General features: G+C 46.0%; 32 protein-coding genes. 16 read left to right on the top strand and 16 right to left on the bottom strand.

What is annotated here, in order from left to right; translation table 11 throughout:
* Nucleotides 1–10: 10 nt before the first annotated feature.
* Both C233_RS0113775 and C233_RS0113770 read left to right on the top strand, forming a co-directional pair.
* Nucleotides 11–895, top strand: a complete 885-nt coding sequence (locus C233_RS0113775) for a helix-turn-helix transcriptional regulator (protein WP_018668158.1) — start codon at nt 11–13, stop codon at nt 893–895.
* 443 nt (nt 896–1,338) lie between these two features.
* On the top strand, nt 1,339–1,971 hold the full coding sequence (locus tag C233_RS0113770; RefSeq protein WP_018668157.1) for an HU family DNA-binding protein: 633 nt from the start codon (nt 1,339–1,341) through the stop codon (nt 1,969–1,971).
* A gap of 128 nt (nt 1,972–2,099) precedes the next feature.
* On the opposite strand, the gene mfd is transcribed toward C233_RS0113770, so the two are convergent.
* Nucleotides 2,100–5,486 carry a transcription-repair coupling factor gene (gene mfd, locus C233_RS0113760; RefSeq protein ID WP_026314863.1) on the bottom strand — a complete coding sequence of 1,129 codons (3,387 nt, stop codon included), beginning with the start codon at nt 5,484–5,486 and terminating at the stop codon, nt 2,100–2,102.
* 190 nt (nt 5,487–5,676) lie between these two features.
* Here mfd and C233_RS0113755 point away from each other — a divergent pair, with 190 nt between their 5' ends.
* The 7 genes from C233_RS0113755 to C233_RS0113725 all read left to right on the top strand — a co-directional run bounded on the left by C233_RS0113755 (nt 5,677) and on the right by C233_RS0113725 (nt 12,272).
* Entirely contained in the window at nt 5,677–6,429 is a 753-nt protein-coding gene (locus C233_RS0113755) for a polyprenol monophosphomannose synthase (protein WP_018668154.1), read from the top strand.
* Between the two features lie 4 nt (nt 6,430–6,433).
* Nucleotides 6,434–7,810 (top strand): dihydroorotase, encoded by a 1,377-nt coding sequence (locus tag C233_RS0113750; protein WP_018668153.1) that lies wholly within the window; start codon nt 6,434–6,436, stop codon nt 7,808–7,810.
* Between the two features lie 367 nt (nt 7,811–8,177).
* Complete coding sequence (locus C233_RS0113745; protein WP_018668152.1) at nt 8,178–9,071, top strand: vitamin B12 dependent-methionine synthase activation domain-containing protein; 894 nt, start codon at nt 8,178–8,180, stop codon at nt 9,069–9,071.
* Nucleotides 9,072–9,133: 62 nt separating this feature from the next.
* A complete protein-coding gene (locus tag C233_RS0113740) occupies nt 9,134–9,619 on the top strand; it encodes an RNA polymerase sigma factor (protein ID WP_018668151.1) in 486 nt (161 codons plus the stop codon).
* Between the two features lie 3 nt (nt 9,620–9,622).
* A complete protein-coding gene (locus tag C233_RS0113735; protein WP_018668150.1) occupies nt 9,623–10,249 on the top strand; it encodes a hypothetical protein in 627 nt (208 codons plus the stop codon).
* The gene (locus tag C233_RS0113730; RefSeq protein WP_018668149.1) at nt 10,237–11,466 is read left to right on the top strand and encodes a metallophosphoesterase; all 1,230 of its coding nucleotides are present in this window, start codon (nt 10,237–10,239) and stop codon (nt 11,464–11,466) included. Before C233_RS0113735 ends, C233_RS0113730 begins: the two co-directional genes overlap by 13 nt.
* A 47-nt stretch (nt 11,467–11,513) precedes the next feature.
* Nucleotides 11,514–12,272 carry a lysophospholipid acyltransferase family protein gene (locus tag C233_RS0113725; RefSeq protein WP_018668148.1) on the top strand — a complete coding sequence of 253 codons (759 nt, stop codon included), beginning with the start codon at nt 11,514–11,516 and terminating at the stop codon, nt 12,270–12,272.
* Nucleotides 12,273–12,288: 16 nt separating this feature from the next.
* Here C233_RS0113725 and C233_RS0113720 read toward each other — a convergent pair whose 3' ends face one another.
* Nucleotides 12,289–13,050 (bottom strand): DUF4369 domain-containing protein, encoded by a 762-nt coding sequence (locus C233_RS0113720; RefSeq protein ID WP_018668147.1) that lies wholly within the window; start codon nt 13,048–13,050, stop codon nt 12,289–12,291.
* 132 nt (nt 13,051–13,182) lie between these two features.
* Between C233_RS0113720 and C233_RS0113710 the strand changes: the two genes are divergently transcribed.
* From C233_RS0113710 to C233_RS0113690, 5 genes are all read left to right on the top strand, one after another.
* Nucleotides 13,183–14,415 carry an anaerobic sulfatase-maturation protein gene (locus C233_RS0113710; RefSeq protein WP_018668146.1) on the top strand — a complete coding sequence of 411 codons (1,233 nt, stop codon included), beginning with the start codon at nt 13,183–13,185 and terminating at the stop codon, nt 14,413–14,415.
* A 25-nt stretch (nt 14,416–14,440) separates the two neighbouring features.
* Nucleotides 14,441–16,600, top strand: a complete 2,160-nt coding sequence (locus tag C233_RS0113705) for a S46 family peptidase (protein WP_025068839.1) — start codon at nt 14,441–14,443, stop codon at nt 16,598–16,600.
* A 138-nt stretch (nt 16,601–16,738) separates the two neighbouring features.
* Nucleotides 16,739–18,910 (top strand): S46 family peptidase, encoded by a 2,172-nt coding sequence (locus C233_RS0113700; RefSeq protein ID WP_025068840.1) that lies wholly within the window; start codon nt 16,739–16,741, stop codon nt 18,908–18,910.
* 589 nt (nt 18,911–19,499) lie between these two features.
* On the top strand, nt 19,500–19,796 hold the full coding sequence (gene trxA / locus C233_RS0113695; protein ID WP_018668143.1) for a thioredoxin: 297 nt from the start codon (nt 19,500–19,502) through the stop codon (nt 19,794–19,796).
* A 9-nt stretch (nt 19,797–19,805) separates the two neighbouring features.
* Nucleotides 19,806–20,276, top strand: a complete 471-nt coding sequence (locus C233_RS0113690) for a thioredoxin family protein (protein ID WP_025068841.1) — start codon at nt 19,806–19,808, stop codon at nt 20,274–20,276.
* A gap of 102 nt (nt 20,277–20,378) precedes the next feature.
* Here C233_RS0113690 and C233_RS0113685 read toward each other — a convergent pair whose 3' ends face one another.
* The 13 genes from C233_RS0113685 to C233_RS0113625 form a co-directional block, all read right to left on the bottom strand.
* Nucleotides 20,379–23,675 carry a glycosyl hydrolase gene (locus tag C233_RS0113685; protein WP_018668141.1) on the bottom strand — a complete coding sequence of 1,099 codons (3,297 nt, stop codon included), beginning with the start codon at nt 23,673–23,675 and terminating at the stop codon, nt 20,379–20,381.
* Nucleotides 23,676–23,831: 156 nt separating this feature from the next.
* Nucleotides 23,832–28,085, bottom strand: coding sequence for a two-component regulator propeller domain-containing protein (locus C233_RS24975; protein ID WP_128081922.1), 4,254 nt, complete (start codon nt 28,083–28,085; stop codon nt 23,832–23,834).
* 727 nt (nt 28,086–28,812) lie between these two features.
* Nucleotides 28,813–31,140: a glycosyl hydrolase 115 family protein gene (locus tag C233_RS0113675; RefSeq protein ID WP_018668138.1), complete on the bottom strand. Its 2,328-nt coding sequence runs from the start codon at nt 31,138–31,140 to the stop codon at nt 28,813–28,815.
* A gap of 192 nt (nt 31,141–31,332) precedes the next feature.
* The gene (locus C233_RS0113670) at nt 31,333–34,629 is read right to left on the bottom strand and encodes a glycosyl hydrolase (protein WP_018668137.1); all 3,297 of its coding nucleotides are present in this window, start codon (nt 34,627–34,629) and stop codon (nt 31,333–31,335) included.
* Nucleotides 34,630–34,639: 10 nt separating this feature from the next.
* A complete protein-coding gene (locus C233_RS0113665) occupies nt 34,640–36,625 on the bottom strand; it encodes a rhamnogalacturonan lyase family protein (protein ID WP_018668136.1) in 1,986 nt (661 codons plus the stop codon).
* Between the two features lie 24 nt (nt 36,626–36,649).
* Nucleotides 36,650–38,371: a RagB/SusD family nutrient uptake outer membrane protein gene (locus C233_RS0113660; RefSeq protein WP_025068843.1), complete on the bottom strand. Its 1,722-nt coding sequence runs from the start codon at nt 38,369–38,371 to the stop codon at nt 36,650–36,652.
* A gap of 23 nt (nt 38,372–38,394) precedes the next feature.
* Nucleotides 38,395–41,175: a SusC/RagA family TonB-linked outer membrane protein gene (locus C233_RS0113655; protein WP_025068844.1), complete on the bottom strand. Its 2,781-nt coding sequence runs from the start codon at nt 41,173–41,175 to the stop codon at nt 38,395–38,397.
* A gap of 40 nt (nt 41,176–41,215) precedes the next feature.
* Nucleotides 41,216–43,165 carry a RagB/SusD family nutrient uptake outer membrane protein gene (locus C233_RS0113650; protein ID WP_025068845.1) on the bottom strand — a complete coding sequence of 650 codons (1,950 nt, stop codon included), beginning with the start codon at nt 43,163–43,165 and terminating at the stop codon, nt 41,216–41,218.
* Nucleotides 43,166–43,184: 19 nt separating this feature from the next.
* The gene (locus tag C233_RS0113645; protein WP_051089649.1) at nt 43,185–46,358 is read right to left on the bottom strand and encodes a SusC/RagA family TonB-linked outer membrane protein; all 3,174 of its coding nucleotides are present in this window, start codon (nt 46,356–46,358) and stop codon (nt 43,185–43,187) included.
* Nucleotides 46,359–46,620: 262 nt separating this feature from the next.
* Nucleotides 46,621–48,126: a fimbrillin family protein gene (locus tag C233_RS0113640; RefSeq protein WP_167321138.1), complete on the bottom strand. Its 1,506-nt coding sequence runs from the start codon at nt 48,124–48,126 to the stop codon at nt 46,621–46,623.
* 155 nt (nt 48,127–48,281) lie between these two features.
* A complete protein-coding gene (locus C233_RS0113635) occupies nt 48,282–49,190 on the bottom strand; it encodes a fimbrillin family protein (protein WP_018668130.1) in 909 nt (302 codons plus the stop codon).
* 26 nt (nt 49,191–49,216) lie between these two features.
* Entirely contained in the window at nt 49,217–50,161 is a 945-nt protein-coding gene (locus tag C233_RS0113630) for a fimbrillin family protein (RefSeq protein WP_018668129.1), read from the bottom strand.
* Between the two features lie 311 nt (nt 50,162–50,472).
* Nucleotides 50,473–52,539 carry a glycoside hydrolase family 2 protein gene (locus C233_RS0113625; RefSeq protein ID WP_025068847.1) on the bottom strand — a complete coding sequence of 689 codons (2,067 nt, stop codon included), beginning with the start codon at nt 52,537–52,539 and terminating at the stop codon, nt 50,473–50,475.
* 243 nt (nt 52,540–52,782) lie between these two features.
* Here C233_RS0113625 and C233_RS0113620 point away from each other — a divergent pair, with 243 nt between their 5' ends.
* Complete coding sequence (locus C233_RS0113620; RefSeq protein WP_081626126.1) at nt 52,783–54,393, top strand: glycoside hydrolase family 28 protein; 1,611 nt, start codon at nt 52,783–52,785, stop codon at nt 54,391–54,393.
* A gap of 73 nt (nt 54,394–54,466) precedes the next feature.
* On the opposite strand, the gene C233_RS0113615 is transcribed toward C233_RS0113620, so the two are convergent.
* Complete coding sequence (locus C233_RS0113615) at nt 54,467–55,591, bottom strand: glycoside hydrolase family 88/105 protein (protein WP_025068848.1); 1,125 nt, start codon at nt 55,589–55,591, stop codon at nt 54,467–54,469.
* A gap of 254 nt (nt 55,592–55,845) precedes the next feature.
* On the opposite strand from C233_RS0113615, the gene C233_RS0113610 reads away from it, so the two are divergent.
* Complete coding sequence (locus C233_RS0113610) at nt 55,846–57,438, top strand: rhamnogalacturonan lyase (RefSeq protein WP_018668125.1); 1,593 nt, start codon at nt 55,846–55,848, stop codon at nt 57,436–57,438.
* The last annotated feature ends 233 nt before the right edge of the window (nt 57,439–57,671 follow it).

The raw sequence follows: 57,671 nt of genomic DNA, 5'->3' as shown, positions 1-57,671 counted from the left end.
AGGAAAAACGATGATAACAGACAAAACATTATGGCTTGCCGACTTCTTATACCGCAGGAAAAAAGCGACGCGTTCCCAAGTAGAACAAGCATGGCGGAATAGCAATATCAGTTATGGCAAAGAACTGAACAGACGTACCTTTCAGGAAACAAAAAATAAGGTGGAGCATTTGTTCGACACAACGATAGCCTATAATGCGCAAACGCATGAGTATTATTTTGAAGACCCCGACATATTTCAGGAAGATAGCGTAAAGAGTTGGCTGTTAAAAACACTGTCCGTATCCTCCACTTTACAGGCATACAAAAAGATGCAGAACCGGATACTGCTGGAAGAACCTGCCACAGGATATTTCTATTTGTCCGAACTACTTAATGCCATGGAAACATCTGTAAAAATAATGCTTGCCTATCATCCTTTCAATAAGGATTCCTATACAACTCTGTTATCAGCCTATTGCCTGAAAGTATTTAAACAGCGCTGGTATGTATTAGGTTTTTCATCCCACCACCAAGAAATCCGGACTTTCGCCTTAGATAGAATAGAGTCAATCGGGCTAACAGAAACTCCCTTTTCCGTACCTGCCGAATTCGATAACAAACTTTATTTCCAGCACTGTTATGGTATTACCTATGCTCCCCATTTAGAACTTCACAAAATTATCTTCAAAGTGAATTCCAGGCATATACCTTATCTGCGTACCAACCCGATTCACCACTCACAACAAGAGACTGCCGAGGGCATATTTCAGATTACAGCCTATTTTTCCATAGAACTGATGCAGGAGCTTTTGTCGCACGGCAGTAATATCGAAGTAATTGCCCCTGCTTCTATCCGGAATAAAATAAGAGAAGAAGCCATGAAAATAGTTGAGAATTATCAAGAGAGCCAATAAGATTCTCCTTATCCGGGCAGTAAACGAATCGGCCGGCGGATGATTAAGAAACATACCGATAAGAATAAGTATCGGAGCCACAAGACAAGAAACTTATCATGTCAAGAATTTACCAAAGAACGATTATTCAGGCAACTAACCATTAATGAAGAAACACTTTCACCCCCTATATCAAACACCCACTTCTTAGGAGAAAGGCTTGCTCATATAGGAAATAAGCCGTATCTTTACGCTTAAGATGAACATCTTCAGGTTAAAGACCGTCATCTCCAGCCTAAAGATGCGCATCTCTAAGCTGAAGACACGGTTCAAAGCATAGGTTAAGCCTCTTCGGTAAGCAAGTCTGCCTACTTTTGTCCCTACCCCATGCCATTTCTTCCTTAGCCTTATGCAGGACGGACATCGATTACCGGATTATCAACCCATAAACAATAGGAAATACCATGGCAGAATATCAAATGCAGGCCTCCAACCTTCCCAGCGAAGACGGCGAAAAAGTTCTCTTTCCACGTATTAAGATTTGGGGACAGGTAGATTTGGACTACCTTGCCCAACGTATCAACTATTCCAGTACTTTTACCCCCGGCGACATCATCGGGCTGGTGAAGTCGCTCACCCAAGCCATAGCCCGTGAAATGGGCGAAGGACACTCAGTGAAAGTGGACGGACTGGGCATATTTACTCCCTCATTGGGGCTGCGTAAAGGTTTTGAACGGGAAGATGCCGGACAGGGCGGACAGAAACGTAATGTAAGGAGCATCTGCATAGACAATATCGACTTCCGTGCCGACAAGGATTTCATACAGGAAACGGGCATGAACTGCCGTTTAGACCGCTCCCAATGGAAGTTCCGGCGTTCGTCCGACCGGTATACCGCCGGAGAACGCCTGGAACTGGCACAAAACTACCTAAAGCAGTACCCGATACTGAAAGTGAGCGACTACTGCGAGCTGACGGGGCTGTTGCGGAACGCTGCGGCGCGCGAGCTGAAACACTGGAGCGAAACGCCCGACAGCGGTATAGGCCATACGGGTAGAGGGTCGCACAGGGTGTACATCAAGTTTATCGCCGAATAGGGATATCATACTGTCCTATCCGCATATATCCCGCAGTTTTTCCTTGTTTATCAGCACAATATCATCCTTTCCGGCCTTGTGCTTCTTGAGCGGGCAGGCAGGAAGGTAAAGGCAGGCGGCACGCCGTTTCATTCTTCCGCCTGCATCGCCACAATCTCCTGCAATACCGTTACGGCATCCTCTACCGTAGTTACGTCCTTCACCACCATGCTCCGCTTGCTGTTCTGCTCGCGCAGGTCGCAGCGGCGGGTGTATTTCATCATATAGGCAATGACTTTGCCGAAGGCGAGGCTCTGGTAGTACGGGCTGTCCGGATTGGAGACGAAGAACAACGTCATGCGACCGCCTTTCAGGAATACCTTCTCCGCACCCAGACGCGCAGCGAGGCGGCGCAGGGGGACGATGCGGAGCAGTTCCTCCGTTTCGGGCGGTACGGGGCCGAAGCGGTCTTCGAGGCGGGTGCGGAAAGCATCCACATCCTTATCCAGCGTCAGGCCGTCCAGCTCGCGGTAGAGCAGCATGCGCTCGCTGCTGCCGGTAACGTAGGCGGCGGGCAACAGCAGCTCCAGGTCGCTCTCTACCTGGCACTCGTCTACGAACTGCTCGCCGCTGATAGTGCCGTCGCCCTTCAGCTCGTCGGCATAAAGGTCGGCAAACTCGTCGGTCTTAAGCTCGCGCACAGCTTCGGATAATATTTTCTGGTAGGTTTCGTAACCCAGGTCGGCAATGAAACCGCTCTGCTCCGCGCCGAGCATATTGCCCGCACCGCGGATATCGAGGTCTTGCATGGCGATGTGGATGCCGCTGCCCAGGTCGGAGAAGTTCTCGATAGCCTGCAGGCGGCGCCTGGCCTCCGGAGTGAGCGAGGACAAGGGGGGAGCCAACAGATAGCAGAAGGCTTTCTTGTTGCTTCGCCCTACCCGGCCGCGCATCTGGTGCAGGTCGCTCAAACCGAAATTCTGCGCCTGGTTGATGATAATGGTATTGGCATTCGGTATGTCGATGCCACTCTCGATAATGGTGGTGGCAAGCAACACATCGTAATCGTAATTGACGAAGTCAAGAATGATTTTCTCCAGCTCGGCAGGCTCCATTTGCCCGTGGCCGATACAGACACGGCAGTCGGGGATGTTGCGCTCTATCATCGCTTTCAGTTCCGCCAGGTTGGAGATGCGGTTGTTGACGAAGAACACCTGACCGTTGCGGCTCATCTCGAAGTTAATGGCATCGGTGATAATCTCGTCGTTGAAAGTATGCACCTCCGTCTGTATGGGATAACGGTTGGGAGGCGGGGTCTGGATGACGCTCAGGTCGCGCGCACCCATAAGGGAGAACTGCAAGGTGCGGGGAATGGGGGTGGCGGTCATCGTCAGGGTATCCACGTTCACTTTGAGCTGCCGGAGCTTCTCTTTGACGGAGACGCCGAATTTCTGCTCCTCGTCGATAATCAGCAGCCCGAGGTCTTTGAACTTCACATCTTTGCCCAGGATGCGGTGAGTGCCGATAAGGATATTCACCTCGCCTGCGGCAAGCCCCTTGACCACGGCTTTGGCCTGTGCCGCCGTACGGGCGCGGCTGAGGTACTCCACCCGGCACGGCAACCCTTTGAGGCGTTCCCGGAAAGTCTGGAAATGCTGGTAGGCAAGGACGGTGGTAGGGACGAGGACGGCCACCTGCTTATTGTCCGCCACTGCCTTGAAAGCGGCACGGATAGCGACCTCGGTCTTGCCGAAGCCTACATCGCCGCACACCAGGCGGTCCATGGGACGGGCGCTCTCCATATCGGCTTTTACATCGGCGGTAGCCTTGCTTTGGTCGGGGGTGTCCTCGTAGATGAAAGAGGCTTCCAGCTCGCGCTGCAAGAAGCTGTCCGGGCTGTATTGGAAACCTTTCTCCTCGCGTCGTTGCGAATAGAGCTTTATCAGGTCGCGGGCTATGTCCTTAATCTTGGTCTTGGTGCGGTCTTTCAGCTTCTCCCACGCACCGGTTCCCAACTTGTTGAGGCGGGGCGCCTCGCCTTCCTTTCCTTTGTACTTGGACACTTTATGCAGGGAGTGGATAGAGACGAACACCACATCGTCGTTCTGATAGACCAAGCGCATCACCTCCTGCGTGGTGTCCCCGTTGGGGATACGTACCAGCCCCGTAAAGCGTCCCACACCGTGGTCGGTATGCACCACGTAGTCGCCGGGGGTAAACTGGTTGAGCTCTTTCAGGCTCAATGCCACCTTGCCGCTGCGTGCCTTGTCGCTTTTCAGGTTGTACTTGTGGAAGCGGTCGAACAGTTGGTGGTCGGTAAAGATGCAGATGCGCAGGGTGTCGTCGGCAAAGCCTTCGTGCAGGGTACGTTCGACGGGGGTGAAGGAGATAGCGTCGCCCCGGTCTTCGAAGATAGTGCGGATGCGCTCGGTCTGCTTCGGGCTGTCGCTACATATGTAGAGGGTGTAATTCCGGGCGAGGTAGTCTCGGAAACTCTCTGCCACCAGGTCGAAATTCTTGTGGAAGATAGGCTGTGCGGAGGTTTCGAACGATACTGTGGCATCCGGTGTTCCGGTGGGTTTCGTCCCGAACTCCATACGGCGGAAATCGAGTGCACGCAGGGTAAACTCCCCTCCGTCGATTAGCTTGCCTTCGAGGGTGATTGCGCCGTTGTCTTCCGCCTCGCGCGCGGCAATGGCCTGCGGCGTCAGTGACTCGTCGTGAACGACCTGAATACGCTCGCGCAGCCAGAGGAAGTCGCGCATTGCCAGCACCGTGTCCGGCCGGAGGAATTCCAGGAAGGAAACCATTCCCCCGCTGCCGCCCTGCTCCAGGCTACGACTCAAATCGGGCACAATGACGATGTTTTCTTTCTTCTCCCTGGACAACTGGCTCTCCACCTCGAAAGTGCGGACGCTCTCTACCTCGTCGCCGAAGAAGTCGATACGGAACGGGAACTCGGAGGAGAAGGAAAAGACGTCGATGATACTGCCGCGCACGGCATACTGTCCCGGCTCGTACACGTAGTCCACGTATTCGAAGCCGTAGCTGCGCAGCACCTCGGTAACGAAATCCATATCTACCTTTTCGCCCGCATGGAGTTTCAGGGTCTTATCTCCCAGCTCCTTGCGCGAAACGACTTTCTCTGCCAGGGCGTCCGGATAGGTAACGACGCAAAGCCCCTCCTCTCCTTTTTGCAGGCGGCTCAGGACTTCGGTACGGAGTACTTCGTTGGCGGCATCTTTCTGCCCGTACTTAATGGCGCGGCGGAAGGAGGAGGGGAAGAACAGCACCCGCCCGGTTCCCAGAATCTGCGTCAGGTCGTGGTAGAAATAGCCTGCCTCTTCCAAGTCGCCGAGAATGAATACGAACGGGCATGCCGTGTGCTGTACCAGCACGGAGGAGAACAGCGAAGCGGAGGAGGCGCACAGCCCGCTGCAATACAGATGATGTACGGAGGGGTCTTTCAGCAACCTGCACATACCTTCCGTATTGGGGTGGGCGGCGTATAATCGTTGTAGTTCGGTGATAATCATTATTGTCTTTTTTAGTTCAGTACGGATTGCACGGATTTACGCAGATTATTCCATTCTTTAATCTGCGTAAATCCGTGCAATCCGTGGTGAATTTCCGTTGCAAAAATACATAAATAATCCTTAGTTTTATCCGTAAGTAATAGAAAAGCGCTACATTTGTTCCCACTTAATAAGCCCCTATATATTTTCAATGAATATGCAGACATCAGACAGTATTGTCATCATCCCCACCTACAACGAACGGGAGAACATCGAGAATATCATCCGTGCTGTTTTTGCCCTGGAACACGGTTTCCACATACTTGTCATCGAGGACGGTTCGCCCGACGGTACGGCAGGTATCGTGAAGGAGTTGCAGCGCGAGTTTCCCGACCGCCTGTTCATGGTGGAGCGCAGGGGAAAGCTGGGGCTGGGCACAGCTTACATAGCCGGATTCAAATGGGCGTTGCAGCGCGGCTACGGGTATGTGTTCGAAATGGATGCCGATTTCAGCCATAATCCCCAAGACCTCCCGCGCCTTTACCGGGCGTGTGCCGAAGAGGGGGCGGATGTGGCTATCGGCTCGCGTTACGTCAGCGGGGTGAATGTGGTGAACTGGCCTATGGGACGTGTGCTGATGTCTTATTTCGCTTCCAAGTACGTGCGGTTCATCACGGGGCTGCCCATTCACGACACCACTGCCGGCTTCGTATGCTACCGCCGCAAGGTGTTGCAGACTATCAACCTGGACGGTATCCGTTTCAAGGGCTATGCCTTCCAGATAGAGATGAAGTTCACCGCCTACAAATGCGGGGCGGAGGTAAAGGAAGTGCCGGTAATCTTCATCAACCGCGAGCTGGGAACGTCCAAGATGAACAGCAGCATTTTCGGGGAGGCCGTATTCGGGGTTATCCGGTTGAAATGGAACAGTTGGTTCCACAAATATCCGAACTTAAAAAACTAAAGATATGAAAAGGACGCTGATACACAATGCCACGATTGTCAACGAAGGACAATCCGTTCAAGGTTCCGTAGTAATAGAGGACGGGCGCATCGCAGAGGTGCTCACTAACTGGAAGCCCCTCTCCGCCCCTTGCGAGGAGGTAATCGACGCAACGGGCTGTTACCTGCTGCCCGGTATCATAGACGACCATGTGCATTTCCGCGACCCGGGACTTACCCATAAAGCGGATATTCTGACGGAAAGCCGTGCGGCGGCTGCCGGCGGCGTGACTTCCATTATGGATATGCCCAATACAAATCCGCTGACCGTTACGCTGGATGCCTTGAATGCCAAGTTCGACCTGCTGAACGAGAAATGTATCGTAAACCATTCCTGTTACTTCGGTGCGACCAACGACAACTATACGGAATTCGACAAGCTGGACAAGCACCGTGTATGCGGCATCAAGCTGTTCATGGGTTCCAGCACCGGCAATATGCTAGTGGATAAGATGAACAGCCTGCTGAATATCTTCAACGGCACGGATATGCTGATAGCCGTTCATTGCGAAGACCAGGAGACTATCAAGGCGAACATAGAGAAATACAAGGAGAAGTACAAGGAGGCGGGGGAAATTCCCGTCAGCGCCCACCCGAACATACGTTCCGTGGCTGCCTGCTACACCTCCTCCGAATTGGCGGTTCGCCTGGCAAGAATTGCAGGGGCACGCCTGCATGTCCTGCACGTATCTACTGCCAAGGAACTGAAACTATTCAGCGACGAGCCGTTAGAGGACAAAAACATCACCTCCGAAGCCTGCATAGCCCACCTGCTCTTTACATCCGCCCACTACAACAGCTTGGGGGCACGCATAAAGTGCAACCCCGCCGTCAAGCGGAAGGCCGACCGGGAGGCGTTGCGCGCCGCCGTCAATTCGGGGCTTATAGACGTTATTGCCACCGACCATGCCCCTCACCTGCTCGGTGAAAAAGAGGGCGGGGCGTTGAAAGCGATGTCGGGTATGCCCATGATACAGTTCTCGCTTGTCAGCATGCTGGAGCTGGTGGACGAAGGGGTATTCTCCCTGGAAACGGTTGTCCGGAAGATGTGCCATGCACCTGCCCGGATATACGGCATCTGCCAGCGCGGATTCATACGCGAAGGTTACCGGGCAGACCTGGTACTGGTACGCCCCCACTCTCCCTGGGAAGTCACCACGGACAAGATTTTGAGTAAATGCGGCTGGAGTCCCCTGGAAGGCCGTACTTTCAACTGGAAGGTAGAAAAGACGTTTGCCAACGGACACGTTATCTATAACGGCAATACGGTGGACGATTCCTACCGGGGAGAGGAGTTGAGATTCGATTACGGAGGGATGAAGGATGCAGGGTATAAAGGATGAGCTGGAAGGTGTAAAGCATAAGGGATAAGTTACAAGATGCAAAGTATGAAAACAGGTAGTAAAATGTAAAGTATAAAGGATAAGCTGTAAAGCATGAAAGACTATCAGTAAGACGCAATACATTAAGCAACAACCTGCAAGGTATAAAGCATAAAAGATTATCCGTAAGATGTAATACATAAGTAACAACCCGCAAGGAGGCATAAAGCGTAAAAGATTATCCGTAAAATGCAATACATAAGCAACAACCCGCAAGGCATAAAGCATAAAAGATTATCCGCAAGATGCAATACATAAGCAACAACCCGCAAGGTATAAAGCACCCCTCTATTATTTTATTCATTAACTCCTAAAACGTTATTGAGTTTTGCCCGTTATCAATTATAAAGTTCACGAAGCAACCCCCTATATCAACTGGATTTACTTTTTCCACGCATGGGGATTTCAGCCTAAGTTTGCGGCAATCGCCCATATCCACGGTTGCGATTCCTGCCGTGCCATGTGGCTGGCATCTTTCCCCGAGGAAGAACGCGCCAAAGCTGCGGAGGCAATGCAACTATTCAAGGAGGCCGGCAGGATACTCGCCCGGCTGGAAGAAAGCATCACGGTTCAATGCATATACAGGCTCTGCCGGGCGAATGCGGACGGCGACAACCTCCTTATCGAGGACACGGTTTTCCCGCTGCTCCGGCAGCAGACACCGCACCCCGACGGCAGCCCGTTTCTCTGCCTGAGCGACTTCATACGCCCCCTCTCCTCCGGAACGGCGGACACCATAGGACTATTCGCATCATCTATCAGCGCAGATACCGAGGGGTATTACAAGGACGACCCCTACAAACATCTCCTCGTACAGACCCTAAGCGACCGGCTTGCCGAAGCCGCCACCGAGAAGATGCACGAATACGTACGCAAGACAGCCTGGGGATATGCCCCCGACGAATCCCTCCCTATCCCCGACCTGCTGGCGGAGAAATACCAGGGCATCCGGCCGGCGGTGGGCTATCCGTCCCTGCCCGACCAGTCCGTAAACTTCATCCTGGACGAACTGCTGGATATGAAACGGATAGGTATCGTGTTGACCGAGAACGGCGCCATGTACCCGCACGCCTCCGTCTGCGGGCTGATGCTGGCACATCCCCGGTCGTGCTACTTCGCCGTGGGCAAAATCGGCGAAGACCAGTTGGAAGACTATGCCCGCCGGCGTGGCAAGCCTACTGATGAAATGCGGAAATTCCTCGCTGCGAACTTAAAAGAGTGAGAGTTGTGATTTTCCGTCACCCATTGCGACTAACAGAACAAAGCGATTCGAGAAACAATACAATGGAAAATGTAGAACAAGAGTTCCTGTCCGTTATACGGGAGTATGAGCGCGTTATCTATAAGGTGTGTTACCTATACACCACACCGAACGCAACCCTCGGCGACCTGTACCAGGAAGTAGTGCTCAACATATGGAAAGCGTTTCCGAAGTTCAGGAAAGAATGCAAGATTTCGACATGGATTTACCGCATTGCATTGAACACCTGCATCAGCTTCATACGGAAAGAAAAGAATATCCCGGAGATTGTAACCCTCACCCAAGAAGCCGACCGCAGCGACGATACCGACGAAACACAAGCCATGCTGCGGCAGCTCTACCGGATGATAAACCGGCTGGGACAATTGGAGAAATCTATCGTACTGCTCTACCTGGAGGAGAAAAGCTACGAGGAGATTGCCGAGATTACCGGACTGACCGTAACCAACGTAGCCACCAAGCTGAGCCGCATAAAAGACAAACTAAGGAAAATGAACAAGGAGGAATGATATATGGAACTGGACGAACTGAAAAAATCTTGGAACACATTGGATGCACAGTTGCAAAAGGAACCCATTGCCAATGAAGAACAGATAAAAGAACTGATTGCGAGCTATAAGGCGAAAACGCGCAGCAGCCTGGGACACATCTCCGACCTCCAACGCCTTTCTATCGGCCTCGGAGCGGCAGGCCTTGCCGTACTTCTCCTGATATGGCTGTTTCTGCCCGCATTCCTGCCCAACGAACACCTGCAAAACAAGATAGCCGCCTTCCTGGGCTTCATCGCCGTCAGCATCATCGCCGGCATGTGGTGGGACTGGAAAACCTACCGCTGGAACAAGGCGACCCTGGTAGACGAGATGCCCGTGGCACAGGTGAGCCGGCGCATGGCAACCCTGCGGCAATGGACCAGATACGAAGTGATAGCAATCTCCGTCTGGGTAATCCTGTTCAACGCACTCAACTACTGGGTAATGGAATACCACCTGGCATCGGCCGGCGTGCAAGCCATTCTAATCGGCATCTTCGCAGCATTCGATATCCTTATCATCTACCTGCTGTACAAGAAGCTGATGTACAAGCACCTCGACACCATTAAAAAGAACATAGAAGAACTGGAGGACATATGCATCGGATAACCCTCATACTCATTCTTGCGCTGCTCCTGCCCGACATGTACATCTACCTGGTGTACATCGTAAAGAAAACGCGCAGCATAATGTGGCGCAGCATATACTGGCTTCCCACCGTAGTGCTGGCAGCCATATACGTGTACTATATCTACATGACGGGCGACAACGCCCTCTCGCGCCACCCGCAAGGCATCGGTAGGCTGGCGGTAGCGGTGATGCTGTTTGCCGTTCCCAAGACGGTGTTCATGCTCTGCTCGCTGCTCGGCATACTGATGCGGGGCATCAGCCGCCTGCTGTCATACCTCATTTTCCGTTCGCCGTTCAGACAACCCCGCTTCCCCTTCGTAGCCCACCGGCTTCCCTATACCCTGCTGGGACTGGTATTGGGCGGCATTTGCTTCGTCAACATCCTGTACGGGGCTGTCGCAGGCATCACCCGCTTCGAGGTAAAGCAAGTGGAATACCGCTCGGACAAGCTCCCCGAAGGGTTCGACGGCTACCGCATCCTCCAACTGTCGGACATACACATAGGCAGTTGGCAAGGCAACCCGGAAGCTATCCGGCAACTGGTAAACCTGGCTAACGGACAAAAGGCAGACCTTATCGTCTTTACCGGCGACCTGGTAAACCAGCAAAGCCACGAGCTGGACGACTTCACGGAAATACTCTCGCAGCTCCATGCACCCGACGGAGTGTACTCCATTCTCGGCAACCACGACTACGGAACCTACTACCGCTGGCGCAATCCGAAAGAAGAAGCCGCCAACCTGGAACGCCTTATCGGGCAGCAAAAGGAAATGAGCTGGAAGATGCTGAACAACACGCACGACATCCTGCATCACAAAGGCGACAGCATAGCCCTGATAGGCGTGGAGAACGACGGTGAACCGCCCTTCTCGCAGTTTGCCGACCTGCCCCAAGCCATGCAAGGCACGGAAGGCATGTTCCGTATCCTGCTCAGCCACAACCCCACCCACTGGCGGCGCGAAGTCCTGCCGGACTCGGACATCGAGCTGACCCTCTCCGGACACACGCACGCCATGCAAATGGAAATATTCGGACACTCGCTGGCATCCCTCATCTATCCGGAATGGAGCGGCATGTATTACGAAGGCAAGCGCGCCCTGTACGTCAATGTAGGAATAGGTTATGTGGGGTTGCCCTTCCGTTTCGGGGCATGGCCTGAAATCACCGTAATAAAATTAGTCAGCGATAATGAGTGACAAAACATAAAAAAGGGCTATCTTTGCGGCAACAAAATCCAGAACCTATGAAAATACTCTATAATATTTACCAGGTTTGCTTTGCGCTGCCCGTATTACTGGTGTTGACCATTCTCACCGCATTGGTTACGATTGTAGGCTCATTGGTGGGCGGCGCCCATGTATGGGGATACTACCCCGGTAAAATATGGTCACAACTGATATGCTACCTGCTGCTTATCCCGGTAAAAATAAACGGACGCGAGAAGCTGCACAAGCGTACCTCCTACGTATTCGTGCCCAATCACCAGGGCTCGTTCGATATCTTCCTGATTTACGGTTTCCTGGGGAGGAACTTCAAATGGATGATGAAGAAAAGCCTGCGCAAGATTCCCTTCGTGGGCAAGGCGTGCGAGAGCGCCGGGCACATCTTCGTAGACCGTTCCAATCCCAAGAAAGTGCTGGCTACCATGCGCCAGGCAGAAGCCTCCCTCAAAGACGGGGTATCGCTGGTAGTATTTCCCGAGGGGGCGCGCACCTTTACCGGACATATGGGATACTTCAAGAGAGGCGCCTTCCAACTGGCGGACGAACTCCAACTGGCGGTAGTGCCCGTAACCATAGACGGCTCGTTCGAGATACTGCCCCGCACCGGCAAGTGGATACGCCGCCACCGTATGATACTGACTATCCACGACCCCATTCCGCCCAAAGGACAAGGAGCCGAGAATATCAAGGCAACCATGGCGGAAGCCTATGCCACCGTAGAAAGTTGCCTGCCCGAAAAATACAGGGGAATGGTAAAGAACGAAGACCAGGAGCATTAAGCCCCTTCACCGGCAATCACTCCCGGTTGCGGGAAGCGTTATCCGCCGAAGCATTCTGCTCCACCCGGCGGTGTTCCTCGATAAGCTGCATGTTCTCCTTCGCTTTCGACAGGAAATCCTTCACCAGCTCGTTTTCCTTGAAAGCCAGGGGAGCGGTGCGCATGATATCTTTTATCTGCGGGGTCATAATGGGATACGGCAGCGTACTGCACATCATCATAAAGACACTCGGTCCCAGCACATTCTCATAATTATCCACGATAAACTGCTTCACATAATCGTTCATCTCCTTCACGAGCTCCTTTCCTTCCCGTTCCAGCTCCCCGTGGATATCCTCCAGGTTGGCTCCGTCCAGCACCATACGCGCCTCCTTACGGTCCAGCTCCTCTATCCGCAGCTCCAGCGCATTCCGTTTCTCGATGAAGTCGTACAACTGGTCGTTGAGGAACGTGCCCTTAGCCGTCAGCGCCGTATTCGAAATGGACACCTCGATTTTGCCGTCCTCCAGCACGAGCGGCATGATGCCCTCGTCGTTCATATAAAGAGTCACCATCATCACGGAATCCACCCGTCCCTTCATGGAAAAAAGACCGTGGATAACCTCGGCAGAATCAATGGAAACCCACTGGCCGTCCTTGAGAATCTTTAGAAATAGCATTTTCCCGTCGAGGCTCGTTACCGAAGAACTGCCTTCCACCTTATACTTCCGGGTACAGGAAGCCAAAAATACCAGTAAAAGCAAAAGAGGCAAAATACGCTTTACACTCATTTTAATCATGCAGGAAACGATTTATGAATTACACGCGGCAAAGGTATTAATATTCCTTATAAACCGGATAGAAAGAAAGGATTTTTCATTTGGTTTACGTATTTTTGCACAATCATAATAATAAAAAACGGAAGAATATACATGTCTACCTACGCCCCTTTTGCCAAGCCGCTTTACGTAATGCTCAAGCCCGTAGGCGCCGTATGCAACCTGGCATGCGACTACTGCTACTACCTGGAAAAGTCCAAGCTGTACGTAAACAACCCCAAGCACGTAATGAGCGACGAGCTGCTGGAAAAGTTCATTGAAGAATACATCAACTCGCAAACCATGCCCCAGGTACTCTTTACCTGGCATGGCGGAGAAACCCTGATGCGCCCGCTCTCCTTCTATAAGAAAGCCATGGAGCTGCAAAAGAAATACGCCGGCGGGCGCACGATAGACAACTGCATACAGACGAACGGCACGCTGCTCACCGACGAATGGTGCGAGTTCTTCAAAGCGAACAACTGGCTGGTAGGCGTATCTATCGACGGCCCGCAGGAGTTCCACGACGAATACCGCAAAAACCGGCTCGGCAAACCCTCCTTTGTCAAAGTGATGCAAGGCATCAACCTGCTGAAAAAGCACGGAGTGCAATGGAACGCAATGGCGGTGGTAAACGACTTCAATGCCGATTACCCCCTCGACTTCTATAACTTCTTCAAGGAAATAGGCTCGCACTACATCCAGTTCGCCCCTATCGTAGAGCGCATCACGCCGCACCAGGACGGACGCCACCTGGCATCGCTGGCAGACAGGGAACACGCCACCCGGCTGGCCGATTTCTCCGTCAGCCCGGAACAATGGGGCAACTTCCTCTGCACCCTGTTCGACGAATGGGTGAAGCAAGACGTAGGTACTTACTACATCCAGCTTTTCGACTCCACCCTTGCCAACTGGGTAGGCGAGCAGCCGGGCGTATGCTCCATGGCAAAAACCTGCGGGCATGCCGGCGTCATGGAATTCAACGGTGACGTATATGCCTGCGACCACTTCGTGTTCCCCGAATACAAATTAGGCAACATCTACCAGAAAACCCTGGTAGAGATGATGTACAGCGAGCAGCAGCAAGCCTTCGGGCTGATGAAGCAACAATCGCTGCCCGCCCAGTGCCGGGAGTGCGAATGGCTGTTCGCCTGCAACGGCGAATGCCCCAAGAACCGTTTCGCACACACCGCGAGCGGCGAGCCCGGGCTGAACTACCTCTGCGCCGGCTACCGGAAATTCTTCCGGCACGTAGCCCCCTACATGGACTTCATGAAAGAAGAGCTCATGAACCAGCGCCCGCCCGCCAACATCATGGAAGCCGTACGGGAAGGAAAATTCAAATAAAATCATACATTAATAAACTACAAGCATGAAACCAATGAAGTATCTTATCGCGGCCATTGCCGTGCTGACCGTCTGCACCGCGCGCGCAGACGAAGGGATGTGGCTGCTGCAACTGATGAAGCAGCAAAACTCTATCGACCTGATGAAGAAACAAGGATTGAAACTCGAAGCCGACGACCTGTACAACCCGGACGGCGTATCGCTGAAAGACGCCGTAGGCATCTTCGGCGGCGGCTGCACCGGCGAAATCGTCTCGCCCGAAGGACTGATTCTCACCAACCACCACTGCGGCTACGGAGCTATCCAGCAACACAGCTCGGTAGAGCACGACTACCTCACAGACGGATTCTGGGCAAAGAGCCGCAGCGAGGAACTGCCCACCCCGGGACTGAAATTCCGCTTCGTACACCGTATCGTAGACATCACCGACCTTGTAAACGGGAAAATCAAAGCCGGCGAAGTAACGGAAACCGATGCACTGACCGCACCGTTCCTGGGCAAGCTCGCCAAAGCAGAACTGGAAAAGAGCGACCTGAAAGGCAAGCCGGGCATCGAAGTAAGGGCGCTGCCTTTCTATGCAGGCAACAAATTCTACCTATTCTATTATAAGGTGTACAGCGACATCCGCATGGTAGCCGCTCCCCCCTCCTCGGTAGGCAAGTTCGGCGGCGAAACGGACAACTGGATGTGGCCGCGCCATACGGGCGACTTCTCCATGTTCCGCATCTACGCCGATAAGGACGGCGAGCCCGCCGAGTACTCCCAGGACAACGTACCCTTGAAAACACCCAAGTACCTGCCGATTTCTATCAAGGGGCTGGAAGAAAACGACTATGCCATGATTATGGGTTTCCCCGGCAGCACCAGCCGCTACCTCACCCAGTCGGAAGTGAAAGAGCGCATGGAAGCAGACAACCAGGCGATGATTGACATGCGCGGCGTCCGCCTCGAAGTACTGCGCAAATACATGGATGCCAGCGATAAGACCCGCATCCAGTACGCCAGCAAGTTTGCCGGAAGCAGCAACTACTGGAAGAACTCTATCGGCATGAACAAAGCTATCGTAGACAACGACGTACTGGGCGCCAAGGCGGAACAGGAAAAGAAATTCGCCGAGTTTGCCCAAGGCAAGCCCGAATACGAAGGCGTGGTAAGCAAGATAGACGGCATCATTGCCAAGAGAATGCCCGTTACCCGCCAGCTCAACTACCTGTACGAAGCCTTGAGCGGCGCTATCGAGTTCGGAAGCCCCTACCTGGTTATGGACAAGATAAAGAAAGCGCTGGAAGAGAAAAACGACTCGGCGCTCACTGCCGGCAAAGCCCAGTTGGAAGAAGTATTCAACGATATCCACAACAAAGACTACGACCACGAGGTAGACCGCGCCGTAGCCAAAGCTATCCTGCCCGCCCTCGCCCAAAAGCTGCAACCGGAACAACTGCCCGATTTCTACCGGACTATCCAGGAGAAGTATAAAGGCGACTACGATGCCTATATAGATGACATCTACGATAACTCTATCCTCTCCAACCGCGCCAACTTCGACAAGTTCATGAAAAAGCCCACGGTAAAGGCTATCGAGAAAGACCCCGCCACGGCATACTCCCGCGCGAAAATCGAGAAAAGAACTGCCGTTGCCCAGGAATACCGCACATTGAGCGCCGGGCTGGACTTGCTGCACAAGGCATATATCCGCGGACTGGGCGAGATGAAGCTGCCCGTCCCCTCGTACCCGGACGCCAATTTCACTATCCGCCTTACCTACGGTAACGTGAAGTCGTACAATCCACGCGATGCGGTGCACTACAAATACTACACTACCACCGACGGCATTCTTGAAAAGGAGAACCCCGAAGACCGTGAGTTCGTAGTACCCGCCAAGCTGAAAGAGCTTATCCTCAACAAGGACTTCGGCCGCTACGCCATGGCAGACGGCACGATGCCCGTCTGCTTCCTGACCACGAACGACATCACTGGTGGTAACTCCGGCAGCCCGGTCATCAACGGCGAAGGACAGCTTATCGGCTGCGCATTCGACGGCAACTGGGAGTCCCTGAGCGGCGACATCAATTTCGACAACAACCTGCAACGCTGCATCGCACTGGATATCCGCTACGTTCTTTTCATCCTCGAGAAGCTGGGCGGTTGCGAGCATCTGATAAAAGAAATGAACATCATAGAATAAGCCTTTTTCGACGGTGGCACACAGTACGGCTGAGGTACCCTAAGGATACGACTGAGGTACCCTCAGTCGTATCCTTAGGGTACCTCAGTCCCATACAGAGACTACCCCCTTTCACAACCCCTTCTAACGCATATTTATATGAAACTACCAAGACTATCGATACTGTCATTATTCCTTACATCCGGCATCCTTTCGGCATACGCCGACGAGGGAATGTGGATGCTTACCGACCTCAAACGGCAAAACGAAGTAGCCATGACGGAACTCGGCCTGCAAATTTCCGCCGAAGCAATATACAACCCCGACGGCATAGCCCTGAAAGATGCAGTGGTGCACTTCGGCGGCGGCTGTACGGGCGAGGTTATCTCGGCGGAAGGCCTGGTGCTCACCAACCACCACTGCGGCTACGGAGCTATCCAGCAGCACAGCAGCGTGGAGCACGACTACCTCACCGACGGCTTTTGGGCGATGTCGCGCAGCGAGGAGCTTCCCTGCAAGGGGCTCACCGTAACCTACATCGACGAGATAATGGACGTAACGGACTACGTAGGCGAGCAGCTCCGGATAGACTCCGACCCGAACGGCACGAACTACCTCTCGCCCAAGTACCTCGCCATGGTAGCCGACCGCTTCCTTTCCGAGCAGGGCATCACGCTGGGCGCTGGGCGTAAGGCGGAGCTGAAAGCATTCTACGGCGGAAACAAATATTACCTGTTCCTTAAGACCACTTACAGCGACATCCGCATGGTAGGTGCTCCCCCCTCCTCTATCGGCAAGTTCGGCGCCGACACCGACAACTGGATGTGGCCGCGGCACACGGGCGATTTCTCCCTGTTCCGCATCTATGCCGGCAAAGACGGGCAGCCGGCGGCCTATAGCCCCGACAACGTGCCCTTGCAGGTGAAGAAGCACCTCACTATCAGCCTTGCCGGATACCGCGAGGGCGACTTTACGTTCGTCATGGGATTTCCCGGACGCAACTGGCGCTACATGATTTCCGATGAGGTGGAAGAACGCATGCAGACCACCAACTTCATGCGCAGCCACGTGCGCGACGTCCGCCAGAAGGCTCTTATGGAGCAGATGTTGAAAGACGATGCCGTACGCATACACTACGCAAGCAAGTACGCCTCCTCCGCCAATTACTGGAAGAATGCTATCGGCATGAACGAGGGGCTTGTGCGCCTGAAGGTGCTGGATACGAAGCGTGCGCAGCAAGAACAGCTCCTTGCACGCGGCCGCGCCCTGAACGACAGTTCTTATCAGAAGGCTTTCGACCGGATACGCGGCATCGTGAAGCATCGCCGCAACGCCCTCTATCATCAGCAAGCCATTCAGGAAGCGTTGGTTACGGGGCTCGACTTCATGAGAATTCCGAGTACTGCCGCACTGGTTACCGCACTGAAAAGCAAGGACAAAGCCCGGATAAAAGCCGCTGCCGACAGCTTGCAGGTTGCCGCCGACAAGTATTTTGCCTCCGTCCCCTTCTCCGAGGTAGAACGGATTGTGGGGAAGAAGATGCTGCAAACTTACATGAAGTATATCCCTGCGGAGCAGCGCATCGGCATCTTCGAGATTATCGACCGGCGCTTCAAGGGCGGCAGCGATGCTTTCATCGACGCCTGCTTCGAGCATTCTATCTTCGGCAGCAAGGCGAACTTCGCCAAGTTCATCCGCAAGCCCAGCCTGTATAAAATCAACAACGACTGGATGACGCTGTTCAAATATTCCATTACCGACGGCCTGCTGCAAACCACCATTGCCATGCTGGATGCCAACCGCAACTACAATGCCGCCCATAAGGTATGGGTAAAGGGCATGATAGACATGAAACAAGAGGCCGGCATCCCCGTGTATCCGGATGCCAACTCCACCCTGCGCCTCACTTACGGGCGCGTGCTGCCGTACACTCCCGCCGACGGTGTGGAGTACGGTTATTACACCACGCTGAAAGGGGCTATGGAGAAGGAAGCCCCCGACAACTGGGAGTTCGTAATCCCTGCCAAGCTGAAGCAGTTGTACCAGGCGGGCGACTTCGGGCAGTATGCCATGCCCAACGGTGAAATGCCCGTATGTTTCATCGTAGACACGGACAATACGGGCGGCAACTCGGGCAGCCCGGTATTCAATGCCAAAGGCGAACTGATAGGCACTGCCTTCGACCGCAATTACGAAGGGTTGACGGGCGACATCGCTTTCCGCCCTTCTTCGCAGCGTGCTGCTTGTGTGGATATCCGCTATACCTTGTTTATTATCGACAAGTATGCCGGAGCCTCGCATATCATCGAGGAGCTGGATATTGTGAGATAGAAACCGCAAGTGGGAAAAAGCGCATTCGGGAAGAACTGCTGCGTGGTACTGCGTTCCGGAGTGTATCCGGGAGGCAGTACGGCAGTATAAAATACGGTAGTATAAAGTGCAGCAGTACAAAATACGGCAGTATAAAGTATGACAGCATAAAGTGCGGTAATATAAAATATGACAACACAAAATGCGACAGCATAAAGTACAGCAGTACAAAGTGCAGCAATACAGAATACAATAGCATAAAGTGCAGTAATATAAAATATGACAACACAAAATGCGACAGCATAAAGTGTAGCAGTACAAAGTGCAGCAATACAAAATGCAATAGCATAAAGTGCAGTAATATAAAATACGGCAACACAAAATGCGACAGCATAAAGTACAGCAGTACAAAGTGCAGCAATACAAAATGCAGTAGCATAGAGTGCAGTAATATAAAATATGGCAACACAAAATACAACAGCATAAAGTACAGCAGCACAAAATACCGTAGCGAATGAACAAAAAAGGGAATAAAGTGTTTTTAGTATAAACAGTAATAACTATCTTCGCACTTCCCGGAAGTGCAACATAACAACAGAAAGGAAAATATATGGAAAAGTTCAAAGAATTGATACAATCGGAAAAGCCTGTACTGGTGGACTTCTTTGCCACTTGGTGCGGTCCTTGTAAAGCAATGCACCCGGTACTGGAAGCATTGAAAAGCGAGATAGGCGACAGGGCTCACATCGCCAAAATTGACGTAGACCAGCACGAGGAGTTGGCTGCCGAATACCGCATACAAATGGTTCCGACTTTCATCCTGTTCAGGAACGGCGAGGCCGTATGGCGTCATTCGGGCGTAATCAGCGGCAAGGAACTTAAAACCGTTATCGAGCAAAACTCATAATCAGAAGCAATGAAGAAAATAATAGCTATGGCCGCCCTCGTTTTCTCGAGCATGCTTGCATATGCTTGTACCGACGGCGCCGGAAAGAAACAGGCGGAGACGCAAGATACCGCCCAGGACGGCAGCGTAATCGTAATGAACAAGGATATGTTCGTAAAGGACGTGTTCGATTACGAAAAGTCCAAAGAGTGGAAATACAAAGGCGACAAACCCGCCATTATCGACTTATATGCCGATTGGTGCGGCCCCTGCCGCATGACAGCCCCTATCATGAAAGAGCTGGCAAAAGAATACGCCGGCAAAATCGTGATATACAAGGTCAACGTGGATAAGGAGAAAGAGTTGGCTGCCCTGTTCAATGCAACGAGCATCCCTCTTTTCGTATTCATCCCGATGCAGGGCGAGCCCCAGTTATTCCGCGGAGCCGCCGATAAAGCGACTTACAAGAAGGCTATCGACGATTTCCTGTTGAAGAAATGACAGGAGCCCGGTAAGAAGGAACGACGGTATGATAAAGCAAAGCCGACATCGTTGCAGTAACGATGCCGGCTTGTTTTTTCAGTTCACTCCTACTCCTACCTATCATTCAAGAGTCCGTCTTACTAACAGCAACTCTTTTACGATACCGGAAGATATAAGCCTGTCTTTAGGGGTGGCAATTTCAGGATATGCGTAAGTATAACGTTTATCCTGAGGCAATGAAGCATCACCAATCATCCGGTTCATCAAAGAGTTGACCACTTCTATTCTCAAAGAATTAGTTCCTTCGTTTACATAATCCGTAATATCGGCTTCCCACGGAGAGCACCACACCGTAGCCGCCTCCTTTTCATTTACCCATACACGAGCCAATGAGCCTAAATGCGGAAAGCGAAGTAATATACGTTCGTTTTTCTCCGGAGCATTTACCGATAGTTCCTTCCGATACACGGCCGTACCGGAATAAAAACGAATGGTAGAATCCGTATGCTTGCTCCAATCGGCCAGTTCATTGAAAACGACTTCGCCCGGTCCGCCCCATGCAGGGTCGAAATACACCTTCCAGGCGCCGTCAATAGAAGTAACTTCTTCCTTTGCATTTGCAATTCTGGGCAGCAAACCGGTATTGGGGTGGTCTGAAACCACGATAAACCCGGATTCACGGGGAGCCAAAACCAGCTTCAACAGCATTCCCCCACTGCCTGAGGCTTCAACGGGCAAAGCAAAACGCTGTCCGGTCACAGCATCCCAATATTCTGCATAATCAGCCTCGGTACGTAAACGAACGGTATCATTAAACATCCGTTTACTATGATTGTTTAAAAAATAGACGTCCGCATCAGCCAAGCGGCGATGAGTAAAGTAAACTTTATCTTTAGCCGTATTGCCGCTCTTTATTGCAATATCCGGGCGGATACCCTCGTGTTTCAAGACTTCAGGAAGCGGCATTCCGCTATACAATTTTCCTTTTCCTATCATGCGTACTCCCGGAGCTGCATCCTCGGCTCCCCATAACTGCTCGACCAATGCCCGGTATTCTTCCTTCTCTGCAGCATCCTTTAAAGACTCGGACCCTACGGGACGGGGACCGCATACCGTCACTCCGCCTTTTATAAGCCCGGCAATATGACGCAAGACGTGAAGCGGCATATCATTATTGCGCTGAATCGCCAAAATCCGATAACTCATTCCGTCGGGCAACGTCAGGCGGTTATCAGAAGCTGTGGTACGTGTTACCAGCACTTCGGCAGTACAGGCATCAAAATCATATCCCTCGGGAATTTCCGGCAAACGATATGTCAATAATTTAACTGGTGGGTTCTGCCCCAGATAGACACAAATATCAATTACCGGAGTACCTTTCCGCATCAATCCGGCACAACGTGCCTGATAGTCCCAGAACGGACGGCTGAACTCCCAATAAGTGTTATTACGGTTCAAACAATAATGCTTGCCGCCGGCTGTGTTGCCTGGATATTTGTCAATCCAGGGCTGGTAGGCGGAAGCGCAAAGCACAAATTCATTGACTCCGAAAGCGTAGGCATAGTCGGCGGCGTTTTTCTGGTCGGCAAGGTTGTGGTAAAAACGGCTGCCGGTAAAAGCTTCTGCAGAAGCTATGTGCTTGCCATAGAGATGTGCAGCCGAGGAGGTTTCCTTCACGTCATATCCGCCATCCGGATGCGAAGTCCAGAATTCACCTTGCGGCTTGTGTACCCTCCCTTTTGCCTGAAGGTTATCGGCCACCAGGCTCAATCCGTTTCCGGTTGCCTGCGCTGTAAAATCGATACCGCGCTCATCACAAAGTTTTTGCAACGTACCGAAATAGTTATCGGAAACCATGTCTGCCATAGTACGGCGCATATCATACAGAAAACTGTCGCTAAGAGCCACAGAACCTACAATATATCCCATCATGGCAGGCAAATAGCGGCGCATGCTATAACCTTTACGGCGCAAGAATTCCTGCTCGAAATCGGGAGTCCAGTTTTGCGAACCGCCTTCATGACTATCCATTGTCACTCCGGCAGGCAGGCAACCTATAAGCTGCAAAGAATCCAGAATAGGCTCGACATAGTTATTCCAATGGGTGGTAACTGCCTCTACAGACATCTTGTCGCATTCCAATCCCATCAGATTGGCACGTCCGTGGCGTGTCATCGCTCCTGTCGGCTCGTGGACGAAACGCATAATCACCCAGTCTCCCCTGGGAACGTCCCATTCCAGCTTGCCATTCTCATCCATTTTATCAGTTAAATCAATGATTGTCGCCGGGTCTATCTCTACGGAAGCCGGATAGTCCGGTGTCAGATTATCCTCCAAATATTCGGAAAAGAGAGCCGCCCGTTCTTCCCACTGGTCTATCCGGGCACGTGACGAAAGCCGGATATCGCCCACAGACAGCCCCGGACGCTTATCTTTAGGCAAAGCCCAATCATGAAAATTCAACCGGAAATAACGCCCCTCAGTAGCAGGAAAAGATATCGTTTTTTGTATCCACCGGTTACTCGGAGTTTGGTAAATCGGTTTCAAATCGCAAACTCTCCGATAGTTTACACCGTCGTCCGAAACTTCCAACTGACCTATATCCGGCAACTTCCGATAGCCCATACCATAAAAACTGTCGGCAGGAGGTCCCGGCGGATTCATTGCTCCCGTCGAGGCTTTCGCCCCACGCGGACGCACCCGGTAGCTTATGCTCCGCGCTGTAAAACCAGTACCGAAATCCATGGTTACATAAACCGACTTTCCCGAAGGCTGGGCGGGTATTTCGACCAATGAACGGTTTAAACCGAAAAAAGATTCGGCCTGTAACTGCGGAAGGCTACAGCTCACTTCCGGCATATTATCTTCTGTAGTTTCCCACGCATCTCCAGGAGCCGGAAAAGCCAATACCGCCACATCCCAATACTCCGACTTGCCGGGAACAGGTAATATGGCAGAGATGTGTTTTCCGCCGTTAACCAGTGTATCGCTGGCTGTCAGCCGCTGCATCCCCAATTTCTTAGTTATCCAGGGACCGCCTGCCACAAATCCATTGGAAAGGTTGATTTCGAAAGAAAGTCCTATGCGTTTGGCCTCAGAAGCGGCAAAGCGGAGCATATTCCACCATTCCGGTTCAAATGCACGCAGAGCATTATCACATTTTCCATGTACCTGGTCATAGTACACTACTCCACCGACGCCCGCCCTTTTATATGCTTCGAGGTCGGCTGTAATACCCTCCCGGGTAGTTTCTGTTTCTCCATGAAACCACCACACCTTCGTACGGGTAGAATCTTGCGGATGAGAAAACTCGTCCCATGCCTGTGCCATTGTAGAACGGTTGGAGGCAGGCCGGTCAGCACAAGCCGTACAAGCCAGCAAACAACTCATTACAATAATTAAATTTCCGGTCTTCATGCTACGATTTTATTAGACTCCTTATTTCCGGGATAACTTCCCGCATTATGAAAATAAGGAAGATTAAAATTACACTTCATTGCGTTCGAACACGACAAAAGTAGCCTATTGGCAATAAAAAGACCTTCAATTCCGTACACTTACATGTATTTCAGTTCAACACTGCTCCGTAACTTCCTCATTATCGCCTTTTACCATATTTTTCCTGTATTGGGAGGGAGATTTTCCGAAAGACTCCTTGAAACATCTGCTAAAGTAGAACGGGTCGTTTATCCCTACCTGATAACTGATTTCCGAAATATTCTTCTCCGTAGCCAGCAAGAGTTCCGCCGCTTTTTTCATCCGGAGTATGCGGACATACTCATTGGGAGAATAGCCTACAATACTTTTCATCTTACTGAAAAAGACAGTACGCCCCAGCCCCAGCGAGGAAGCGTAAGTCTCTAATTTGAACTCTGTATTGCCCATGTTTTTTTCGATAATCAGATGAATCTTATCCATGAACGCCTTATCGCGCTCGGTCGTACTGATTAGAGGTTTTGCTACTCCCGGTTCAGCCACAAATTTCCGCTGGAGCTTCTCGCGCTGTTCTATCAGCTTGACAACACGTGCCAGCAGGTATTTCACACTGAACGGCTTGGTGATATACGAGTCTGCGCCAGCCTGAATTCCTTTCAGTTGATGTTCCTCGGACGAGTAGGCTGTAAGAAGGATAACCGGTATATGGCTAATGTCAAAACTGCTCTTCAAACGTCTGGTAAATTCAATGCCGTCCATTTCCGGCATCATAATATCGCAAATAACAAGGTCTGGCTGTTCTTCCGCCAGCTTCTCCAACGCTTCAGCACCGTTCATCGCCGTAGAAACCGTAAAGTACTTACCCAATTGCATCTTTATCAATCCACGCACATCCTCCTCGTCGTCCACCACCATTACTTTATATTCTTTAAAAGGCTTGTCCACAGATGCTTCCAATAGTTCCGCCGCTTTTTCCACCGTGAGCAGGGAATCTGTAATCAGCTCTGTATCCTGCCCTGCTTTATTTGCGAACGCAGTGTTATCTACAATATCGGCCTCATCGTAATTCCGGTCTGATAAAGGTATGGTTACGGAAAAACATGCACCGCCCCATACAGAGTCCGCATACGCTACATTTCCCTTATGTACTTTTGCCAGTTCGGATGTCAGATGCAATCCGATACCCGTTCCGCCGGATGTGTAACGGATTTGTTCAAAACGTACGAATAGCATTTTCCGCTTATCGGCAGGAACGCCCGGACCGCTATCCGAAACGCTTATCGACAACCGGTCTGCCGGTTCCGACAAATCCAGGCAAAGAAGCACTTTGCCTCCTTCCGGGGTATTCTTAAACGCATTCGACAATAGGTTATAGGCTATCTTGTCCATTTTGCTCCGGTCGAGCAGCATACTTTGCTTACCTGCATTCGACTTAAAAAGATATTCTATATGCTTTTTCTCTGCAATATCATTGAATGTCAGATAAATATCATAAAAGAATTTTTCTATGACCGTACGTTCCAACTTCAATTCCATTTTATCGTTCTGCAAACGGCGGAATTCCAGCAACTGGTCTATCAGACGCATCAACCGGCCAGAGCTTTTCGACAACAATGCCAACTGCTGCCCTGCTACAGTGGTAACTTCCTTATGACTCGACATGTCCTCAATCGCCCCTTTTATAATTGTCAACGGCGTACGGAATTCATGCGATATGTTAGTAAAGAACCGTAACTTATATTCGGTCAATCGTTTCTCTACGGCAACGGCCGTATTCAGACGGTGCATTTTCAACATGATACGCGATACGAGATAGGCGATAACCAACCCCAAAATGACATAAGCGAAAATGGCCTTTCCCGATTTCCACCAAGGTGGAAGAACCGTAATCTTCAAGTCCGTTTCTTCTTCACTCCATACTCCGAGGCTATTGCACCCTTTTACCTTAAAGGTATAGGTTCCGGGCGGAACATTACGATAGGCTGCGATATTATTTTGAGAACTCCGGTTCCAGCCGTTTTCGTAGCCTTCCAGGTAATAAGCATACTGGTTCAGCTCGGATGCATGGTAGTTCAGCATCGTACACTCCAGATTAAACGAATTCTGCCCGTGCTCCAATGTAACCTCCTTTGTATCGACAATACTCTCGCTCAGGGGAGAGCCCTGCATACCCGGATATATGGAGTTCCCGTTTATCTGTAATCCGGTAATAAGGACTTGCGGGGCGTAAGTGTCGAACTTCATTTTTGAAGGGTTGAAAGTATACACTCCGTTATAACTGCCGAACATCAGCTCCCCGTTCTTCTTTTTCCAACAGGAAAGTTCATTGAAAACAACGGCACGGCGATTATTCGAGAATATAAAATTCTCGAAACGTTCGGTCTTTAAATTGAACTTGGAAATGCCGCTTTCCGTACTTACCCAAATCTCTCCTTCGTTATCTTCCAGAATAGCCTGGATTGTTTCGTTAGACAAACCGTTATCTCCTCCAAAATGCCTGAACTCAGACTGTTCCAAAACTTTCCGACGAACCAATAAATGAAGTCCGCCTCCCGTCGTCCCCATCCAAATACGTCCTTTACTGTCCTCATAGATTACTTTTACCTCGTCATGCCCTGTCAATTGTTCATTGTGAGAGTAAACGTGTAAAACTATAAATTTACTCTCATCCTGAATTAACTCGTCCGGATTACAAACTACAATTCCATCATTTGTACCACACCATATCAATCCATTTCTGTCTTGAATCATAGAACGCATCATACTGAGATGGTCGTTACCAAACGTAAATCGCCGAAAAGTGACTTCTCCCTGCCAACGTTCCGCCAATTGCAACCCACCGCCAAAAGTAGCCGCCCATATACGATCTTTACTGTCACGCAATACCGTGAAAATATTATTACTTGATGAAGATTGTCTTACTAGGTCATGTAACATATGTTTTTCAACCAGCCTGTCACCTTTTACCGAAAAGACAAGCATACCGCCGCCTTTTGTGCCTAACCATTTATAACCAAGCGTATCCTCTGTTATTGTAAACGGTAACCCGCCATCAATACGATGTTCATAAAGTCTGTGTAATGTTTCATCGCACACATACAAATTTCCATCTCGCGTACCGAACCAATAATTTCCTTCCTTATCTTCATAAATCAAACGGACTGCATTATCCCGTTCCATTCTTTCTTCCGGTGTTGGATAATATAAATCAAAAGAATAATTGGATAATGAAATTTTTGCTACCCCACCCAATTCGGTCCCAACCCAAATTTCTCCGGACTCATCTTCCATCACACATAGCAGATAGTTTGTCGGAAGCTCTTTGCCAACAGTGTAATGTTGTATCTTACCTGTATTTTCATCAATCGCAAAAAGGCCATTACCAAATGTCGTAATCCAAATAATATTACGAGAATCATGATAAATTTTATAACGTTCCTGATTTATCAGTGAAAGTACATCTGCAGACATTAACTTCAAAGGTTCAAAAGTATTATCTGAGTGATGTCTCCATAAAATTCCGGTTTTGTTATAAACCCAAACATGTCCCTTATTATCAATAATAAAATTAGCTCTATACAAATCCTGTCCTTTAAAAAAAGAAGAGGCAGACAACCATTTATTATTTTTTGTATCCCAAATATGCAGGTTCTTGTTTGTTGTCAACATCAACAAACCATCATTCAACATACAAGAATTTGCGTATGATATTTTACTCATTTGCGGTACAGGAATAACCGGCAAAAATGACGATTTTTTATTATCAAAAATCATAATGCCGTTCTCACCTACGAAATATAAATTATCGGTTTCCTGAACACTCCAACAACTAACTCCTTTCTGCATGGAAAATGTACTATTATCAATAACTTGAAACAGTTCTTTTTCCCCGCCAATCCAAACCTTACTTTGAGAATCTTCAAAAACAAACCAAACTCTTTTCTTCGCTAAAACATCATTATCTGGTTTCCATACTTCCATTTTCCCATTTACATAACGTACCCGGCAACATCCTTTCCTTCCCCATAACCATACATCGCCATTAGATAGTATCTGAACCTGAGAATAAGCCTTCTCCGAGTCCATCGGAGCATAATCAATCATTTTTTCCAAGCGCGGATCATAACAGAATAATGTATTCGAATAAGTATTGACCCAAATAAAACCATTCTTATCTTCAACGATTCCACTGATACGACTATCCGTCGATACAGAAGAATCCTCTAATTGCGGATGGATCACCGTAAAATCCCGACCATTATAACGATTCAGCCCATTTATAGTTCCCAACCACATAAATCCACGGCTATCTTGCATCATACAACGGATTGTATTTTGTGACAATCCGTTACGATCTGTAATCGTAGTAACATCTAAGATATTAGAAGCCATACTACGAACTCCCAATAATGATATGATTAAGATAAAAATAAATTTGCGCATGTATTTTAAGATTTAAAGATATGTGCAAAATAAATAATTATTCTTTAAGTTTCCATAATATAAGAACTTTTATTAAATAAAAAATCACTCTTTCCTGACAGAAAGAAAGGCTCTCCTTAATCATTCCAAACTTCTTCCAGATCGAAACTTAAATAGAAGCCAGATACCTACGATTATGTACAGGTATTCCCGAATGGAAAGTACGTCCGCAAGCTGAACCATCGGAGCAGTGAAATGCAATTACAGCTACCTGTCTACACCAAAGGTTATGTAACTTTACATACTTCTGGAAGCCATGGGACGCATCAATCTCGGACAGGTGTATTGAACAAGCCACAGAGAACGCCTGTCACGCGAGCTTTGAACTGTAGAATATGCTGACACCAAAAATATTGTTCACGTGAACCGTTTAGTGGACAAACAGTTCGACATTCAGGAATCAGTCTATTGGAGTACCACAGAATACACACATGTTGAACGGCATTCAATATCTGCCTCGAATGGAAAGTGAAATGCTGAGAGGAAGTAAAAATTTCAAAGTGTATGTAAAGTCGGAAAGTTTTTAAGTTCTGACATAAAAAAGAGAGCCTGAACTTCAATCTGTTCCGGCTCTCTTATTATCATGAATATATTTATGACTTCTACATAGCAGCCCTTTGCATTATTAAATCAACGGTTAATTAGAATACAATCTTATTTGATCCAATACAACACCTTCATCAAGCGCCTTAATAGAAAGGAGATGTTTACCGTTTTTCCGAATCGGAAAAGTAACCTTTCTAATTGCTTGGTTACGCAACACATTCATTTTCCACTCCTCGCTACGTCCTTGAGTGGCATACGAAATTATTTTTTCAACTCCATCCACAGACAGGGCAAAACGTAACTTCTCATCCTCTATCGGATGATTGGGCAGTAAACGAATATCAACTTCTATAGAATCAGACTGCCAATCCTCAAATTCAAAACTCAATGCTGTTCCCTTACGGATAGCCGCTGCTTTCCCCTCATATCCCAAACCTTCACAAGGTATCGGTTCGCCAAAAGTATACTCCATAGCATTCCACTTATAAGTTGCAAGTTTCTCTACAAGCATTGAATCAACGGCTATCGTTTTTGCTACACGCATGAATACAGGAAGTTTTCGAGGCTGAAAATCCATGAGAGCCTTCCATTTCCCATCTTCTAAAGCATTATACTGTTGAGTCAGGACGGTAATACTATCATAAGCGGCATCACTTTGCGCCCATTCAGCCTTTCCATGACGTGCTAATTGTGCCAACAAAAGTTTCCTGTTCATCTGCGTCGCTGCTTGTACTGGATATTTCACCAACTCAAAATAAGCATTTTCCCTATTAGTAGGAATCGCCCTACCGATTGCATCTACCGTATCCGACAGATTACTATATGCAATGAGACGTTGATTAATTTCCATTTCGCTCCATGGCAGGTCTTTTACTATCTTATAAACCGGCGACTTTTCTTCAACACGCGTATTTCCCATAAATTCTGGCTTGCGAATATAAGCTAAACGGTAATGTTCAAGCATAATCGGCACTAAATGACTTCCAATCTTATCACCAAATTCGCGTCTCAGAAAATTATCCAAATGCGCTGTTATTCCTCCCTTTTTCACTTGCTCCATATCCCATGCCATATCCATAAAAAGCTCTATCTGATATTCTGCTGGTTTTATATCACCAACATTCAGAATCCAGATTTTCTGTATACCTCTATCATATGCCAACTTCATCTGCTGATAGAGTAGTGCCGGACTGAATGTACCTAACCAAAGATAATCATGCGGACGTCCCCAATAGGAAACATGATAATAAACGCCGTTACCGCCTTTTCTTTCTTGTTCTACCTTGTCAGGAAAGTGACGAATATAACCATAATTGTCGTCACACCACATCAGAGTTACATCTTCGGGCACTTTCAATCCTGCATTGTAAGCATAGAGTATTTCCTTGTAAGGGATAAAGACTTGCGGAACAGCCTCAATGTCTTTATTCACATACTTCCGCAACAAAGTACGCTGGTCTTTCAGCACTCGTTCCAACACAGTTTTCTGTTCTTCAGTCGTCTTTGCACCTTGCATCTGGCCATCATGTATGCCACGCATGCCAATAGTGTAGAGTATCTCCTGCTCGGCCACTTCTTTTACGCGCTCTTCCCAGAACTGATATACTGCCTCTTTATTACTCACATAATTATAATCGCCCTTTCCTCGCCTAGGCCATTCACCGGCAGTACTGCATGCCATCGGTTCACAATGAGAACCACCGATATAAATACCATATTTGGCAGCCACCTCACGATTACCTTTAGTGAGGAAAAAAGGTTGTGTACATTCGTGCATAGCAGGCCAATAAGTATTAGCTCGCAGACGAAGCAGAAGTTCGAAGACACGTGCATTGGTGCGCGGACCTATTTCTCCTTTTACTGTCGTCGGTTCGTATGTATTGCCACTCCATGGCATCAATCCCCAATCTTCATCATTGATAAAGATACCTCGATACTCCACGGAAGGGAATTGAAGCATTTCATAACCCAAGGGAAGTTCAAAAGAATTCCGTCTTTTGGGGGTCACATCTGCCCACCATTCCCATGGAGAAACCCCTATCAAACGGGAAAGTTCCATGATACCGTAAGCTGTACCATGCTTGTCACTGCCGACTATTAAAAGTCTGTTATCCGGTAACACCTTTAACAAGAAAGCCTGCTTCTTACCTTTCAAAACAGCGACGTCGTCAATATATCGTTCCAACAAAGAACTTTTACCGGCCGTTCCGATAATGATGTTTCCCTTTTTACTCCGTTGTAGCGGAGCGGAAAAAACAGCCTGGCAGTCACGGGAAAATAAATCCAGTGCAGTGTTTACAACTTGTTTCTCCGATATATCACATGTTATAGTAACAGGAGTTCCCGAAAATAATTTGAATTGTGCCCAGCATACTTGCGATACAAAAAGAAATAGTACGCTTAATACTTTTTTTTTCATATTTCTCCAATTTATTGTTCAAAGATTACAAATCTCACAACAGCAGAAAACATCTTCATTTCTGCTTTAAATGTCAAACTCATTACTTTCAATTGTGTTGATATTATTAAAAACGAATACTAATCATTCCGCCGTCTGGGTCAAAATCAAATAAAAATCCATCGCCTATCACCTTTTACATAAACTTTAGGTTTACTCTATTTCTTTATATTTAACTAAGAATACATCCCCTATAATTCCTGAGGATACCAATTTATCTCGAGAAGTAACAATTTCCGGATAAGCATAGGTGTAACGACTATCTTGAGGTAAAGCCGCATCTCCAATCATCCTATTCATCAATGAATTAGTTACATATATTTCCAATTTATTATTACCTTCACGTATAAAAGGAGTTAAATCGGCCTCCCATGGTGAACACCAAATTGTTGAAACTTCTTGATTATTTATAACAACACGAGCCATTGAACATAGTTTTGGAAAGCGAAGCCAAACCCTTTCTTTTTTATCAACATTATTTAATTGAATATTCTTTCTATAAATAGCCGTTCCTGAGTAATAGCGGATTCGTTTATCTTCATTCAGTGTCCAATCTATTAATTTAGGAAACACAACTTCACCCGGTCCTCCCCACTGAGGATCAAAATAAACAGCCCAATCGCCCTCAATAGATTCAATAGTCTCTTTTACATCTGTTATTCTTAAAGGAATGGATACCGAACTATAATTCGAAGCAATAATAAAGCCAGATTCTTCCGGACGTAACAGTAACTTTACAGCTAAACCGCTTTCACCAGGAACGGCTTCCAACCGAAACCGTTTACCTGTTGTCGGCTCCCAATATTCTGCATACCGAGCATCTGTCCTCAAAATCACAGTATCACTAAAATCACGTTTACTATGATTATTCAAGAAGTATACTTCTGCATCTTTTAATCGTCGATGAGCAAAATAAACTTTATCTTTTGGAGTGTTACCACTTTTCAAATCTATATCCGGTACAATACCTGCATGTTTCAAAGCCTCCTGTAAAGACATCCCCCAATAAACTCGCCCTTTCCCATACACATGGCAACCGGAAACCTCATCACCTTCTCCCCAAAGGGCATCCAATAAGTTTTCATATTCTTTTTCATATTTCATATCTGCCAAAGAACCAGAACCTTTTGGTCTTGGTCCGTACAATGGTACACCTTGTTCCACTAATGAAGCTATATGCTTTAAGACATCCAAGGTTATATCTCCATTACGCTGGACAACTAACATACGATAACTCATGCCATTAGGTAATACAATTTTTCCATCACAAGCTTTCATTCGAGAAAGTAATGCATCAGCTGTACAAACATCAAAATCATATCCTTCCGGAATCTCCGGCAAGCGATAAGTCAATAATTTTACCGGTGCATTATCTCCAGCAAAAACACAAAGATCAATTACAGGTATCCCTTTACGCATTAATCCGGCACATCGTGCTTGATAATCCCAAAATCCTCTGCTATCTTTCCAATACGTGTTATTACGATTTAAGCAATAATGCCTTCCTCCCCCTGTGCTTCCCGGATATTTGTCCAGCCAAGGCTGGTAAGCCGATGCGCATACAACAAATTCATTTATCCCAAAAGCATAAGCATAATCAGCCAAATTTTTCATTTCAGCTAACGAGTTACTAAATTTCACATCAGTAAAAGCCTCAGCAGACGCTATGGATTTTCCATAAACATGCGTAGCAGACGAAGCCTCTTTTATATCATAACTACCATGCACATGATGCCCCCAAAATTCCCCTTGAGGCTTTTGTACCCTGCCTTTTGCCTGAAAATTATCAGCCACTAAATTTAAACCGTTTCCTGAAGCTTGTGCCGTAAAATCAACACCAATTTCTCTACACAAACTATCTAATGTACCAAAATAGCAATCAGATACCATATCAGCAATCGTACGGCGCATGTCATACAAAAATTTATCTGTTTCTTTTACCGAACCAACTACATATCCCATCAATGCCGGAAGATACTGACGAATATCATACCCTCTACGAGTTAAAAAATCTTTTTCATAACCAGCAGTCCAATTTTGGGAGCCCGCTTCTTGACTGTCCATAGCCAATCCTTTTAAAGGACACCCAATAGCTTCCAAAGAATCATGGATTAATTTAAAATAATTATCCCACTGTACTTTAGCAGCTATCGGTGATAGCTTATCACATTCCAATCCTTCCATATTGAAGCGTGAATGTTTTATACGTCCACCTGTAGGAACATGACAAAAGCGAAGAACCATCCATTTACCATTAGGAACATCCCATTTTAAGATACCCTCGCTATTCATTTTGGAAGTTAAATCAATAATATCCTTCGGATCTATCACCTCAGTAGCACTATATATAGGAGTCCAATCCTGCTCTATATATTCAGAATATAGCCCCGCCTTTTCTTCCCATTGGTCTATTTTAGCCATGGAGGAAAGCTGTATATTTCCTAAATACATATTAGGGCGTTTATCATTTGGTAAATGCCAATCATGTAGGTTCAACCGAAAATGCCTTGCTTTAACAGCCGGAAAAGAAATTGTCTTTTGATTCCAATTTCCAGAAGCTGCATTATACACAGGTTTTAAATCACACACTTTCTGATACAAAACTCCATCATCAGATGCTTCAAGTTGTCCCAAATCAGGCTGTTCAATAAACCCCTGAGCTATAAATTTTTCAGTAGGACTCCCCGGTACATTCATTGCCCCACCACGACTTTTCCCTCTTCCGCCAACTCTATAAGTTATGCTACGAGCTGTAAAATCAGTCTTAAAATCTATATTAATAAATACAGACTTACCTTCTTTTTGTGCCGGAATAACAGGAAGTTTTCCACTTGTCTGAAACATAGAAGCAACCTGAAAGTTGGAGAGGTTAGTAGACAAGAGTGGCTCTCTCGTTAGATTCGTTTCATATTTCTCTTCTGAAACAGGAAATGCCAATACAGCTACATCCCAATAACCTAATTTACTATCCGGTTTAGGTAGAGTATCAGAAAAAAGACGATTTCCATCAACTATTGTTTCAGTAGCAATAAGACGTTGCATTCCCAATTCAGGAGTAATCCAAGGACCACCAGCCACATAGCCATTTGAAAGATGTGCTTCGAAAGATAAGCCCAACCTTTTAGCTTCCATCGCAGAAAAACGAAGCATATCCCACCATTCTGGCGATAAAGCCGGCAAAGCCCCATCACCTTTACCATGCACTTGATCGTAATAAACAACCCCGCCTACACCGGCCTCTTTATAGGCGGACAAATCAGCCGTAATTCCTTCACGAGTAGTTTCTGTTTCTCCATGAAACCACCAAACCTTAGTACGGGCAGAATCTTGTGGATGTACAAATTCACTCCAAGCACCTTTTTGAGTGTCTGTTACTGTATGTACATGAAAACAACTCGAAGCCAACAGTATCTCCACAAAACAAATGCCTATTATCCATTTCCTCATCATAAGCTATGCACTAATTTGATTTCTGCAAATCAGAACCTAAATAGAATCCAGTATGAGTAGACTGGTTATAACCGACATTCTGATGAGCCGCACTCATACGGTAAATATGGTCATCCATTAAAGGACGGAAGCGGTGATTTGTTTCAATATTCGTAGTAAATATACGCAGTTCGTGGGCGCCATCCTCATAGCCGTCGCCATCGCTGTCGCCTTCACCAACCACATAAATCATCTCTTCTCTCCAATCTCCCCAAATATCCCCGTAGAAGCAAGGTGTTTTCTTTGTTCCATTGATTGGTTCAGTCCCGTAGTTGCTTCCCTGGAATATACGTTTTCCGGCATCGCCATCAACATATTCCAATACCATATTGGCATCTATATTCTGACGATTCAAAGAACCGCTCCACCAAATACCCATATTCACGGAATGGCTGCCAGTCCTGATTATAGGTGCGGTTTTATCCAGCAGCTCACCCTTGCATGAAAACAATTTTCCTGAAGGCCACGAAGCCCACACTTCACATCCCGGAGTATCAGGGTCTATATCGGCTACCATACAACGTCCTACGTCTTCTCCATCACCCGGAATTCCCCAAATCAACTGCCCCGTAGCCGCATCGCGAAATTCCAAACCCGCATCAGCATATGATTCCGGTTCTTCGTGGCAGGCTACTATTTGCAGCCCCTCCAAAGAAGGGTCGAACTTTCCCAAATGCAAAGCATCTCCATGTCCGAGACCGGTTGTATATAAACCTTTACCATTATGGTCGAAAGCGCATGCCCCGTAAATTAATTCATCTTTTCCATCATTATCGACATCGCCCACCGACAGGTTATGGTTTCCTTGCCCGGCATAATCTGTCCAGCCCGGATATGTATCGAAATGCCAGCGCCGAGTCAATTTACCGGCAGCATAGTCCAACGCGGTAATCTGGAAATTATGATAATATCCACGGCACATTACGATACTCGGAGCATTATTGACTCCGGCAAAATGCCCTACTGCCATCAGAAAACGGTCGATACGGTTGCCTATGTCGTCTCCCCAATAATCCACCCAGTCTTCTTTATCTCCTCTTGGAATATAATCGGTACGTGCCAGTTCCTTACCAGTCATGCCATCCACTATCGACAAGAATTCGGGACCGGCCAACACACGTCCCGTAGCCGGATTACGATAATCCGTGATGCCGTCTTCGTTCACATCGCCTATTGTAGTACCGTCACCAAAAGTGGTTCCTTCAGATGTCTTTATCGCAACTTCCGCTTTCCCGTCACCATCCAAATCATACACGATAAACGAGGCATAGTGATTACCCTGCGGTACATTGATTCCGGCATCGACCCTCCATAAAAAAGCCCCGGTTACAATATCGTACGCCTCAAACAAAGTAGACCCTTCCGATACACCGGTCCATGTATCCGTACCGCCCGGGTCGCGGTCGTCCACTTCTCTCCTGATTACCAGTTCGTATTCGCCGTCTCCGTCCAAATCTCCGACAGCGGCGTCTGCTGCCCGGTAAACGAGGGTCGGTTCCGGTAAATTCTGATTATTCAGAAAAATACTTTTATAAAAGGTTTGCGCCGTTCCCGAAGCAAACTTACAGGTGGCCAACACGTCGTTGGAACCGGAAAAACGCAGTTGATATTCGCTCGTCTTGTCAGGCTCGAATGTAACATCCCTATAATTGGTGCTGGTAGTTATCGGGGCGGAATTCAATTTTGCCCATTCGCCTTCATCGACCTTCTTGTAAAGGTCGTATGCCGCATCCTCCGGGTCGTCCTTCATCCACTTCCAACTTATCAGTGCATTCAGTTCCGCATTCTTATTATCATAACTAATAACCATTCCCCTGGTATCATTCGTGATGATAGGACGAGCCTCTTCCGAAGGTTCGTCAGGATTCACAGGCTCCGTAGAAGCCGGAATAGTTTCATCGGAACAGGCAACCAACAGACAGGCCGTACCGAATAGTAATGCTATAATCTTTTTCATAAATTCTTGTTTTAACTATTTAATTTACCAACCCGGATTCTGAACCAGATTCTTATTTTTCATCAATTCCGACTGGGGTAATGGGAAAAGATACATCTTATCATCCCAGGTACGTTGTTTTTCCTCACGCTTGTAGTTATAAGTACCGTTACTGTTTCTAGTAATCTTCATAAATGTAACCTTCTTCAACAGTTCGCCTTCTTTCCAACGGCGCACATCCCAAAAACGATGTCCCTCAAAGGCCAACTCGACCATACGTTCGTTCTTATATCTTTTCCAGAACATCTCCGGATTACGTACTTCATCACGTAATCCGGGCATATCTGCCCGAGTACGGATAATATCGACAGCGTCACGTGCCGTCAGCGGATTCTCATCGCCCGGCAAAGCCTGCTCCACTCCGCCTGTGTATCGGAAAATTGCTTCGGCATAATTCAAATAAAATTCTCCCAAACGGAATGTAATCCATGAATGGTATTTCTTATTCGAGCTCGATGCCGTCAGATTGATAGAAGCATCGCAATACTTTTTTAAATAATAACCGGTAGGAGTAGCGCCGGACAAGGGTTCTCCATTCACCCCGCCATAATAGGTTTGGAGCGGTGTTTTATTATAAGAAGGCCATTTTTCATCTCCATTCTTGGCTATCGTCAAAGCAAAACGCGGGTCACGGCCGGCATACGGGTCGCTTCCCGATTCTTCCGAATAACCGCTGCCTTCCTCATTCCACAACTTCCCGGTAGACTGCATCTCATAGGCATCTACCAATGTCTGGGTCGGGCAGTTCCCTCCCTTGCCTCCTTCGACTCCTATCGGGAAATTGTATCCTTCTAAAGAGTTGCTCTCTTTTTGTGAACGGCACATAAAAATCATTTCCTTGTTTTGATAACTATCTGCTCCCCAAAGCTGGTCGTACTCCCCTAATTTATAACCGTATTTTGTACAAGAGTCGATAACTGCCTTATTCGCTTCGGCAGCTTTTAGCCATAAATCCGGGTTCTTCTCAGGATTAAACAGAGGGCTTGCGGCATACAATGCCGTACGTGCTTTTAGCGCCAATACCGCCAACCGATTTGCCCGACCCGTTTCGGGCTTTTCATCGGGTATTGCATATGTGCCTAATTTTGTATAATCTGCCGGAATCTTATCCACGATTGCATCGCATTCGTCTTCTATAAACCGAAATACTTCCTGAACCGGAGTACGGGTCAGGGAATTCACCTCATCGGTAGAAGGAACTTCGGTAACCAACGGTACATCACCATATTGACGGGCCAGATTAAAATAGAAATATGCACGCAGGAAGCGAACTTCATTCTCATAATTATTATACCTGAACATCTGTGCTTCATAATCGGAGTTCAAACGCAATTCCGGAAAAGTCAAGCCTAGAAATTCTTCTAAATACATATTACACTGCTGTATGGCTGTATAATTCTTCGACCACGCAGAAGATATCGTATTACTCGCACTCCAGGCGCCATTATAAAAATCGTGTACCGAGCTGGAAGTCCATGCATACTCAGCCTCGTCACAAGCCGAAGCCAGCATCGCGCCGTCATAGTTTCCCCAGTCAGCATCCAATTGTGCATAGATATTTGTAACCAGTCCACCTACATTTTTGTAGTTCTCGGTAATAAAGTCCTTGTCGTCATTAGAATACTCATGATAGTCCAACTGGTCCTGGCAAGATGCCAACATCCCCCAACCAATCATACTTCCTATAAATAAATGCTTCAGTCTCATATCTATTTATATTATTTTATTACTTAAAATCCAATCGTCAGCCCAGCGACAACACTACGTGTCAATGGATTCTTCACACCATAAGATTCTGGGTCTGCAATCTTGATATGGTCAAAACATAACAAATCATTCCCACGGACATAAATCCGCGCACTATTCATAATCTTTGTACGTTTCATCCACCGTTCCGGAAAATTATAATAGATTTCGACATTACGCAATTTCAGGAATGAACGGTCGGCCAACCATAATGTATTTGTCTGAAAATTATTATTATTGCTTTGGGTAGTCAGCCTCGGATATTTGGCATCAGGATTTTCCGGTGTCCACCTGTTATCATAATAATGCCGGGAGATTGTCACGTCATCAACCAGCGGCCAATATAAACTCTGTGTATTCAGTACAGCCGAATAATGCCCCGTCCCCTGAAACATGGCACTGAATCCGAGCCCTTTCCATTCAGCACCCAAATTGAAGGAGTAATAAATCTCAGGAGCGGTAGTATTATATCCGATAGCAATCTTATCATTAGCATCAATCTTATTGTCGCCATTTACATCACGATACTTGATATCACCCGGTTTTACCGTGCTGAAAGTTTGTACGGGACTATTGTCTATGTCTTGCTGGTCTTTAAAAAGCCCGATAGCTTCCAGCCCCATAGTTTGCTTCAATGGCAGACCGGTCGTTATCAGATTATCATATAAACGCGGTTCTTCATATTGTTCAATAACTTTATTTTTTGCCAAAGAGAAATTCCCACCGATATTGAAAGTAACCTCACCGAGCTTCTTCAAATAAGCCGCACCGATTTCCACACCCCAACTATCTACGATACCTCCATTTTCATAAGGAGTATCGAAGCCGATAACATCAGAATACTTACCGTCGGTTCCTACCCAAATGTCGCTTCTACGCTGGTAATACCCGTCAAGCGTAAGTTCCAACCCTTCTCCAAATGTTGCATCGATGCCCGCATTATACTTATAAGCTTTTTCATGGGTCGAGTTAAGCGATGCCAACTTACTAAGTTTCCAGCTACTGAAGCCATAATCATAACTGCTGTCAAAACGGTACGTACTGCCACTTACATAAATTTCCTGCCAATAAGCCTCTTCCGGAATATTATCAACATTGATAATTCCGGCCGAAGCCCTTAACTTCAAAAACTTGACAAAGGATAAATCTTCCATAAATTTCTCCTTGGAAATAATCCATGCCAACGACAGTGTTGGGGAAAATGCCCATTTATGTCCCGGAGCCAACTTATTAGAGGAAGAAACCGCCATGCTTAAATCGGCGAAATACCTTCCCTTATAACCGTAATGTGTATAAGAAGTGAAATTCTCACGAAACCATGTATTATCTATACCATTGATATTACGGTATTCGTGGTTCCATTTCAACTGGGTATAAACCGAATGTCTGTCCGATGTATATTGATAATCCAGTCCCAATGAAGCGTTAAAATTACGCTTCCATGCAGAAAGTTCCGAACCATCTCCCATAGGACTTTCCGTACCGGCTACATATTGTGAAACCGAAACCGGCGCACCGCTTCTCCATTCTATATTATCACTCCCGTAACGATATGTTTTCGAGTGGTTTTCCACATACGAAGCCCAGTTATCATAGGCCAGTTGGAAACTGGCTCCCAATCCCGGAAGTATAGAAGATAAGTTTTGCTTTAAAGTCATATCGGCATACAAAGAGCGCTCATGTCCTTTGGTATAGGCAGCATCCTGAGCCTGAGCCACCGGATTCAATGTTCCGTCCCATGTTGTATTTCCTCCCCATAATCCATTTTCCGTTTTTACGGGAAAAGCAGTTGCCGGCAGACTGTAAATCATCGACCAAAGGTCTGCAGAATCTCCCGGTTTACTGGATTCGGCTAACGTTCCCAGTAAATTTAAAGTCATTTTGGTAGTAGATGTCAAATCCATATCCAAATTGGTACGTAAATTGGCCTTTGAATATTTATTCTGGGTCGAATACCCGTCATTCATATTGGCATCTGCCACAAAACCTTTATCCGTTACTAAATTCAGTAATGTATAATAACGGAATTTGGAACCGCCACCACGAAAACTCACATTATATAAGTTGGTAGCAGCCGTACTTTTAAAAACCTCATCAATCCAGTTCACATTCGGATAATAATACGGATATTGCCCGGTTTTAAAAGCCTCCAGTTCCAATTCATGATAACGCGGTTTTCGTACACCGTCATTCGCCAAAGCTTCATTTACAGCCAATGCATATGTATAGCCGTCTACAAATTCCGGTCGGCGCGCTTCCCAGTTTATTACATGGTCGTAAGAAAACTTGATTTCACGCGAATTATATTTACCCCGCTTGGTTATGATATTGATTACTCCGTTTGCTCCTTTATATCCATACAATGCAACGGCTGCCGCATCTTTCAAAATCTGTACGGACTCCACTTCTTCCGAAGTTACCAATGAAATGTCGCGTTCAATCCCGTCGACCAACATCAGCGGAGTATTGCTTGATAATGTCTGCAGACCACGGATATAAAATGTGGGTTCTTGGGAAGAATAGCTGCCGGAGTTTTGCAAAGTCGTCAGCCCCAAGCCGTATCCGAATAATGAATTCGTTACGTTTTTCGCACTCCGTCTGGTTAAATCCTCTCCGGACACGACAGATATCGAAGCGGTAGACTCTGCTGCATCCTGCTCAATACCGGCTATATTGACAGTCTTTGATTTACCTGTTCCCTGAGCATATCCGCAAATGCTCAAAGATGCGAATAAAGTCATCACCAATATTCTTTTATTTTTCATATTCCAGTTCTTTTTCAATTATTATTAGAATAATGATTATTTACCACCCTGGATTCTGTTCCAGTCCATAACCTTTATTTACTTCCGCCTGAGGGAAAGGAGATAAATACCATTTAGGGTCAAAACCGTTTTTCCACCAGTAACGAGCTACATTTGTCAAATCAAACTTTACATACTCAAAATGAGTTGGCTGTTTCACTCCATTTGCCCTATCGCCACCATACCAAGGTGTCTCCGTACGTTCCCCATTCGAGTTAAGGCGGTAGATGCGTAATCCATGCAAAGGCAATTCAAAACGGCTTTTCTGCTTATAACGGATTAAATCGAAAAAGCGGCTGTCTTCCAGTCCCAGTTCACATACGCGCTCACGCAGAATTTCCTGCAACAGCGCCTCTTTGTCCGATACCAGATTTTTATCCGGATTACATGCCGCCAGCCCGTCCATACCTACACGTTTACGAACCTCATCTACCAAGGATATAGCTTCCGTATAACTGCCGCCTGACTGTACCAGTGCCTCTGCATAAATCAAATAAATCTCGGACAAACGCAAATATGCCCAAAGAGCATACTGATTTTTATAATCGGTACCCATATAAAACTTGTTATTGGCGTAACCCGATGCAAACTGTCCGTCTTCAACGGCGGGAGCAGTCTTGGCATCCGTACCTCCAACCCATAATTCGTAACTGGTTCCAGACATATTTCCAGTAGTCCAGTCCAGTTGCTTCTGCATGCCGTTAACAACCACAGTCTCATACAATCTCGGGTCACGGGTCAACTCGATACCTGACTCCACAGTACCCTTAGAGAACATTTCATCCAGCTTGCCTTCCTGCTCCGTTTTATTCCAGTCAAAGGGTTTTCCGTCTTTCCAAGGAAACATTTCTACGTATTCTTGTGTCGGAGTATAAGACAACCGGCCATTATCCTGCCATGCCCACCAATTATATTTACTGCCGACCCGCGAGGTTACGCGTGTAGAATGAATCATTTCCAAACTTCCTTGCGTTGAATATGCTTTACGGAAAGCTAAACGGTAATCCTCCGGACGATTGCCCGTAGCCTGCTCCAAAACATAGTATCCGCCTTTCTGCCACTCTGTAAAAAACTCCTGACAGGCTTCCAGGCATTTCGTCCATAGCTCGGGCTTGTAACCGCCATACCATATACTTAAACTGGTTGCTCCCGGATAGTAAGCTTCGGTGTCATTAAACAAAGGTGATGCAGCAAAACACCAGACTTTACATTTCATACCGATAGCCCCGGCTTTTGTCCAGCGCCCGGTTTCATTTTGTGCATCGGCTCCGGTATATGCCCACGGTAAATCATCTTTTGCCTCATCCAATAACCCAATAATAAAATTCACAGTTTCTTCCACACTGGCACGAGGCATCTCATAATTCCCTTCCAGTCCGGTAAATGAAGACTGGATAATAGGTAAACCTCCATAATGACGGAACATGTCAAAATAACGCGTAGCAATCAGGCATTTCGCCTCAGCTATCATTCTTTTCTTTTCACTTTCCGACAAATCGGGCACATCGTTTATATTCTCAATCAAAATCCACCCGGAACGTACCGCTTCCCATACATTGTTCTTCAAATAGTCGAATTTCTCCTGATGAGTGTCATAATTGGCAGAATGCGAACCGGCATAATAGACTTTAGTCAATGCGCTGTTTGCCCAATGATTATGCCAACAGTCAGACAATACGTCAAACTTACCGGTATAAGTATCATTAGGATAAGGTACTTGTTTAAAGTCGTTATGATAAGGCAGGCCATAGTATTGCAATGCATAAATTCCAGTCAAAAACTGGCGGGTATATTTGGCACTATTGAAAACCGTATCCTTTGTCTGCTGTCCGCCGGGAGCTTTCTCCAAAAATGAGTTTCCGAACTTTAATTCATCTACACAAGATGAAAAAGGAACCGCCAGCATTAATCCCGTTATCACAGGTACTATTATTTTATTTCTTATTTTCATTTTTCTCTGTTTTTACCGGTTAGAAGCCTAATTTTAAACTCAATGAATAAGTTTTAGTTAACGGATAAGTCGGCGCACCCGAAACCTTCGATTCCGGGTCTCCCCATTTGAATCCTGTAATCGTAAGTAGATTATAACCACTGAGAGTCAACTGACACGTATTCATTTTCATTTTTTTCATGAAAGGAAACTTGAAGTTATAAGCTACCTGCACAGTCTTTAACCGTAAATAGCTGGAATTTACCTCAAATAGTTCCGAATCGGCATAATTGTTCGAGCTATTTACCCAGGTAGCACGCGGATAAGCAGCATTTTGAGAAGGATTATCCGTTGTCCATGTATTCTGGTATTGATATAGTAACAGTCCTCCTGTCGTATTATCCTTATTACTCTTGAAAGGAGTACGGAAACCTTCACCCAACATACGGCTTACATTCCATGCTCCTGTCCACTGCATACTCACATCGAAATTTTTCCAACTGAAACCCATATTCAACCCGGCAATATATTCCGGGTCATCCGTATAACCGAGCGTACGGGTCATATCATTGGCATCAATCACACCATTTCCATCCAAGTCAACATAGACACAGTCTCCCGGTTGCAAATCTACATTATGGTCAGGAAAGGGTTTACCGAATGTTTGTTCATACAAGGCAGGAGTCTCTTCATCATAATAACGCCAAAATTGATATAACTTACGAGCTCCGATACGGTGGCCTTTTTCATACTGATACTCATTATTCATCGGAGCTTCTTTCTTTTCTATAATTTTATTCTCATTATTAGAAAGATTCACTCCTATGTAATAGCGAAAATCGTCACCGATACGGTCATTCCACTTCAGAGCCAGTTCCCATCCCCAACTGTCTACACGACCCATATTGGCATATGGCGTAAGGAAACCGAGCACTCCGGGCGCAGTATAATCGCGTAATAAGATATCCCTACGTTTCTCTTTATAATAATCGACGCTTACATTTAATCGTTCGCCCAATAACGTAAAATCTACACCATAATTCTGTTTAAACGCTTTTTCCCAGGTCACATCCGGATTGTGTTTTTCCTTTTCATAAGCACCCCAAGTTATAGTCGGATTATTAATGCCGAAATAATATCCATGTCCGAACTTACCCCCGCCTACTTCACTATTATCATCTACCTGATAAGGATCGGATGTGTACAGAAAACGGGAGCCACCTACTTTATCATTACCGACAAGTCCCATAGATACACGGAATTTCATATAATTAATAATTGGCTTTATAGGTTCCCAAAATTTTTCTTCACTGATTACCCAGCCTATTGAACCGGCAGGGAAAGTACCGAAACGTTTTCCCGGAGCAAAATTCTCCGAGCCATTATGTCCAACGTTAAATTCAGCCATATAGCGAGTATTCCAATCATAAGTAACGCGTCCTACCAAACCGACATACCCGCTCGGAATATCCGAATACGTAGACGGATAATATGTTTTAGATTGATTATACAGTACCAAAGCCCCCACATGATGTTTTCCGAATGAACGGTCATAATTTAATCCGGCTTCCATATACCAGTCACGCCCTTTACTTGCTTTTTCAGAAAAATCCAAACGAGAAGCATCTCCTATTTTACGGTAATCCAGCGTACCGTCTGCCAAAACCCAAGGTGTATAAGTAGCAATAGACGCCTCTCCATTTTTCTGAATAGTGAAATTACTATTATACGAACCTTTCACTTTAAAAGACAGCCCCTTAGTCAGCATATCCAATTTTTGCTCCAAAATAATATCAGCACTCAGCTTATTCTTACTGATAGTCTGGTAACCCCTTTCTACGTAAGCCATTCCGGATTCTCCCGTAAAAGGCAATGTAAGGTCACCATAGTCCGTAGCAGTCTTCACCAGTTTACCATTGACGAATCCCGGGCTGGAAAAAGGAGTTGAAGTATATAATGACTGTACCAGCCCGGAACTGTCACCACCACTAAACGGACGATTCAAATTATCAATACTTCCGGACATATTGAATGATAAAATGGTAGTCTTCGTCACATCTATATCCAAATTAGAACGATAGTTGAAGCGTTTATATTGAAATGTCAAGTCATAAGGCATATCAAATTGTTTGAAAAGCCCGCCTTGTGTATAAGCACCCGCAGAAACGAAGTAGCGGACATTGCTCGTTCCTCCGGTAATATTAATATTATGCTGGCTCTGCAACGTTGCATCTTTCAAACAATAATCCACCCAATCTATATCCGGAAAACGGATTGGGTCGGAATGTTCCTTAAACACCTGAAGAATCTCATCAGAAAACATAGGTTCTGCATTCGGATTATCATTCTTCTGCATCTGATTATAAAAAGTAGCGTACTGATAAGCATTAGCCTTTTTAGCTGTTTTCGTCGGCATTAAAACACTGGCAGAAGTAGAGAATGATATTTTCGCCTTACCTTCCTGTCCGCGTTTTGTCGTAATCAAAACAACCCCATTAGCACCCCGTACCCCGAATACGGCTGTTGCCGAAGCATCTTTCAACACAGTAATACTCTCAATTTCATTCGGGTCTATCTCATTGAAACTACGTTCCACGCCATCTACCTGAATCAATGGAGCCGAATTATTCCAAGTTCCCTGACCACGGACAAAAATTTCCGCAGCGTCCGAACCCGGCTCACCTGAATATTGTACAGTAGTAATACCGGTAAGCTGTCCGGACAAGACGTTCGTAACTGAACCGGTAGGAGTTTTCAGCAGCTCACCGCCTTTGATACCGGAAACGGCTCCGGTAACTGTAACTTTCTTTTGGGCACCGTAAGCTACGACTTGTACTTCAGCCAACATATTTGAATCGTCTTCTAAAACAACATCCAACGTATTGTTTTTCACGGTAACGATTTTTGTTTCATAACCGATAAACGATATCTTCAGTTTGGTTCCTGCCGGAACAGAAATTTGAAAATGTCCGTCAATGTCTGTAATAGTCCCTTTTGTACCTCCGTCCACCATTACATTAGCACCTATAACAGGCTCTCCCTGACTGTCACGTACAGTTCCTTTCACGTTTATCATTTGCTGTGCAACAGTTTGAACAGACGAAGACGCTTGTAACTCCTCCACCGGCGTAAAACCTGCCGCAAGTCCTAATATAAGCACATATTGTGAAAATCGTTTAGAGCTGTACCATTTTGGTGTATACTTATTGCTCATTCTGTATTTATTTTAAGTTTTTCATAAAAAGATTATTTCTTTAACCACAAACGAAGCCGTAAGAATCCAGCTTGGAGACAAAATTGAATCAGCCGTCCAAAAACATTCTATTTATGTTTTTCATATTTACATATTATCAGTTTAACAACTTAGTAATGCCCCTAACGGGAACAAATGTAGCGAATAAGTATCTGTACGGTATTCACTACCGTACAAATACATGTATTCTAATTCACCATAACCATACAAATATTATAACTGATTAAAAAGCAAAAGCAAAACGGAAATAACCTTGTCCGGTTTTAGGGTCTTTTTCAGCATAAGGAGTAAATTCCCCTCCATCGATTCTTGCCCCAGACATGCGTCTGTCAGCCCTGACCGTAGAGCTCCAGTAACCAAAATATTTCTCGGCAGAACTGTCATACCCCGCCGGATTGCTCCATAATTTTTCAAAGTTTCCTTTCTCCAGCGAATCATTCAACGTACTTTGATTGGTAAACAGTATTCTAAATTCCTCAATGGAGGGCAAGTACCATCCTGTCGTAAAAGCCGGAACCGGATTCTGATTAGCATACAAATCCATATTATCAAACATATCATCTGCACAATTTGCCGTTTCTTTTGTAAACTCTCGTAGAATTACAGTATTATTAAATCCTAAAATATACTCCGGTATAGACGTTTTTCCCATGGTTGTCCAAATGTATCTTTCCGTAATACCCAACTCTGAAGCCTTTTTCACATAGTCATATTTTGAACTCGCACAGAATCGAGAAACAGCATTTGCATTAGATGATTTCAATGCACAAACTAAACCATGTACACAACCCGGATATTTTTCCAATAATACATCTTTCTCGGGTGTAACAGCCAATTCGCTATCTTCTCTATATAACACAGAAGGATGAACGTTACCTACATAATAAACAATACCAATACAATTATCCGGAACATCTTCCTTACCACTGACAATAGTGCCGTCTGCACAGTAGAAATCGCCAACTTGCAAATCGTGGGATTTAATCTTTTTTCCACCCTCCAATAAAAACCTCTTATACTTACCTTCACTTATCGAAGTAGTAAACTCATACTGTTTTTCCCCTTGTACACCTATCATTTTTTTCTCTTCTGCCGGCTTTACAATCATACGGTAGGTTCCATCTCCGGCTTTATAAGGCTGAACTTCATTTTCATCCCCAACAGATGAAGTATAAAAAATAACATCTCCTCCATTTTTTACGATATAAGGGGTTACATTCAATGCAGGTTCGGTGAAAATATATTCCGTTTCAGGAGCAATCATTACACTCAATGCCATACGGTGTTTCAGCCCCAATTGTAAAGTATACTGTCCACTTGCCTCATGTTGTATAACAGCAGCCCCGGAAGTCATCAAATCTGCTGCTGCAAATCTTTTTTTCGTAGACTGGTCAGAACTCAGTGTCCAATTAGAAACCATATCACTAAACACATCTGCCGCATCCACATCAATACTCATTCCGGCCGCATATGGATAATAAGCATAGAAAATCATATTCTCCATATCATCTTCATATCGCAATGACGATGCAACCCATGTAGCAGCTTCTTCGGAATAACTCACTTCAAGATTATCGATACCTTCTACTATTTTCCCGTCTTTTACAGCAAAAAGTCCGATACAATCTCCGTCCTCAAAAATTGTATTATAATCCAAATCCGTTTCGACACGGGAAATTGCATTTTCATCACAGTCTGCCATTCCGACATCATTGACATTAATAATCATATTCCTATTAGATATCACGCTAACTTCCTCCTCCTGCGAACAGCTATTTCCGGTCATTATAAGTGTTAAAAATCCCGTGAATAGCAAATATTTATAGAATCTCATAGTATTTCATTTTTTAGTAAAACTTCTTTCAAGCAATCCTAATTCTCTTATTAATTAACTGCTTCAACATTCTCATCTGTTTCGTATCCCCATGAGGCATCCTCTTTCTCAACGATTACAGAAATTCCAGGCTTACCTACTATTACATAATAAACATTCTGATGAGCACCTTTCAGCAAACCATTATTGTTTTGGGGAACATATCGATAGATTTTATCATCAGATGTCTTTATTTCAATAAACGAAACCCCTTCTACAAGTTGAGGAATCAACAGAGCCTCATAAGAAGCCAGATATCCGAACTCGGTATCTGCCATTCGTTTCGGAATAATCTCCTGTGTTGCATCGGCATCAGGTTTCATTTTTAATTCACTATTCGATACAATTCCCTCAAGCGCCACATTATTAATCTTCAGAGTAGCTCCTTCGAGTTCTGCATCCGTCTCACCGTCACCTTGCAGATGAATGACTACTTTAGCCGTTTGATGAATGAAAGGCAAGGTACGGTTTCCCTGAAATGATACTTCGGTATTGCACATTAACAAGTCCGACTGCTGAAAACCTTCACCCGACTGATTACTCTGTACACTCCAGCTTGTCATAGGAGAATTATCGGTTGTTGCCGGATACCATGCCATAACACTCTGCATTTCCGTAGCAGAAGCCCAATAAAGCATATCATTTTCATTTGTAGGGAGCATTTCCCCTTCTGCATTCACAATTGTATACCCGACTGTTTTGCTACCGTCACTGACAGAAACCTTTTCTGTTCCATCACCAGTCCAAATGTTATCTGAGGAAGCGCGTGTCAGTCCGCCCCACTCCACCACAGCAGTCAATTCCATTGGCAATTCAGTAACCCCGCAATTATTTTCTTCGTTTTCATTATCGCAAGAAAATAAACAAACCATACCCGCCAGGCATAAAACCCATATCTTCTGTTTTTTCATAATATCCATATTTATATCCTTAATTATGAACCATTTTAATTACCTGCATCATCTTTGGCTATACCAAAATGCGAATCACCTTCTTCCACTGTCCAATCTTCAATAATCGCCGGACTAATTGTCATGGCCTGGGGAGCAATTGTAACATTGAATGTATAAACACTGCCGGATGTCATTTTCGTATCCGTCTCAAAAAATGCAGCATATGTTTTCCCTCCCATTTCCACTTCCAATATGGAAGCAGAAGTAAGTGTTTGGGGAAATAATATCAAAGGGGAAATCATTTCGTCCGCTTTCACTAATGACATCGATATGTTACCCATAGTTTCTCCGGTAGTTATATCTCCGGACGAAGTATCGAAAGTACCGTCCAACGTAAGATTTCTCAGAGTATAATTAATATTATCCATTTGAACGCCGCTGCCTGTTTTGAACATAAGCACCAAAAGAGCCATTTTATGAGAAAACAAGAACTCTACTTTCGTATTCTTTTGGGAACCACCGCCCTCGGCATATAGAAAATCGATAGTCGGTTGCAAGTCGGCAGTTTGTTTATCCTCGGTCGTCTTGGCAGAGATAACCCCTGCAAGCGTTCCTCTTTCACCGACATAAGGAGCATAGGCAGTCATGGTCATCGTATAAGGGCCTTTAAAATAGATATTATGGTCTTCACCTTCCTTATTCACTACCCGAAAAGCATCTTTTTCGGTATCATAAACATACTTGACATTACGGTCGTCAGTTACAACATAAGAAAGGTCTGAAATTCCGGCAGCAGTTGTTACTCCAATCGCTGTTCCGTTAGCCCAAACAGACTGTGCTATTTCACTTTTTGTTGTCCCGAGCGGTACATAGCTCTTTATCGTTCCATGAATATCAGCCGGATAATCCAACGGATTTGTCTCCGCTGTCTCATCTTCATTACTACATGCAACTAAAGCCATTAAAACAATAGTCGCCCATAAGTACATGTTTTTCATAATTCATTTATTTAATTATATAATCTTTATTTTCTCAGCGCAAAAATAAAAAATACCCAAAAACTAAATATTCACTCTTGTACATTTACCTATACTCCAATTCAGAATAGGCAAAAAGAGAGAAAAAAGGAGTCCAGAAGGTATCTACAGAAAATTAAAAGCATTGAACATACGATAAACAGAAGAATTTCTCTAAAAAATACCTCATATTTACTTTCAAACTTCCAGGGAATCTTACACTAAACTTAAAGGATTTGATAAGTAAACACGAGGTATTCCGGAAGTAAACCCAAAGAGAAGCAAAGTTCAGTTCACTTGCCTAAATAAAACCAGACACAGTTATCGACCACTGTTTTTTTCCCGTTTTTACCTTCAATACGAACCGTATTTCTTCCTCCAGCTAACTGAACATCTTTCCAAACAACACGCCTAAGCTCGTCTGGCTTCATTGTTCCGATTTTCTTATCGTTTAAATAAAGGGTAACTTCCTTGAGATTCGTATATGCTTTGATATCCGTCAAAGCCGTAGTACGCTCAACAAAGCGCCGGCTTGTAATATAAACCATCGGCTCCGGATTCCAATTTGCCTTATAAAAATAGAACGCATCTTTTTTGGTTTTACGGTCACGCGTAATTAATCCTTTATCATTATACCCTTCTACTTCCCCTTCCATACGCATATATGAAGGGAAATCAGCAAAAACCCAGATAAACTTAGACCATAAAAAAGGACGTTTTACAAATGCCCCCCAGTTTCCTTCATGGCAATACGTCTGTGCCTCCTCCGGATGAAAACGACTGTCAGCACGGTCTTCTATGAGCAAAGGCCACTGATGCTGATTGATACTGGCTCCTGCACCATACTCTGAAACCCCGACAGGAATGCCTTTAGCCGACTTATAGCAATCATCGAAGAATTTAGAAGCTGAAGGAGCAGCATCTTTATACCAGCCAAAATATTTGTTCCAGGCAATCAAATCGGATGCACCCAAATAATAAGACTGTTCTACACAAGTAGCCAAAGCCGTTAAGCGGGAAGGGTCAAGCGATTTATACAAACTATTCAACTCTTTTATAAATGGTATCGGATTATCATACTCTTCAAACTTCTTACCGTCATTAACCAGAATCTCGTTACAAATACCCCAAAAGCAGATAGAAGGATGATTAAACTTTTGATAAACCAATTCTTTCAACACCTGACGGGCATTATTTTTATACCCTTCTGTCCCGACATATCCCGTATAAGACTGACCACCAGGACCGCACATCGGTATCTCCGTCCAAAGCACAATACCATTTTCATCGGATAAATCATACATAGGTTCCGCATGCGGATAATGAGCCAAACGCATCGCCGTAGCACCGACTTCTTTTATCAGTTCCATATCCATCCGATAATCTTCCGGTAACAAAGCGCTTCCTCTTCCGGTTACATCTTCATGGCGGCAAAAGCCATAAAGATTCAAATATTTCCCATTCAAGAAAAATCCTTTATCCGGTTCCACCTTGAAATAACGGAACCCCGTACGTTGTACTACCTTATCTTTTAAAACAGTTCCATCATAAAGTTCTACTGCTACATTATATAAATAAGGATTCTTCTTACCATTCCAAAGCTGCGGCTTATCTATTTCGAACGGCTGATTTACTACAGAATCCGTAATTTGTGTTTCCTTACTAATAACCTCTTTTCCATTGGCATCAGTTATGGTAGTCTTTAATTTCAATCCCGGTTTCTTGTTTTTTAAAGAAAGCAAAGTCTCTACCCGTATCTCAGCCTGACTGTCCGAAATATTTTCCTGATGAACAAATACCCCCGGAGATGCATAAAAAGCCGGATTAATACAATTTTCCTCTGTTACAATCAGATAACAAGGACGATGAATTCCCCCATTCACATTAAAATCACCGCTAATGGGAAGCACATCCGTACGATAAGCATTACTAACCCATACTTCAAGCAAATTTTTTCCAACTTTCACCTTATCCGTAATCTCATAACAAAATGCCGTATATCCCCCCAAATGTTCACCTACGGTTTTACGATTCAAAAAAACCTGCGCTACGGAATTAACCCCCTCAAAATAAAGGAAAAGACGCCTGCCTTCCATTGCCGGAGTAATCTCAAGCGGACGCTGATATACCATTGTCTGACGTTCATAAAGCGTTGTCCCGGCAACCGGTTCTGCATTCCATGTATGAGGAATAGTTACCGGAACAAAGGAAGCTTTCTTACTCACTGTCGAAATAGGCCGGCATTCCCATTCCTTACTTAAAGACAACACTGTACGCGAAGAAGAAGCTGCCCATACATTCCCTCTACTACCTAACAAGGATAAACATACCAAACACAGAGACAGAATTTTGTTTTTCATGTGATATACTTTTTTATTTTAACTTCGTTTACAAAGATAAGCTGCCTGAAACGACTGATTTCTTCAATCCTGTACAAATTCATAGATTATCGTTCAGCCATTTTCGCTATGTCATAGACTGCACTGTAAGTAATGCCTTTGTACTCCAGTACATATATATTTTCTGGCAAATCGTTTTCTTTGTAATTCAAAGCGAAACAGCATATTCAATAAATAATTTATATTCACAATCAGTATTTACACATGAAAAGTTACAAGGTACAATTAACTGCCCTACTTTTTCCACTTCTACCTTTATCCGGAAGTGCAACTATTGTAAAGAGCCCTTTATCAACCGATAAAGTAGGAGCAACAGCATTACCCAAAGAAATCGTTCCGATAAAAGGCGCTCCATTCGACATGCCGCAATTTAAACGGCCGGTTTTCCCAGAACGGACTATTAATATCGTCGAACAAGGGGCTACGGAGGCACAGCCGATAACCTCCATTATCAACCGGAGCATTATCGAAATCAGCAACCAAGGCGGGGGTACGGTAATTATCCCTAAAGGTAAGTGGTATTCCGGACGCATCGACTTAAAGAGCAATGTCAACCTTCACCTGGAAGAAGGAGCCGAACTCGAATTTCCGGGTACGGCGGAAGATTATCTTCCTCCGGTATTTACCCGTCATGAAGGAATTGAAGTCATGGGACCCGCTGCATTCATCTATGCCAATGGAGCCGACAACATAGCTATTACGGGGAAAGGGGTTATCTATGGCCCTCCAATGGAAGCAGAAATCAGACAACGCCCCAATGGAAACACAGTAGTGGAAAACGACATAGCTTTTGAAATGCCTGTAGAGAAACGTATTACAGACGGAATGGACGGGCGGATATTCTACCGTCCGAAAACCATAGCACCCATTAACTGTACGAACGTGCTGATAGAAGGCATCCGCATGGAGCGCAGCGCCTTTTGGAACGTATGCCCTATTTATTGCGAAAACGTAATAATACGGGGTATCACCGTAAACTCCGTAAACATACCCAGCGGAGACGGTATCGATATAGAGTCATGCAAGAATGTGCTGATAGAATACTGCACGCTGAACTGCGGAGACGATTGTTTTACACTAAAAGCAGGACGTGCCGAAGACGGCTTACGCGTGGGTAAAGCAACAGAGAATGTCGTTATCCGCTACTCATTAGCTCAACAAGGCGACGGCGGCATTACTTGCGGAAGCGAGACAGCAGGCGGCATCAAGAATATCTATCTGCACGATTGTGTGTTCGACGGAACGCAAGTGGGTATCCGTTTCAAAACCCGCCGTAGCCGTGGAGGTGGCGTAAATGACATATTATACGAAAGAATACGTATGTTCGATGTAGGCGAAGCCTTTAAATGGGATTTGTTAGGAAGTGCCAAATATGTAGGCGAACTTGCCAAACGCTATCCTCCCCGCCCTATAAATAAACTGACTCCAATCGTTAAAAACATTCATATACGTAACTTCATTGTCGAGTCGGCCGAACAGGTCTTGAATATAAATGCTATCCCCGAAGTGCCATGCAGCAATGTCCTGATAGAGAACGGGCGGATTAACAGTAAAAAACTGATAGGCGCCATTAACGATGTGGACGGATTTACGATAAAAAATGTCAATATCACTTGTTCGGAAGACAATCAAATCAACATCCTGGATAGCAGGAATATCCTATTCGAAGATGTGAAATTCACAGTACCTGCCGGAGAAATCATCCCCAACATCAAAGGAGAAGCTTCCCGGAATATTATTTACCAACAGCAAGGAATCAAAGTGGAATGCAGGCACAAACAACCTGTTAAAGTAGACTTGCTATCGCAAAAATAGATTTTCAGGCAAACAATACATAAAAAAACTCCTTCTTCGAACTATGAAGAAGGAGTTTTTCTATAATAGCCAATCAATCCAGTTTGTACACCTCCGTACCTGCAAGCAGAAAACAACCTACTCCATAATCCTCAAAATCAGGAACACCGGTATACGTTACCGGCTGGCTATCCTTAGGCTCCTTACCGCTGCCTTGCACATAACCTAAAAAGCCATTAGGATGTACGGCGTCTCTCACCACAGCATTCCATGCCTTCAGGATAACAGGCAAATATTCTTCTTTATCCAGCAACCCGTTCCGTACTCCCCATGCCATACCGTATACGAACAAAGCAGTACCGGAAGTTTCCTTACCGCCAAAGTTCGACTCATCGTGCAAACTTACATTCCAAAAACCGTCCGGACGTTGGCATGCTTTCAGTGCCTTACTCATTGCCAGAAAATCCGCAACATAATCCGGGCGATGAGCCTCATCCGCAGGTATCTCATTTAAAACCCTGGTTAACGCCGCATATGCCCAACCATTACCGCGGCTCCAAAAACAATTTTTACCGTTCGGCTCCTTATAGGGCGGTACAAACCGGGCATCCCGCCACCACAAGCCTTCTTCGGCATTGAATAACCCCTTACCGCCTATCTCATTCCGGGAACAGTTGTACATCTGCCACATTTTATCATAATACTTCCGTTCGCCTTTCACTTTTCCCAATTGGGCAAAGACAGGCATTCCCATTTGTATGGCATCCACCCAAGTCCAGTCATCCACTTGCGGAGTGTTTACCAACATATCTATCGTTGTACAGATATTCTTAATCTTATATGGTTCGGGACAGATTTTATACAATTCGATGTACACCTGCCCGCAACAATGGTCGTCGGCATTACGAGTCGTGTTTCCTCCACGTAGCCCCCACTTGTGAAATTCCGCCCAATCGTATGCATAATCATAATAATCTGCACGGGGATAAATGGCATGGAGAGCCATTAACCCTTCATAGTAAACCGCACGTGTCCAGATATTGCTGGGTCTGAACTTCGTAACATAACTGGGACGCGTATAGTCCGCATACTTTTTCATAAAATAGTCGTTTACCCTGACTAAGTTTTTTAGCGTTTCTCTCCTATCGGGCATAGACTGAGCATAGAGATAAGCCGCTCCGACAAGAAACAGCATTACACATAATAATCGTTTTCGCATATAAATAATAATTAGTTATTAGTATTTTTGCACAAAAATAGAGACCTGCATTTCCTTTTCTATAGAATGGAGTACTAATACCTTAACTCCAATCCGGAAAGTATGAAAAAGGTCTCTTTTTATACGTACCCATGAATTGTTCTCCATGTTTTTGTACTATGGTGCATTATTCGGTTATTGCAAATGCGTTCCTTTGCCTTTATTAACGGACAAAAGACAATGCGACAGAAAAACATTTTTAATTCAAGATAAAAATGAAAAAGATATTTTATTTACTACTGGCCGGTTATTATCTACTGGGCAGTACTTCTTCCGCCTACGGACAGCCCAGGCAAATGGAATACCTGGACAGAGGCGTAGTAGCAGTCAAAACAGAAAATGGCATATTCCTCAGTTGGCGTATATCGGGAAATGAGAAAGAAGCCTCATTCAATGTGTACAAAAACGGGAAACTGCTCCAATCCGTTTCTGCCGGTGAAGCCGCCAATCTGATAGACCGGTCGGGTACGACGAACGACAGATATACGGTAAAAGCCGTTATCGACGGGCAAGAAGAGGAAAATCCGAAAGAGGCAATTCCCTGGGCAGAAGAATTCCTGACCATACAACTAAACCGCCCCCAAAGCGGGATAACCCCTCCATGCATTACCTATAACCGTGCCAAACGTCCGCCCATTACCAAGGAATATCCCGACGGGCAACCTTATACATACATTCCCGGCGATTGCAGCGCCGGAGATTTGGACGGAGACGGAGAATACGAAATCATAGTCAAATGGTGTCCTTCCAACCAGGTAGACAATTCATTTTCAGGCATTACAGGTCCTGTGTACCTGGATGCTTACAAGTTGAACGGCAAACAATTATGGCGTATAAATCTGGGTAAAAATATCCGTGCAGGTTCACACTACACACAATTTATGGTCTACGACTTCAACGGAGACGGCAAGGCGGAAATGGTATGCAAGACGGCCCCCGGCAGTATAGACGGAAAAGGCAAAAAAATTGCATTGTGCCGGGACAATCCGGACAAAGATTGGAGAAATTTGGAAATGAATCCGAAAACCTGCGGTTATATACTCCAGGGACCGGAATACCTTACAATCTTTAAGGGCGAAACCGGTGAAGAACTGAATACGATACCCTACTCCACGGCACGGGGAGAAGTCGCCTCGTGGGGAGACAGCTATGGCAACCGTGTCGACAGGTATTTGGCCTGTGTAGCTTATCTGGACGGAGTACATCCGAGCGTAATCATGTGTAGGGGATATTATGCCAAAACCGCATTGGCTGCCTATGATTTCGAGAACGGCAAATTGGTAAAGCGTTGGGAACATATTTCCGACATGAAAGATAAAGGAGCCTACGGACAAGGAAATCATAATCTTTCCGTTGCCGATATCGACAACGACGGATGCGACGAGATTATCTACGGTTCATGTGCCATAGACCAGAACGGGAGCATACTCTATCGTACCGGATTAGGCCATGGAGATGCCATGCACGTCACGACATTAGACCCAGACCGTCCCGGTTACCAGGTATGGGAAGTACATGAAGAAAAAGAAGCCTGCCGTACTTACGGATACGAAATGCACGATGCCCGGACAGGAGAGATTCTTTGGGGAGGACCGACCAACGGAGATAACGGCAGGGGATTAGCGGCAGACATCGACCCCACCCACCGGGGTTTTGAAATGTGGAGTGCCGGAGCAGACGGTGTATATAATTGTAAAGGAGAAAAGATTGCCGAACGGAAACCCGGCATCAGTTTCCGTATCTATTGGGACGGCGATTTACAAGAGGGATATTCAGTAAATGTCCCTAAAAATCAAGATGGCATATGAAGATGATAGAGCATACTCACTTCATATGCCATTTTTATAGTCCTATTCCTGTAATTTCTCACACAATCTTACCCTACAAGACATGACGCTCGGGAAGAAGTCTGAAGACATCTTCTGCCTCTGCCTGTAAAATCATATCATGCCGCTTTCACCGTCCTGTTCCTGATCTTGTCTATCATCAGTACGGCATTTGCCGTATGTATTCCAAAGAAAATCCACAGGATTTCCGTCTT

Source organism: Bacteroides gallinarum DSM 18171 = JCM 13658 (assembly GCF_000374365.1).
In the GTDB taxonomy this organism is placed as follows: Bacteria; Bacteroidota; Bacteroidia; order Bacteroidales; family Bacteroidaceae; genus Bacteroides; species Bacteroides gallinarum.
Note: the sequence above shows the minus strand (reverse complement) of the source record. Positions and strands in the feature narration are given on the sequence as shown.

Coding starts and splice junctions, on each gene's coding strand:
- C233_RS0113775 (WP_018668158.1), top strand. CDS start 11: ATGATAACAGACAAAACATTATGGCTTGCCGACTTCTTATACCGCAGG.
- C233_RS0113770 (WP_018668157.1), top strand. CDS start 1,339: ATGGCAGAATATCAAATGCAGGCCTCCAACCTTCCCAGCGAAGACGGC.
- mfd (WP_026314863.1), bottom strand. CDS start 5,486: ATGATTATCACCGAACTACAACGATTATACGCCGCCCACCCCAATACG.
- C233_RS0113755 (WP_018668154.1), top strand. CDS start 5,677: ATGAATATGCAGACATCAGACAGTATTGTCATCATCCCCACCTACAAC.
- C233_RS0113750 (WP_018668153.1), top strand. CDS start 6,434: ATGAAAAGGACGCTGATACACAATGCCACGATTGTCAACGAAGGACAA.
- C233_RS0113740 (WP_018668151.1), top strand. CDS start 9,134: ATGGAAAATGTAGAACAAGAGTTCCTGTCCGTTATACGGGAGTATGAG.
- C233_RS0113735 (WP_018668150.1), top strand. CDS start 9,623: ATGGAACTGGACGAACTGAAAAAATCTTGGAACACATTGGATGCACAG.
- C233_RS0113730 (WP_018668149.1), top strand. CDS start 10,237: ATGCATCGGATAACCCTCATACTCATTCTTGCGCTGCTCCTGCCCGAC.
- C233_RS0113725 (WP_018668148.1), top strand. CDS start 11,514: ATGAAAATACTCTATAATATTTACCAGGTTTGCTTTGCGCTGCCCGTA.
- C233_RS0113720 (WP_018668147.1), bottom strand. CDS start 13,050: ATGATTAAAATGAGTGTAAAGCGTATTTTGCCTCTTTTGCTTTTACTG.
- C233_RS0113710 (WP_018668146.1), top strand. CDS start 13,183: ATGTCTACCTACGCCCCTTTTGCCAAGCCGCTTTACGTAATGCTCAAG.
- C233_RS0113705 (WP_025068839.1), top strand. CDS start 14,441: ATGAAACCAATGAAGTATCTTATCGCGGCCATTGCCGTGCTGACCGTC.
- C233_RS0113700 (WP_025068840.1), top strand. CDS start 16,739: ATGAAACTACCAAGACTATCGATACTGTCATTATTCCTTACATCCGGC.
- trxA (WP_018668143.1), top strand. CDS start 19,500: ATGGAAAAGTTCAAAGAATTGATACAATCGGAAAAGCCTGTACTGGTG.
- C233_RS0113690 (WP_025068841.1), top strand. CDS start 19,806: ATGAAGAAAATAATAGCTATGGCCGCCCTCGTTTTCTCGAGCATGCTT.
- C233_RS0113685 (WP_018668141.1), bottom strand. CDS start 23,675: ATGAAGACCGGAAATTTAATTATTGTAATGAGTTGTTTGCTGGCTTGT.
- C233_RS24975 (WP_128081922.1), bottom strand. CDS start 28,085: ATGGCTTCTAATATCTTAGATGTTACTACGATTACAGATCGTAACGGA.
- C233_RS0113675 (WP_018668138.1), bottom strand. CDS start 31,140: ATGAAAAAAAAAGTATTAAGCGTACTATTTCTTTTTGTATCGCAAGTA.
- C233_RS0113670 (WP_018668137.1), bottom strand. CDS start 34,629: ATGATGAGGAAATGGATAATAGGCATTTGTTTTGTGGAGATACTGTTG.
- C233_RS0113665 (WP_018668136.1), bottom strand. CDS start 36,625: ATGAAAAAGATTATAGCATTACTATTCGGTACGGCCTGTCTGTTGGTT.
- C233_RS0113660 (WP_025068843.1), bottom strand. CDS start 38,371: ATGAGACTGAAGCATTTATTTATAGGAAGTATGATTGGTTGGGGGATG.
- C233_RS0113655 (WP_025068844.1), bottom strand. CDS start 41,175: ATGAAAAATAAAAGAATATTGGTGATGACTTTATTCGCATCTTTGAGC.
- C233_RS0113650 (WP_025068845.1), bottom strand. CDS start 43,165: ATGAAAATAAGAAATAAAATAATAGTACCTGTGATAACGGGATTAATG.
- C233_RS0113645 (WP_051089649.1), bottom strand. CDS start 46,358: ATGAGCAATAAGTATACACCAAAATGGTACAGCTCTAAACGATTTTCA.
- C233_RS0113640 (WP_167321138.1), bottom strand. CDS start 48,126: ATGATTATTAATGTCAATGATGTCGGAATGGCAGACTGTGATGAAAAT.
- C233_RS0113635 (WP_018668130.1), bottom strand. CDS start 49,190: ATGGATATTATGAAAAAACAGAAGATATGGGTTTTATGCCTGGCGGGT.
- C233_RS0113630 (WP_018668129.1), bottom strand. CDS start 50,161: ATGAAAAACATGTACTTATGGGCGACTATTGTTTTAATGGCTTTAGTT.
- C233_RS0113625 (WP_025068847.1), bottom strand. CDS start 52,539: ATGAAAAACAAAATTCTGTCTCTGTGTTTGGTATGTTTATCCTTGTTA.
- C233_RS0113620 (WP_081626126.1), top strand. CDS start 52,783: ATGAAAAGTTACAAGGTACAATTAACTGCCCTACTTTTTCCACTTCTA.
- C233_RS0113615 (WP_025068848.1), bottom strand. CDS start 55,591: ATGCGAAAACGATTATTATGTGTAATGCTGTTTCTTGTCGGAGCGGCT.
- C233_RS0113610 (WP_018668125.1), top strand. CDS start 55,846: ATGAAAAAGATATTTTATTTACTACTGGCCGGTTATTATCTACTGGGC.